59 protein-coding genes and 4 tRNA genes (2 of these 63 only partly in view) are annotated in these 55597 nt (G+C 69.5%); 9 read left to right on the forward strand and 54 right to left on the reverse strand.

Translation table 11 applies throughout. From position 1 onward, the window contains the following. From rplR to OO62_RS24535, 33 genes are all read right to left on the reverse strand, one after another. Positions 1-270, reverse strand: partial view of a 50S ribosomal protein L18 gene (gene rplR / locus OO62_RS24375; protein WP_033269701.1) — the 5' portion only. The gene continues 114 nt to the left of window position 1, outside the view; the window shows 270 of its 384 coding nt (coding positions 1-270); its start codon is at positions 268-270; its stop codon lies off the left edge, out of view. A 3-nt stretch (positions 271-273) separates the two neighbouring features. Continuing rightward, entirely contained in the window at positions 274-813 is a 540-nt protein-coding gene (gene rplF / locus OO62_RS24380) for a 50S ribosomal protein L6 (RefSeq protein WP_033269702.1), read from the reverse strand. 22 nt (positions 814-835) lie between these two features. Further along, positions 836-1234 (reverse strand): 30S ribosomal protein S8, encoded by a 399-nt coding sequence (gene rpsH / locus OO62_RS24385; protein WP_006604885.1) that lies wholly within the window; start codon positions 1232-1234, stop codon positions 836-838. Positions 1235-1473: 239 nt separating this feature from the next. Continuing rightward, positions 1474-1659, reverse strand: coding sequence for a type Z 30S ribosomal protein S14 (locus OO62_RS24390; protein WP_004571834.1), 186 nt, complete (start codon positions 1657-1659; stop codon positions 1474-1476). Between the two features lie 2 nt (positions 1660-1661). After that, entirely contained in the window at positions 1662-2222 is a 561-nt protein-coding gene (gene rplE / locus OO62_RS24395) for a 50S ribosomal protein L5 (RefSeq protein WP_033269703.1), read from the reverse strand. Next, positions 2222-2545, reverse strand: a complete 324-nt coding sequence (gene rplX / locus OO62_RS24400) for a 50S ribosomal protein L24 (protein WP_033269704.1) — start codon at positions 2543-2545, stop codon at positions 2222-2224. The genes rplE and rplX overlap by 1 nt, the downstream gene beginning before the upstream one ends. A 3-nt stretch (positions 2546-2548) precedes the next feature. Beyond that, positions 2549-2917: a 50S ribosomal protein L14 gene (rplN, locus tag OO62_RS24405; protein WP_003998823.1), complete on the reverse strand. Its 369-nt coding sequence runs from the start codon at positions 2915-2917 to the stop codon at positions 2549-2551. A gap of 104 nt (positions 2918-3021) precedes the next feature. Next, on the reverse strand, positions 3022-3303 hold the full coding sequence (gene rpsQ, locus OO62_RS24410; RefSeq protein WP_006604882.1) for a 30S ribosomal protein S17: 282 nt from the start codon (positions 3301-3303) through the stop codon (positions 3022-3024). Continuing rightward, positions 3303-3527 carry a 50S ribosomal protein L29 gene (gene rpmC / locus OO62_RS24415; protein WP_033269705.1) on the reverse strand — a complete coding sequence of 75 codons (225 nt, stop codon included), beginning with the start codon at positions 3525-3527 and terminating at the stop codon, positions 3303-3305. Before rpmC ends, rpsQ begins: the two co-directional genes overlap by 1 nt. Next, positions 3527-3946, reverse strand: a complete 420-nt coding sequence (gene rplP, locus OO62_RS24420; RefSeq protein WP_004571829.1) for a 50S ribosomal protein L16 — start codon at positions 3944-3946, stop codon at positions 3527-3529. The genes rpmC and rplP overlap by 1 nt, the downstream gene beginning before the upstream one ends. Positions 3947-3951: 5 nt before the next feature. After that, positions 3952-4779, reverse strand: coding sequence for a 30S ribosomal protein S3 (gene rpsC, locus OO62_RS24425; RefSeq protein WP_033269706.1), 828 nt, complete (start codon positions 4777-4779; stop codon positions 3952-3954). Further along, positions 4779-5126: a 50S ribosomal protein L22 gene (gene rplV, locus OO62_RS24430; RefSeq protein ID WP_004571827.1), complete on the reverse strand. Its 348-nt coding sequence runs from the start codon at positions 5124-5126 to the stop codon at positions 4779-4781. Before rplV ends, rpsC begins: the two co-directional genes overlap by 1 nt. 44 nt (positions 5127-5170) lie before the next feature. Further along, positions 5171-5452 (reverse strand): 30S ribosomal protein S19, encoded by a 282-nt coding sequence (gene rpsS / locus OO62_RS24435; RefSeq protein WP_018090899.1) that lies wholly within the window; start codon positions 5450-5452, stop codon positions 5171-5173. Between the two features lie 12 nt (positions 5453-5464). Then, on the reverse strand, positions 5465-6301 hold the full coding sequence (rplB, locus tag OO62_RS24440; RefSeq protein ID WP_006604876.1) for a 50S ribosomal protein L2: 837 nt from the start codon (positions 6299-6301) through the stop codon (positions 5465-5467). A gap of 39 nt (positions 6302-6340) precedes the next feature. Then, positions 6341-6664: a 50S ribosomal protein L23 gene (gene rplW, locus OO62_RS24445; RefSeq protein ID WP_033269707.1), complete on the reverse strand. Its 324-nt coding sequence runs from the start codon at positions 6662-6664 to the stop codon at positions 6341-6343. Then, entirely contained in the window at positions 6664-7317 is a 654-nt protein-coding gene (gene rplD, locus OO62_RS24450) for a 50S ribosomal protein L4 (protein WP_033269708.1), read from the reverse strand. Before rplD ends, rplW begins: the two co-directional genes overlap by 1 nt. Positions 7318-7325: 8 nt before the next feature. After that, positions 7326-7970, reverse strand: coding sequence for a 50S ribosomal protein L3 (gene rplC, locus OO62_RS24455; protein WP_006604873.1), 645 nt, complete (start codon positions 7968-7970; stop codon positions 7326-7328). Between the two features lie 14 nt (positions 7971-7984). Continuing rightward, positions 7985-8293: a 30S ribosomal protein S10 gene (gene rpsJ, locus OO62_RS24460; RefSeq protein WP_003948644.1), complete on the reverse strand. Its 309-nt coding sequence runs from the start codon at positions 8291-8293 to the stop codon at positions 7985-7987. Positions 8294-8731: 438 nt separating this feature from the next. Then, positions 8732-9925 carry an elongation factor Tu gene (gene tuf / locus OO62_RS24465; protein ID WP_033269709.1) on the reverse strand — a complete coding sequence of 398 codons (1194 nt, stop codon included), beginning with the start codon at positions 9923-9925 and terminating at the stop codon, positions 8732-8734. A gap of 155 nt (positions 9926-10080) precedes the next feature. Next, the gene (gene fusA, locus OO62_RS24470) at positions 10081-12201 is read right to left on the reverse strand and encodes an elongation factor G (protein WP_033269710.1); all 2121 of its coding nucleotides are present in this window, start codon (positions 12199-12201) and stop codon (positions 10081-10083) included. 39 nt (positions 12202-12240) lie between these two features. Continuing rightward, positions 12241-12711 (reverse strand): 30S ribosomal protein S7, encoded by a 471-nt coding sequence (rpsG, locus tag OO62_RS24475; protein ID WP_004571813.1) that lies wholly within the window; start codon positions 12709-12711, stop codon positions 12241-12243. 2 nt (positions 12712-12713) lie between these two features. Further along, entirely contained in the window at positions 12714-13085 is a 372-nt protein-coding gene (gene rpsL, locus OO62_RS24480) for a 30S ribosomal protein S12 (RefSeq protein ID WP_003948652.1), read from the reverse strand. Between the two features lie 383 nt (positions 13086-13468). Then, positions 13469-13951, reverse strand: a complete 483-nt coding sequence (locus tag OO62_RS24485; RefSeq protein ID WP_033269711.1) for a DUF1707 and DUF4190 domain-containing protein — start codon at positions 13949-13951, stop codon at positions 13469-13471. A gap of 210 nt (positions 13952-14161) precedes the next feature. Next, the gene (locus OO62_RS24490; RefSeq protein ID WP_033269712.1) at positions 14162-18061 is read right to left on the reverse strand and encodes a DNA-directed RNA polymerase subunit beta'; all 3900 of its coding nucleotides are present in this window, start codon (positions 18059-18061) and stop codon (positions 14162-14164) included. Between the two features lie 100 nt (positions 18062-18161). Then, positions 18162-21647 (reverse strand): DNA-directed RNA polymerase subunit beta, encoded by a 3486-nt coding sequence (gene rpoB, locus OO62_RS24495; RefSeq protein ID WP_033269713.1) that lies wholly within the window; start codon positions 21645-21647, stop codon positions 18162-18164. Between the two features lie 621 nt (positions 21648-22268). Continuing rightward, positions 22269-22652, reverse strand: coding sequence for a 50S ribosomal protein L7/L12 (gene rplL / locus OO62_RS24500; RefSeq protein WP_033269714.1), 384 nt, complete (start codon positions 22650-22652; stop codon positions 22269-22271). Between the two features lie 126 nt (positions 22653-22778). Next, entirely contained in the window at positions 22779-23306 is a 528-nt protein-coding gene (gene rplJ / locus OO62_RS24505) for a 50S ribosomal protein L10 (protein WP_033269715.1), read from the reverse strand. Between the two features lie 293 nt (positions 23307-23599). Next, entirely contained in the window at positions 23600-24436 is an 837-nt protein-coding gene (locus tag OO62_RS24510; RefSeq protein WP_467089204.1) for an SCO4651 family lipoprotein, read from the reverse strand. 143 nt (positions 24437-24579) lie between these two features. Beyond that, a complete protein-coding gene (gene rplA, locus OO62_RS24515) occupies positions 24580-25296 on the reverse strand; it encodes a 50S ribosomal protein L1 (protein ID WP_033269717.1) in 717 nt (238 codons plus the stop codon). Positions 25297-25378: 82 nt separating this feature from the next. After that, positions 25379-25813, reverse strand: coding sequence for a 50S ribosomal protein L11 (gene rplK, locus OO62_RS24520; protein ID WP_030803101.1), 435 nt, complete (start codon positions 25811-25813; stop codon positions 25379-25381). Between the two features lie 180 nt (positions 25814-25993). Then, complete coding sequence (gene nusG, locus OO62_RS24525) at positions 25994-26908, reverse strand: transcription termination/antitermination protein NusG (RefSeq protein ID WP_033269718.1); 915 nt, start codon at positions 26906-26908, stop codon at positions 25994-25996. 73 nt (positions 26909-26981) lie between these two features. Further along, the gene (gene secE, locus OO62_RS24530; RefSeq protein ID WP_033269719.1) at positions 26982-27278 is read right to left on the reverse strand and encodes a preprotein translocase subunit SecE; all 297 of its coding nucleotides are present in this window, start codon (positions 27276-27278) and stop codon (positions 26982-26984) included. A 101-nt stretch (positions 27279-27379) separates the two neighbouring features. Beyond that, positions 27380-27452, reverse strand: a tRNA-Trp gene (locus OO62_RS24535). Positions 27453-27635: 183 nt separating this feature from the next. Between OO62_RS24535 and OO62_RS24540 the strand changes: the two genes are divergently transcribed. Together OO62_RS24540 and OO62_RS24545 are read left to right on the forward strand one after the other, a co-directional pair. Further along, complete coding sequence (locus OO62_RS24540; protein WP_033269720.1) at positions 27636-28871, forward strand: pyridoxal phosphate-dependent aminotransferase; 1236 nt, start codon at positions 27636-27638, stop codon at positions 28869-28871. A gap of 131 nt (positions 28872-29002) precedes the next feature. Beyond that, the gene (locus tag OO62_RS24545; RefSeq protein WP_228332473.1) at positions 29003-30079 is read left to right on the forward strand and encodes an adenosine deaminase; all 1077 of its coding nucleotides are present in this window, start codon (positions 29003-29005) and stop codon (positions 30077-30079) included. Positions 30080-30115: 36 nt separating this feature from the next. Here the strand turns inward: OO62_RS24545 and OO62_RS24550 are convergent, their stop codons facing one another. The 6 genes from OO62_RS24550 to OO62_RS24575 all read right to left on the reverse strand — a co-directional run bounded on the left by OO62_RS24550 (position 30116) and on the right by OO62_RS24575 (position 32665). Next, positions 30116-31189 carry a UDP-N-acetylmuramate dehydrogenase gene (locus OO62_RS24550; protein ID WP_033269721.1) on the reverse strand — a complete coding sequence of 358 codons (1074 nt, stop codon included), beginning with the start codon at positions 31187-31189 and terminating at the stop codon, positions 30116-30118. A 57-nt stretch (positions 31190-31246) separates the two neighbouring features. Beyond that, on the reverse strand, positions 31247-31681 hold the full coding sequence (locus OO62_RS24555) for a MaoC family dehydratase (protein ID WP_033269722.1): 435 nt from the start codon (positions 31679-31681) through the stop codon (positions 31247-31249). A gap of 1 nt (position 31682) precedes the next feature. Beyond that, positions 31683-32135: a MaoC family dehydratase N-terminal domain-containing protein gene (locus OO62_RS24560; protein WP_033269723.1), complete on the reverse strand. Its 453-nt coding sequence runs from the start codon at positions 32133-32135 to the stop codon at positions 31683-31685. Between the two features lie 84 nt (positions 32136-32219). Beyond that, complete coding sequence (gene rpmG / locus OO62_RS24565) at positions 32220-32384, reverse strand: 50S ribosomal protein L33 (protein WP_006604855.1); 165 nt, start codon at positions 32382-32384, stop codon at positions 32220-32222. 89 nt (positions 32385-32473) lie between these two features. Then, positions 32474-32546, reverse strand: a tRNA-Met gene (locus OO62_RS24570). A gap of 46 nt (positions 32547-32592) precedes the next feature. Then, positions 32593-32665 (reverse strand) — tRNA-Thr (locus tag OO62_RS24575). 182 nt (positions 32666-32847) lie between these two features. Here OO62_RS24575 and OO62_RS24580 point away from each other — a divergent pair. Both OO62_RS24580 and OO62_RS24585 read left to right on the forward strand, forming a co-directional pair. Continuing rightward, complete coding sequence (locus OO62_RS24580; RefSeq protein ID WP_033269724.1) at positions 32848-34116, forward strand: amidohydrolase family protein; 1269 nt, start codon at positions 32848-32850, stop codon at positions 34114-34116. Between the two features lie 90 nt (positions 34117-34206). Further along, a complete protein-coding gene (locus OO62_RS24585) occupies positions 34207-34869 on the forward strand; it encodes an SDR family oxidoreductase (protein ID WP_033269725.1) in 663 nt (220 codons plus the stop codon). Between the two features lie 74 nt (positions 34870-34943). Here the strand turns inward: OO62_RS24585 and OO62_RS24590 are convergent. Then, positions 34944-35025, reverse strand: a tRNA-Tyr gene (locus OO62_RS24590). A 189-nt stretch (positions 35026-35214) separates the two neighbouring features. Between OO62_RS24590 and OO62_RS24595 the strand changes: the two genes are divergently transcribed. Both OO62_RS24595 and OO62_RS24600 read left to right on the forward strand, forming a co-directional pair. Further along, entirely contained in the window at positions 35215-35703 is a 489-nt protein-coding gene (locus tag OO62_RS24595) for a YajQ family cyclic di-GMP-binding protein (RefSeq protein ID WP_033269726.1), read from the forward strand. A gap of 137 nt (positions 35704-35840) precedes the next feature. Next, positions 35841-36578 carry an antibiotic biosynthesis monooxygenase gene (locus OO62_RS24600; protein ID WP_129322979.1) on the forward strand — a complete coding sequence of 246 codons (738 nt, stop codon included), beginning with the start codon at positions 35841-35843 and terminating at the stop codon, positions 36576-36578. Positions 36579-36612: 34 nt separating this feature from the next. Here OO62_RS24600 and OO62_RS24605 read toward each other — a convergent pair whose 3' ends face one another. The 14 genes from OO62_RS24605 to OO62_RS24670 all read right to left on the reverse strand — a co-directional run bounded on the left by OO62_RS24605 (position 36613) and on the right by OO62_RS24670 (position 51815). After that, a complete protein-coding gene (locus tag OO62_RS24605) occupies positions 36613-37005 on the reverse strand; it encodes a YccF domain-containing protein (protein ID WP_033269727.1) in 393 nt (130 codons plus the stop codon). A 133-nt stretch (positions 37006-37138) separates the two neighbouring features. Next, complete coding sequence (htpX, locus tag OO62_RS24610; RefSeq protein WP_033269728.1) at positions 37139-38005, reverse strand: zinc metalloprotease HtpX; 867 nt, start codon at positions 38003-38005, stop codon at positions 37139-37141. Positions 38006-38224: 219 nt separating this feature from the next. Continuing rightward, on the reverse strand, positions 38225-39754 hold the full coding sequence (locus OO62_RS24615) for an NADH-quinone oxidoreductase subunit N (protein WP_033269729.1): 1530 nt from the start codon (positions 39752-39754) through the stop codon (positions 38225-38227). Continuing rightward, on the reverse strand, positions 39754-41382 hold the full coding sequence (locus OO62_RS24620) for a complex I subunit 4 family protein (protein WP_033269765.1): 1629 nt from the start codon (positions 41380-41382) through the stop codon (positions 39754-39756). Before OO62_RS24620 ends, OO62_RS24615 begins: the two co-directional genes overlap by 1 nt. 113 nt (positions 41383-41495) lie before the next feature. Further along, positions 41496-43493: an NADH-quinone oxidoreductase subunit 5 family protein gene (locus OO62_RS24625; RefSeq protein WP_033269730.1), complete on the reverse strand. Its 1998-nt coding sequence runs from the start codon at positions 43491-43493 to the stop codon at positions 41496-41498. After that, on the reverse strand, positions 43490-43861 hold the full coding sequence (gene nuoK / locus OO62_RS24630; RefSeq protein ID WP_033269731.1) for an NADH-quinone oxidoreductase subunit NuoK: 372 nt from the start codon (positions 43859-43861) through the stop codon (positions 43490-43492). The genes OO62_RS24625 and nuoK overlap by 4 nt, the downstream gene beginning before the upstream one ends. Then, positions 43861-44472: an NADH-quinone oxidoreductase subunit J family protein gene (locus OO62_RS24635; protein WP_033269732.1), complete on the reverse strand. Its 612-nt coding sequence runs from the start codon at positions 44470-44472 to the stop codon at positions 43861-43863. Before OO62_RS24635 ends, nuoK begins: the two co-directional genes overlap by 1 nt. Continuing rightward, positions 44469-45089, reverse strand: coding sequence for a NuoI/complex I 23 kDa subunit family protein (locus OO62_RS24640; protein WP_033269733.1), 621 nt, complete (start codon positions 45087-45089; stop codon positions 44469-44471). The genes OO62_RS24635 and OO62_RS24640 overlap by 4 nt, the downstream gene beginning before the upstream one ends. Continuing rightward, complete coding sequence (gene nuoH / locus OO62_RS24645; RefSeq protein WP_033269734.1) at positions 45086-46054, reverse strand: NADH-quinone oxidoreductase subunit NuoH; 969 nt, start codon at positions 46052-46054, stop codon at positions 45086-45088. The genes OO62_RS24640 and nuoH overlap by 4 nt, the downstream gene beginning before the upstream one ends. Further along, a complete protein-coding gene (locus OO62_RS24650; protein ID WP_051733559.1) occupies positions 46051-47400 on the reverse strand; it encodes an NADH-quinone oxidoreductase subunit C in 1350 nt (449 codons plus the stop codon). The genes nuoH and OO62_RS24650 overlap by 4 nt, the downstream gene beginning before the upstream one ends. Continuing rightward, positions 47397-48113 carry an NADH-quinone oxidoreductase subunit B gene (locus tag OO62_RS24655; protein ID WP_078617336.1) on the reverse strand — a complete coding sequence of 239 codons (717 nt, stop codon included), beginning with the start codon at positions 48111-48113 and terminating at the stop codon, positions 47397-47399. Before OO62_RS24655 ends, OO62_RS24650 begins: the two co-directional genes overlap by 4 nt. After that, complete coding sequence (locus tag OO62_RS24660; RefSeq protein ID WP_033269735.1) at positions 48104-48505, reverse strand: NADH-quinone oxidoreductase subunit A; 402 nt, start codon at positions 48503-48505, stop codon at positions 48104-48106. The genes OO62_RS24655 and OO62_RS24660 overlap by 10 nt, the downstream gene beginning before the upstream one ends. Positions 48506-48838: 333 nt before the next feature. Continuing rightward, positions 48839-50431, reverse strand: coding sequence for a CpaE/TadZ family protein (locus OO62_RS41390; protein WP_266105132.1), 1593 nt, complete (start codon positions 50429-50431; stop codon positions 48839-48841). Between the two features lie 265 nt (positions 50432-50696). After that, on the reverse strand, positions 50697-51815 hold the full coding sequence (locus OO62_RS24670) for a ubiquitin family protein (RefSeq protein ID WP_033269736.1): 1119 nt from the start codon (positions 51813-51815) through the stop codon (positions 50697-50699). 234 nt (positions 51816-52049) lie between these two features. On the opposite strand from OO62_RS24670, the gene OO62_RS24675 reads away from it, so the two are divergent. From OO62_RS24675 to OO62_RS24685, 3 genes are all read left to right on the forward strand, one after another. Then, positions 52050-53288 carry a sensor histidine kinase gene (locus OO62_RS24675; protein ID WP_033269769.1) on the forward strand — a complete coding sequence of 413 codons (1239 nt, stop codon included), beginning with the start codon at positions 52050-52052 and terminating at the stop codon, positions 53286-53288. Between the two features lie 199 nt (positions 53289-53487). Continuing rightward, positions 53488-54801, forward strand: a complete 1314-nt coding sequence (locus OO62_RS24680; RefSeq protein ID WP_033269737.1) for a sensor histidine kinase — start codon at positions 53488-53490, stop codon at positions 54799-54801. A 212-nt stretch (positions 54802-55013) separates the two neighbouring features. Then, positions 55014-55597 carry the 5' portion of a response regulator transcription factor gene (locus tag OO62_RS24685; protein WP_033269738.1) on the forward strand. Its footprint extends 76 nt past the window's final position, so only the first 584 of its 660 coding nucleotides appear in the window; its start codon is at positions 55014-55016; the stop codon falls past the right edge of the window.

The raw sequence follows: 55597 nt of genomic DNA on the forward strand, positions 1-55597 counted from the left end.
CTCGGCGACCAGGGAGCCGACCTTCTTGGCCTGAGCGCTCTTGTCGCCCTCGCCACCACGGATCGAAGCGTCCAGGCTCGACGCAGAGGCCAGCGTGTGGCCCTTGATGTCGTCGATGACCTGAGCGGTGATGCCACGGTTGGACCGCGTCACCACCAGACGCGGACGCTCCTGGGTACCCGAAATCCGCTTACGGATGCGGATGTGGCGACGCTTAGCGGCGGCGCGCTTGTAGGCGTCACCCTTCGCGATCTTCACACCGTATGCCATGGCTTACTTACCAGCCTTTCCGACCTTGCGGCGGATGACCTCGCCGGCGTACTTGACGCCCTTGGCCTTGTACGGGTCAGGCTTACGCAGCTTGCGGATGTTCGCCGCCACCTCGCCGACCTTCTGCTTGTCGATGCCCTCGACGCTGAGCTTGGTCGGGGACTCGACCTTGAAGGAGATCCCCTCGGGGGCCTCGATCACGATCGGGTGGCTGTAGCCCAGGGCGAACTCCAGGTTGGAGCCCTTGGCCTGGACGCGGTAACCGACACCGCTGATCTCGAGCGCCTTGCTGTAGCCCTGGGTCACGCCGGTGATCATGTTCGCCACCAGCGTGCGGGACAGGCCGTGCAGGGCCTTGTTCTGACGCTCGTCGTTCGGGCGGGAGACGTTGATGACGCCGTCCTCACCCTTGGCGACCTCGATGGGCGCGGCAACGGTGTGCGAAAGGGAGCCCTTGGGACCCTTCACGTTGACCGTGCGGCCATCGATGGTGACGTCCACACCAGCGGGAACCTGGATGGGCAGCTTGCCAATACGCGACATTAGCTATTCCTCCGTTCCCTGGTTACCAGACGTAGGCGAGGACTTCCCCACCCACGCCCTTCTTGCTGGCCTGCTGACCGGTCAGGAGACCGTGGGACGTGGAGATGATCGCCACGCCCAGGCCGCCGAGGACCTTCGGCAGGTTGGTGGACTTTGCGTAGACCCGCAGGCCCGGCTTCGAGATCCGCTTGATGCCGGCGATCGAGCGCTCGCGGTTCGGGCCGAACTTCAGCTCGAGGACAAGGTTCTTGCCAACCTCGGCGTCCTCGACGCGCCAGCCGGTGATGTAACCCTCCTGCTGGAGGATCTCCGCGATGTGCGACTTGATCTTGCTGTGCGGCATCACGACGGTGTCGTGGTACGCCGAGTTCGCGTTCCGCAGACGGGTCAGCATGTCTGCGATGGGGTCAGTCATGGTCATGAATTGGCCTTCGGCCTCTCTCGCCGGGGTTTCCTATGTGCGCCATCCCTCTCCCCGATCAGAGTCGGGACGGGTGCGGCGCGGGGACCTACGGCGTAGTAAGCGACGTTATGCGGGCTTCGCCCGCGGTCGGTCTCGGGCGGCGGAACGCCCAAACCCTTCTACCCTACGGGAAAAAGGGCCAGGCGCCCGCCGAACCGATTGCTTACCGAGAGCCTCCGGTAATCCCAACTAGGGGACTACCAGGAGCTCTTGGTCACGCCCGGCAGCTCGCCACGGTGAGCCATCTCACGAAGGCACACGCGGCACAGGCCGAACTTGCGGTAGACGGAGTGCGGACGGCCGCAGCGCTGGCAACGCGTGTACGCGCGGACAGCGAACTTCGGCTTGCGAGCCGCCTTAGCGATCAGAGCCTTCTTCGCCACGGTCAGTTCTCCTTGAACGGGAAGCCGAGGTGACGAAGCAGGGCGCGGCCCTCATCGTCGTTGGACGCCGTGGTGACCACGGTGATGTCCATGCCCCGCGTCCGGTCGATCTTGTCCTGGTCGATCTCGTGGAACATGACCTGCTCCGTGAGACCGAAGGTGTAGTTGCCCCGACCGTCGAACTGCTTCGGGGACAGACCACGGAAGTCGCGGATGCGCGGCAGCGCGAGCGACAGCAGGCGGTCCAGGAACTCCCACATGCGGTCACCGCGGAGGGTGACGTGGGCACCGATCGGCTGGCCCTCACGCAGCTTGAACTGCGCGATGGACTTACGGGCCTTGGTGACGGCCGGCTTCTGTCCGGTGATCGTGGTGAGGTCGCGGATGGCGCCCTCGATCAGCTTGGAGTCGCGGGCGGCGTCGCCCACACCCATGTTGACCACGATCTTGGTCAGACCGGGGATCTGCATGACGTTCTCGAACGAGAACTCGTCCTTCAGCTTCCCGGCGATCTCTTCGCGGTAGCGCGTCTTCAGACGCGGCGCGTTGGTGGTGGCAGTCATCAGATGTCCTCACCGGTCCGCTTGGCAACGCGGATCTTGTTGCCCTCGTCGTCGAAGCGGTATCCGACGCGGGTGACAACCTTCTGGCCGTCCTTCTCCACCACGAGCTGAACGTTGCTCACGTGGATGGGGGCCTCGGTCGTCACGATGCCGCCGGTCTTCGAACCACGAGCGGTCTGTCCGGCCTTGGTGTGCTTCTTGACCCGGTTGACACCCTCGACCAGGACGCGGTCCTCGCGGGGGAAGGCCTGCACGACCTTGCCCTGCTTGCCCTTGTCCTTACCGGTGATGACCTGGACCAGGTCGCCCTTCTTGATCTTCATCGGTTACAGCACCTCCGGCGCGAGCGAGATGATCTTCATGAACTTCTTCTCGCGCAGTTCCCGGCCCACGGGGCCGAAGATGCGGGTGCCGCGGGGGTCGCCATCGTTCTTGAGGATGACGGCCGCGTTCTCGTCGAAGCGGATGTACGAGCCGTCCGGACGGCGGCGCTCCTTGACGGTGCGAACGATGACCGCCTTGACGACGTCACCCTTCTTCACGTTGCCACCGGGGATCGCATCCTTCACGGTGGCGACGATGACGTCACCGATGCCCGCGTAGCGGCGACCGGAACCACCGAGAACACGGATGCAAAGGATCTCCTTCGCACCAGTGTTGTCGGCGACACGCAGTCGCGACTCCTGCTGGATCACGTCTATCTCCTGAATGTCTGCCGGTTCCCGGCGAGAAGCGCGAGTGGATCGCGCTTCTCGCCGAGCCTGGCGGAACTGTTCCTAGGGGGTCCCCCTAGGAGGGATTACTTGGCCTTCTCGAGGATCTCGACGATGCGCCAGCGCTTGGTGGCGGACAGCGGCCGGGTCTCCATCAGGAGGACGCGGTCGCCGACACCGGCAGCGTTCTGCTCGTCGTGCGCCTTGAGCTTGTTGGTACGGCGGATGACCTTGCCGTACAGCGCGTGCTTGACGCGGTCCTCGACAGCGACGACGACGGTCTTGTCCATCTTGTCGCTGACGACGAGACCCTCACGGGTCTTGCGGAAACCGCGCTCGTTCGTCTCAGTCACATTCTTCTCGCTCATCAGGCGCTCTCCACCGTCTCGATGCCCAGCTCGCGCTCACGCATCAGGGTGTAGATCCGGGCGATGTCCTTACGGACGGACTTGAGCCGACCGTGGTTCTCGAGCTGTCCCGTCGCCGCCTGGAAGCGGAGGTTGAACAGCTCCTCCTTGGCCTCACGAAGCTTGGCAACGAGGTCCTCGTTGTTCAGCTCGCGCAGCTCGGTCGCCTTGATACCGGCCGCCATCACGACTCACCTGCCTCGCGCCGCACGATGCGGCACTTCATCGGAAGCTTGTGGGCGGCGCGGGTCAGCGCCTCCTTGGCAACCTTTTCGTTCGGGAAGGACAGCTCGAACATCACCCGACCGGGCTTGACGTTCGCGACCCACCACTCCGGAGAACCCTTACCGGAACCCATGCGGGTCTCGGCCGGCTTCTTCGTGAGCGGGCGGTCCGGGTAGATGTTGATCCAGACCTTGCCGCCACGCTTGATGTGACGGGTCATGGCAATACGAGCGGACTCGATCTGCCGGTTCGTCACGTAGGCCGGGGTGACGGCCTGGATTCCGTACTCACCGAAGGCCAGCTCGGTGCCACCCTTGGCCATACCGTTGCGCTTCGGGTGGTGCTGCTTGCGGTGCTTGACCCTGCGAGGGATCAGCATGTCGGTCAGGCCTCCGTTCCGGGGGTCTCCGCCGGAGCAGCGGCAGCGGCCTCGGCCTTGGGGGCCTCGGCAGCGGCGCTCTGCTGCTGCGGCTTGCGGCCACCGCGGCCGCCACGCTCGCCACCGCGGCGCGGGCGGTCGTTGCCGCCACCACGGGCCGGGCGGTTACCCGCACGGGCCGCGGCGTTCTCCGCGCGCACCTCGGCGATGTTCTTGACGTCGCCCTTGTAGATCCAGACCTTCACGCCGATGCGGCCGAAGGTGGTCTTGGCCTCGAAGAAGCCGTAGTCGACGTTCGCACGGAGCGTGTGCAGGGGCACACGGCCCTCGCGGTAGAACTCCGAGCGGGACATCTCGGCGCCGCCGAGACGACCGCCGCACTGGATCTTGATGCCCTTGGCGCCGGCCTTCATCGTCGACTGCATGCTCTTACGCATGGCGCGACGGAAGGAGACGCGGGAGGACAGCTGCTCGGCGACGGCCTGGGCCACCAGCTGAGCGTCGGTCTCGGGGTTCTTGACCTCGAGGATGTTCAGCTGGACCTGCTTGCCGGTCAGCTTCTCCAGCTCGCCGCGGATGCGGTCCGCCTCGGCGCCGCGGCGGCCGATGACGATGCCCGGACGAGCGGTGTGGATGTCAACGCGGACGCGCTCACGGGTGCGCTCGATCTCAACCTTCGAGATACCGGCGCGCTCCATGCCCTTCGTCATCATGCGACGAATGGCGACGTCTTCCTTGACGTAGTCCTTGTACAGCTTGTCGGCGTACCAACGCGACTTGAAGTCGGTGGTGATGCCGAGCCGGAACCCGTGCGGGTTTACCTTCTGGCCCATTACCGGGTTCCTTCCTTGCTGCTGACGACCACGGTGATGTGGCTGGTCCGCTTGCGGATCCGGTAGGCACGGCCCTGAGCACGCGGACGGAACCGCTTCAGGGTCGGGCCCTCGTCGACGTACGCCTCGCTGATGACCAGCGAGGAGGCGTCCGTGTGGTCGTAGTTGTGCGCGGCGTTGGCAATGGCGCTGTCCAGCACCTTGCCAACCGGCACGCTCGCGGCCTGCGGGGCGAAACGCAGGACCGCCTGAGCCTCCGTGGCATCCATGCCACGGATAAGGTCCACCACGCGGCGGGCCTTCATGGGCGTGACGCGGATGTACCGCGCCTGGGCCCTGGCTTCCATGGTTGTCCCTTCGGTGTCAGTCATAGTCTTCGCACTCCGGTCGATCAGCGACGACGCGACTTGCGGTCGTCCTTCTCGTGGCCGCGGAAGGTGCGGGTCGGCGCAAACTCGCCGAGCTTGTGGCCAACCATCGACTCGGTGACGAACACCGGGACGTGCTTGCGGCCGTCGTGCACCGCGATCGTGTGGCCGAGCATGGCCGGGACGATCATGGAGCGGCGGGACCAGGTCTTGATGACGTTCTTGGTGCCGGCATCGTTCTGAACATCCACCTTCTTGGAAAGGTGGTCGTCGACGAAGGGCCCCTTCTTGAGACTGCGCGGCATCTAAACCCGCTCCTAGCGCTTCTTGTTCGTCTTGCGGCGGCGGACGATGTACTTGTTGCTCGCCTTCTTCGGCGAACGAGTACGACCCTCCTTCTGACCCCAGGGCGAGACCGGGTGGCGACCACCGGAAGTCTTGCCCTCACCACCACCGTGCGGGTGGTCAACCGGGTTCATCACGACACCACGCACGGTCGGGCGGACGCCCTTCCAGCGCATACGGCCGGCCTTGCCCCAGTTGATGTTCGACTGCTCGGCGTTGCCGACCTCGCCGACGGTGGCGCGGCAGCGCACGTCGACCAGGCGGATCTCACCGGACGGCATACGAAGGTGGGCCATCGCGCCCTCCTTCGCCAGCAGCTGCACGGAGGCACCGGCCGAGCGGGCGAACTTCGCACCGCCGCCCGGACGCAGCTCGATCGCGTGGATCGTCGTACCCACGGGGATGTGACGCAGCGGCAGGTTGTTGCCCGGCTTGATGTCGGCGCCAGGGCCGTTCTCAATCCGAGCACCCTGGGCCAGGCCACGGGGCGCGATGATGTAGCGCTTCTCGCCGTCTGCGTAGTGCAGCAGCGCGATGCGCGCGGTGCGGTTCGGGTCGTACTCGATGTGCGCGACCTTGGCCGGCACGCCGTCCTTGTCGTGACGACGGAAGTCGATCACTCGGTAGGCGCGCTTGTGGCCACCGCCCTGGTGGCGAACGGTCACACGACCGGCGTTGTTACGGCCGCCCTTGCTGTGCAGCGGGCGGACCAGCGACTTCTCCGGCGTGGACCGCGTGATCTCGACAAAGTCGGCGACGCTGGAGCCACGACGGCCCGGGGTCGTCGGCTTGTACTTGCGGATACCCATTTCTCAGTCCTCGTCCGATTCCGGACGACTCGGACTCCGTTAGGAGACCGGGCCGCCGAAGATGTCGATACGGTCGCCCTCGGCGAGGGTCACGATGGCGCGCTTGGTGTTGGCGCGCTTGCCGTAACCGGTGCGGGTGCGCTTGCGCTTGCCCTGCCGGTTGATCGTGTTGACCCCGGTGACCTTGACCGAGAAGACCGCCTCGACGGCCTGCTTGATCTGGGTCTTGTTCGCGCCGGGCGCGACGATGAACGTGTACTTGTTCTCGTCCAGCAGCGCGTAGCTCTTCTCGGAAACCACCGGCTTGACGAGAACGTCACGCGGGTCCGAGAACGTCTTGCTGGTGACGACGGCCTCAGTCATCAGGCGTCGCTCCCTTCGGTCTCAGCGTTGGCCTTGGGGCCAGACACGAAGGACTCGAAGGCGGCCTTGGTGAAGACCACGTCGTCGGAGACGAGCACGTCGTACGTGTTCAGCTGGCCCGGCTCCAGGATGTGGACCTGGGGCAGGTTGCGGGCGGACAGCCACGCGGCCTCGTCGCTGCGCTCGGCGACCAGGAGCACGTTCTTGCGCTCGCTGACCTTGCCGAGGAGAGCCTTGGCGGCCTTGGTGGAGATGTCGCCCTCGACCACGCCGGAAACGACGTGGATACGGCTGTTGCGGGCCCGGTCGGTGAGGGCACCGCGCAGGGCGGCAACCTTCATCTTCTTCGGGGTCCGCTGGCTGTAGTCACGCGGCACGGGACCGTGGACGACGCCACCGCCGGCGAACTGCGGCGCACGGGTCGAACCCTGGCGCGCGCGGCCGGTGCCCTTCTGGCGGTACGGCTTCTTGCCACCGCCGCGGACCTCGCCGCGAGTCTTGGTCTTGTGCGTGCCCTGACGGGCCGCGGCCAGCTGCGCGACAACGACCTGGTGGATCAGCGGAATGCTGACCTTGGCGTCGAAGATCTCCGTGGGGAGCTCGACGGTACCGGCCTTGTCGCCTGCCGGCGAAAGGATGTCAATGGTGCTCATCGGTTACCTCAGGCCCCCTTGGCCGCGGTACGGACCAGGACGAGGCCGCCGTTCGGACCAGGAACTGCGCCCTTGATGAGCAGCAGACCCTTCTCCGCGTCAACGGCGTGGACGGTCAGGTTCTGGGTGGTGACCCGCTCATTGCCCATACGGCCGGCCATCCGCATGCCCTTGAACACGCGGCCCGGGGTGGCACAGCCACCGATGGAGCCAGGCTTACGGTGCACGCGGTGGGCACCGTGCGAAGCCTTGCCGCCGTGGAAGCCGTGACGCTTCATGACGCCGGCGAAGCCCTTGCCCTTGCTCTTGCCGGTCACGTCCACCTTGACGCCGGACTCGAAGGTCTCAGCGGTCAGCTCCTGGCCGAGGGTGTACTCACCGGCATCGGGAGTACGGACCTCGACGAGGTGACGACGGGGGGTGACGTCGGCCTTCGCGAAGTGGCCCTTGAGGGGCTTGTTCACCTTGCGCGGGTCGATCTCGCCGAAGGCGATCTGGACGGAGTCGTAACCGTCCTGGTCATTGGTGCGCACCTGGGTAACGACACAGGGGCCGGCCTTGACCACAGTGACCGGGACGACACGGTTGTTCTCGTCCCAGACCTGGGTCATGCCGAGCTTCTCGCCCAGGATGCCCTTGATCTGCTTAGCCATCTCTTCCGCGCCTCTCAGAGCTTGATCTCGATGTCAACGCCGGCCGGAAGGTCCAGGCGCATCAGCGAGTCAACGGTCTTGGGCGTCGGGTCGAGGATGTCGATCAGGCGCTTGTGCGTGCGCATCTCGAAGTGCTCGCGCGAGTCCTTGTACTTGTGCGGCGACTTGATGACGCAGTACACGTTCTTTTCAGTGGGCAGCGGCACCGGGCCCGCGACCGACGCACCAGTGCGGGTCACCGTCTCGACGATCTTCTTCGCCGAGGAGTCGATGACCTCGTGGTCGTAGGCCTTGAGCCGGATGCGGATCTTCTGTCCCGCCATGGCTACTTCGTAGTCCTGTCTCTCGTAACGCTCTGGGACCCGGTGCGCTGCGCTTCTGCGGAAGCGCCGTTCTTCTCCGACCCACGCGGTCGGGCGTGTCGCACCCCTTCCCGTAAATCTCCACAGGGGAGATCCTTCAAGAAGGAGAGGTAGGGGAAGAACACCCACCGGGCGCCTGGCCGAGGCACCCCGCTGACGCTTCCCGGAAGATTCCCGTATTTCCGGCCCTGAGAAGGGACGACGAATACCTGGGACTCGCTTCCGGTCCTCCCGGCGGGAGGCGCGCAACATCGGCACTCAACCGAGCAACCTGGACAGTGTGCCACACCCGGGACGCCGAAGGCCAATCGGACCCAACTGTCAAGGAGCCCCGCCCACCTGATGGTGGGCGGGGCTCCTCGTTGCTCTGTCGAGCTACCGGGTCTCCCCGATCAACACTTACTTGTTGATCTTGGTGACCTGGCCGGCGCCGACGGTCCGGCCACCCTCACGGATGGCGAACTTCAGGCCCTCTTCCATGGCGACCGGCTGGATCAGCGAGACGGACATCTCGGTGTTGTCGCCGGGCATGACCATCTCGGTGCCCTCGGGGAGGGTCACCACACCGGTCACGTCAGTCGTACGGAAGTAGAACTGCGGACGGTAGTTGTTGAAGAACGGCGTGTGACGGCCACCCTCGTCCTTGGACAGGATGTACGCCTGCGCCTCGAACTCGGTGTGCGGGGTGACCGAGCCCGGCTTGATGATGACCTGGCCGCGCTCGACGTCCTCGCGCTTGATACCGCGAAGCAGCAGACCGACGTTCTCACCGGCCTGGCCCTCGTCGAGGAGCTTCCGGAACATCTCGATACCGGTGACCGTGGTGGTGGTCTTCTCGGTCTTGATGCCGATGATGTCGACGGTCTCGTTGACCTTGAGGACACCACGCTCGATACGACCGGTGACAACGGTGCCACGGCCGGTGATCGTGAAGACGTCCTCGATCGGCATCAGGAACGGCTTGTCGACGTCGCGCTCGGGCTGCGGGATCGACTCGTCGACGGCGGCCATCAGGTTCAGGACCGACTGGCCCCACTCCTTGTCGCCCTCGAGCGCCTTGAGCGCCGAGACCTTGACGACCGGAACGTCGTCGCCGGGGAACTCGTACTCGGAGAGGAGCTCACGGACCTCGAGCTCGACGAGCTCCAGGATCTCCTCGTCGTCCACCATGTCGGCCTTGTTCAGGGCGACAACGATGTACGGAACGCCGACCTGGCGGGCCAGGAGCACGTGCTCCTTGGTCTGCGGCATCGGGCCGTCGGTCGCGGCGACCACGAGGATGGCGCCGTCCATCTGCGCCGCACCCGTGATCATGTTCTTGATGTAGTCCGCGTGACCGGGGCAGTCGACGTGGGCGTAGTGACGGTTCTCCGTCTGGTACTCGACGTGCGCGATGGAGATGGTGATACCGCGCTGGCGCTCCTCAGGAGCCTTGTCGATCTGGTCGAAGGCCGAGGCCTCGTTCAGGTCCGGGTACGCGTCGTGCAGCACCTTGGTAATGGCGGCCGTGAGGGTCGTCTTACCGTGGTCGATGTGACCGATGGTGCCGATGTTGACGTGCGGCTTAGTCCGCTCGAACTTCGCCTTCGCCACTGGTTCCTCCTGAAGTGGTTCTGTACGCCTTACTCATCGGCGCCAGGTGATCTTTGCTGGGATGCCGGCTGCCGGGGCAAACCTCACGGATTGCGGGGATTACCCCGGCAGACGGTGTCAAGCCTAAAGCGTGTTCCGACTCTCGGGAGACGGACCTATTCGCCCTTGGCCTTCGCGATGATCTCCTCGGCGACGTTCCGGGGAACCTCGGCGTAGGAGTCGAACTGCATCGAGTAGCTTGCGCGACCCGAGGTCTTGCTGCGGAGGTCTCCGACGTAGCCGAACATCTCCGACAGGGGGACCAGGCCCGTGACGAGCTTGGCGCCGCTGCGGTCCTCCATGGACTGGATCTGACCACGGCGGGAGTTGATGTCGCCGATCACGTCGCCCATGTAGTCCTCGGGCGTGGTGACCTCGACCTTCATCATCGGCTCGAGCAGGGCCGGGGAAGCCTTGCGCGCGGCCTCCTTGAAGGCCATCGAACCGGCGATCTTGAAGGCCATTTCCGACGAGTCAACCTCGTGGAAGGCACCGTCGAGCAGGGTGACCTTGACACCGGTCAGCGGGTAGCCGGCGAGAACACCGAACTCCATGGCCTCCTGGCAGCCCGCGTCCACGGACGGGATGTACTCCCGCGGGATGCGGCCACCGGTGACCTTGTTCTCGAACTCGTACCCGTCGCCCTCGAGCGGCGCGATCGCGATCTGCACCTTCGCGAACTGGCCGGAACCACCAGTCTGCTTCTTGTGCGTGTAGTCGAGACGCTCGACAGCCTTGCGCAGGGTCTCGCGGTAGGCCACCTGCGGCTTGCCGACGTTGGCCTCGACCCGGAACTCGCGCTTCATACGGTCGACCAGCACGTCGAGGTGCAGCTCGCCCATACCCGCGATGATGGTCTGGCCGGTCTCCTCGTCGGTGTGCACCTGGAACGAGGGGTCCTCTTCGGCGAGACGCTGGATGGCGACACCCAGCTTCTCCTGGTCGCCCTTGGACTTGGGCTCGATGGCGACCTGGATGACCGGGGCCGGGAACTCCATCGACTCCAGGATGACCTGGTTCGAGGAGTCACAGAGGGTCTCACCGGTGGTGGTCTGCTTCAGACCCATGACGGCGACGATGTCACCGGCACCCACCGAGTCGATCTCCTCACGCTTGTTCGCGTGCATCCGGTAGATCTTGCCGATGCGCTCCTTCTTGCCCTTCACCGAGTTCTGCACCTGCGAGCCGGCCTCAAGGCGGCCCGAGTACACCCGGATGAAGGTGAGCTTGCCCAGGTGGGGGTCGCTCGCAATCTTGAACGCCAGGGCCGCCAGCGGCTCGTCCTCGGACGGCTTGCGCTTGACGATCTCCTCCGGGTCGTTGACCGCGTGGCCCTCGATGGCCTCGACGTCCAGCGGGGAGGGGAGGTAGCGCACGACCGCGTCGAGCAGGGGCTGCACGCCCTTGTTCTTGAACGCGGTACCGCAGAAGACCGGGGTGACCGTGGTGTTCTCGGCCTTGCCGGAAGCGATCGTGATACGGCGGATCGCCGCGTAGAGCTGCTCCTCGGTGGGCTCCTGGCCCTCCAGGTAGAGCTCCATGATCTCTTCGTCGTTCTCGGCCACGGTCTCGAGGAGCTTGCCGCGCCACTCGTCGGCGGCCTCGATGTGCGTGTCCGGGATGTCGACGGTGTCGTACATCTCGCCCTTGGCGGCCTCGGCCGACCAGACCAGGGCCTTCATGGTGACGAGGTCGACGACACCCTTGAAGTCCATCTCGGTGCCGATGGGCAGCTGCATGACGATCGGGGTCGCGCCGAGGCGGTCCGTGATCATGTCGACGCAGCGGTGGAACTCGGCACCCGTACGGTCGAGCTTGTTGACGAAGCAGATGCGCGGAACGCCGTAGCGGTCCGCCTGACGCCAAACGGTCTCGGACTGGGGCTCGACACCGGCAACGCCGTCGAACACCGTCACGGCACCGTCGAGCACGCGCAGCGAACGCTCCACCTCGACGGTGAAGTCGACGTGGCCCGGCGTGTCGATGATGTTGATGGTGTTGTCGACGTTTTCCAGCGGCCAGTGGCAGGTCGTCGCGGCAGACGTGATCGTGATGCCGCGCTCCTGCTCCTGCTCCATCCAGTCCATCGTGGCAGCGCCGTCGTGGACTTCACCGATCTTGTAAGAAACACCGGTGTAGAACAGGATCCGCTCGGTGGTGGTCGTCTTGCCCGCGTCGATGTGGGCCATGATCCCGATGTTGCGGACCTTGGCCAGGTCAAGCGAAGTGGTAGCCATATCGGCTCAATCTTCTCTCGGTCTCGATGTGGGTTGCGACTACCAGCGGTAGTGCGCGAAGGCCTTGTTGGACTCGGCCATCTTGTGCGTGTCCTCACGCTTCTTGACCGAAGCACCGAGGCCGTTGGAGGCGTCGAGCAGTTCGTTCATGAGGCGCTCGGTCATGGTCTTCTCGCGGCGGGCGCGGGAGTAACCCACGAGCCAGCGGAGCGACAGCGTGGCGGCGCGGCCGGGCTTGACCTCGACCGGGACCTGGTAGGTCGCGCCACCGACACGGCGGGACTTGACCTCAAGGGTCGGCTTGATGTTCTCGAGCGCGCGCTTGAGCGTGATGACCGGGTCGTTGCCGGTCTTCTCGCGCAGACCCTCCATGGCGCCGTAAACGATGCGCTCAGCGGTGGAGCGCTTGCCGTTCAGCAGCACCTTGTTGATGAGGGAGGTCACCAGAGGAGAACCGTAGACCGGGTCGATGATGACCGGGCGCTTCGGGGCGGGGCCCTTACGAGGCATTCTTACTTCTCCTTCTTGGCGCCGTAGCGGCTGCGAGCCTGCTTACGGTTCTTGACGCCCTGCGTGTCGAGGGAGCCGCGGATGATCTTGTACCGAACACCCGGCAGGTCCTTCACACGACCACCACGCACGAGCACGATCGAGTGCTCCTGCAGGTTGTGGCCCTCACCCGGAATGTAAGCGGTGACCTCGATCCCGCTGGTCAGACGCACACGCGCGACCTTACGCAGGGCCGAGTTCGGCTTCTTCGGGGTGGTCGTGAAAACACGCGTGCAGACGCCACGGCGCTGGGGAGAACCCTCGAGCGCGGGCGTCTTGTTCTTCTCGACCTTGTCCTGCCGGCCCTTGCGGACCAGCTGCTGGATCGTAGGCACCGTTTCTCCGGTTTCTGTGTGCCAGTCTCGGTAAAGCTAACCTGGAACATCCCCGACCCACGCGGTCGGGTGTGTCGAATACTGCAGTCCGGACTCTCGCTGGAACGAGAAAGGCGGCAGATTGCGGTGTCAAAACCCGGTCTCCGCGCGGAGGGCACTCACTCAGGCCCGAAGGCTCGGGGAGATTGCGCGCACGGCAGGCCAGGGACACCCCAGGCACAAGGTCAGAGCGTACCTACCGCATTGGCTGCGGTCAAAACAAATGCACACGCGAAGGACACGCCGGACTCCTCACGGCGTTGCGGCCACCGTAGTGCGCTCGGTCGTCGTACGGAAGAAGGCGCCACATCCCTGCAACACAGGGCGGCAATCCCGCGGACCGGTCAGAGATTGACCGCCGCGGAGAGGATGAAGACCAGGAGGAACAGCGCCCAGCCGCCGATCGCCAGCCACCCCAGGATCAGCCCTGCGACGGCCTGGCCGTCGCCCCGCTCCCCGGTCCGGCGGATCTCGGCCCGCGCCTTGTGCCCCAGGATGACGGCCGGGATCGCCGTCAGCCCCCACGTCACCGGAGTCATGATCCCGCAGACCAGCGACCCGGTCGCCGACCCGTTCGTCGTCACCGGCATCGGCATCTGCATCGGCAGGAACGCCGGCGGCACCATGGGCCGCTGCGGCATGAACTGCGCCTGCGGCACCGGCCCCATCGGAAGGTCCGCGACCAGCATCTGCAACTCGGCGTGGGTCTGCGCCTTGTACGCCCGGGCGATCCGCTGTTCGTACTCCGGCTGCTGGAGCCGGCCCTCGGCGAATCCCGCCTTCAGCACATCGACCGCCCGCTCGCGGTCCGCGTGCGAGGCACGCATGGCAGGCACCTGATTCGACGGCTGGACGGGCTGCCCACCCTGCCACGGCTGGAATGCCACTTCGCGAACCTCCCCCCGCTCGACAGTTCTCCCCATCTTCTCATCACAGACGCAGGGATGGGAGAACAAGTTCCCCCGCCCGGCCCCCAATGCCGCAGGGCGGCCACCCCGTGAGGGATGGCCGCCCTGTTGCTGTCGTACGGACCAGGATTACTGGTTGTACGGGCCGTAGTCGTAGTCCTCCAGCGGGACCGCCTGGCCGGAGCCGGTGCCGAAGGGCGAGTAGTCGATGTCGTCGTAACCGACGGCCGAGTACATCGCGGCCTTGGCCTCCTCGGTGGGCTCGACCCGGATGTTGCGGTAGCGGGACAGGCCCGTACCGGCCGGGATGAGCTTACCGATGATGACGTTCTCCTTGAGGCCGATCAGGGAGTCCGACTTGGCGTTGATCGCCGCGTCGGTCAGGACCCTGGTCGTCTCCTGGAAGGACGCCGCCGACAGCCAGGACTCGGTGGCCAGCGAAGCCTTGGTGATACCCATCAGCTGCGGACGGCCGGAGGCCGGGTGGCCGCCTTCCGCCACAACGCGACGGTTCTCGCTCTCGAACTTCGTACGCTCCACGAGCTCGCCCGGCAGCAGCTCCGCGTCGCCGGACTCGATGATCGTCACGCGGCGCAGCATCTGCCGGATGATGATCTCGATGTGCTTGTCGTGGATCGCCACGCCCTGGCTGTTGTAGACCTTCTGGACCTCGCCGACCAGGTGGACCTGGACGGCACGCTGGCCGAGGATCCGCAGCACGTCGTGCGGGTTGATCGCACCCACGGTCATCGGCTGACCGACCTGGACGTGATCGCCCTCGCCCACCAGGAGACGGGCACGCTTGGAGACGCCGTACGCCATCTCGTCGCTGCCGTCGTCCGGGGTGACGACGACCTTCTTGGTCTTCTCGGTCTCCTCGATCCGGACGCGGCCGGCCGCCTCCGAGATCGGGGCGACACCCTTGGGCGTACGGGCCTCGAAGAGCTCGACGACACGCGGCAGACCCAGGGTGATGTCGTCACCGGCCACACCACCGGTGTGGAAGGTACGCATCGTCAGCTGGGTGCCGGGCTCACCGATGGACTGGGCGGCGATGATGCCGACCGCCTCACCGATGTCGACCAGCTTGCCGGTGGCCAGCGAGCGGCCGTAGCAGAAGGCACAGGTGCCGACCGCGGACTCACAGGTCAGGACCGAGCGGGTCTTGACCTCCTCGACGCCGGCGTTGACCAGCGCGTCGATGAGCACGTCACCGAGGTCGACGTTCGCCGGCGCGACGACCTTGCCGTCGACGACGACGTCCTCGGCCAGCATGCGGGCGTAGACGCTGGACTCGACGTCGTCCGCCTTGCGCAGGACACCGGCGGCGTCCTTCGAGGCGATCCGCAGCTTGAGGCCGCGCTCGGTGCCGCAGTCCTCCTCGCGAATGATGACGTCCTGGGAGACGTCGACCAGACGACGGGTGAGGTAACCGGAGTCGGCGGTACGAAGGGCGGTGTCCGCCAGACCCTTACGGGCACCGTGCGTGGAGATGAAGTACTCCAGCACGGACAGACCCTCGCGGAACGATGCCTTGATCGGACGCGGGATGGTCTCGTTCTTCGCGTTCGACACCAGACCACGCATACCGGCGATCTGCCGCATCTGCATCATGTTTCCTCGGGCACCCGAGTCAACCATCATGAAGATGGGGTTCGTCTTGGGGAAGTTCTCGTTCATCGCCTCGGCGACCTCATTGGTCGCCTTGGTCCAGATGTTGATCAGTTCCTGAGTGCGCTCGTCCTTGGTGATCAGACCGCGCTCGTACTGCTTCTGGACCTTCTCGTCCTGGGCCTCGTAGCCCGCGACGATGGCCTTCTTGGCCTCCGGCACGACGATGTCCGAGACGGCGACGGTGACGCCGGAACGGGTCGCCCAGTGGAAGCCGGCCGCCTTCAGGTTGTCGAGCGTCGCCGCCACGATGACCTTCGGGTAGCGCTCGGCCAGGTCGTTGACGATCGCGGAGAGCTGCTTCTTGCCCACCGAGTAGTCGACGAACGGGTAGTCCTCGGGCAGCAGCTCGTTGAAGAGCGCGCGGCCCAGGGTCGTCCGCAGCCGGAAGCTGTCACCCTGCTGCCACTCGGGCTCGCCCTCCTCCGGAACCGGCGGGGTCCAGCCACGCGGCGGGACGGTGCCGATCGGGAAGCGGATGTCGACCTTCGCCTGGAGCGAGAGCTCGCGGGCGTCGAACGCCATGATCGCCTCGGCGACCGAGCCGAACGCACGGCCCTCACCGATGACCTTGCGCTCCTCCTCATCCGTGGTGAGGAAGAAGAGACCGAGCACCATGTCCTGGGTCGGCATGGTGACCGGACGGCCGTCGGCCGGCTTGAGGATGTTGTTCGAGGACAGCATCAGGATGCGGGCCTCGGCCTGCGCCTCCGCGGACAGCGGGAGGTGGACGGCCATCTGGTCACCGTCGAAGTCCGCGTTGAACGCGGTACAGACGAGCGGGTGAATCTGAATGGCCTTGCCCTCGACCAGCTGCGGCTCGAATGCCTGGATGCCGAGGCGGTGCAGGGTGGGCGCACGGTTCAGCAGCACCGGGTGCTCGGCGATGACCTCTTCGAGCACGTCGTAGACGACCGTGCGGCCGCGCTCGACCATGCGCTTCGCCGACTTGATGTTCTGCGCGTGGTTCAGGTCGACCAGGCGCTTCATCACGAACGGCTTGAAGAGCTCCAGCGCCATGGCCTTGGGCAGACCGCACTGGTGCAGCTTGAGCTGCGGGCCGACGACGATGACGGAACGCGCCGAGTAGTCGACTCGCTTACCGAGCAGGTTCTGACGGAACCGGCCCTGCTTACCCTTCAGCATGTCGCTGAGGGACTTCAGCGGGCGGTTACCGGGACCGGTGACCGGGCGACCGCGGCGGCCGTTGTCGAACAGCGCGTCGACGGCCTCCTGCAGCATCCGCTTCTCGTTGTTCACGATGATCTCGGGAGCACCGAGGTCAAGGAGACGCTTGAGGCGGTTGTTGCGGTTGATCACACGGCGGTACAGGTCGTTCAGGTCGGAGGTCGCGAAGCGGCCACCGTCCAGCTGCACCATCGGACGCAGGTCCGGCGGGATCACCGGGATGCAGTCCAGCACCATGCCCTTGGGGCTGTTGCGGGTCTGCAGGAAGGCGGAGACGACCTTGAGGCGCTTGAGCGCACGGGTCTTCTTCTGGCCCTTGCCGGTACGGATGATCTCGCGGAGGCGCTCGGCCTCTTCCTCGAGGTCGAAGGTCTCCAGGCGCTTCTGCAGGGCAGCGGCACCCATGGAGCCGTCGAAGTACGTGCCGAAGCGGTCACGCAGCTCGCGGTAGAGCAGCTCGTCGCCCTCCAGGTCCTGGACCTTGAGGTTCTTGAAGCGGTTCCAGACCTCGTCGAGACGGTCGATCTCGCGCTGCGCGCGGTCGCGCAGCTGCTTCATCTCGCGCTCGGCACCCTCGCGCACCTTGCGGCGCACGTCCGCCTTGGCGCCCTCGGCCTCCAGCTCGGCCAGGTCGGTCTCGAGCTTCTTGGCGCGGGCCTCCAGGTCGGAGTCGCGGCGCTGCTCGATCTGCTGACGCTCGACGGAGACGTGGGCCTCCAGCGAGGGCAGGTCGCGCGTACGGCGCTCCTCGTCCACCCACGTGATCATGTAGGCGGCGAAGTAGATGACCTTCTCGAGGTCCTTGGGCGCGAGGTCCAGCAGGTAGCCCAGCCGGCTCGGCACGCCCTTGAAGTACCAGATGTGGGTAACGGGAGCGGCCAGCTCGATGTGACCCATCCGCTCACGACGCACCTTGGCGCGAGTGACCTCGACGCCGCAGCGCTCGCAGATGATGCCCTTGAAGCGGACGCGCTTGTACTTACCGCAGTAGCACTCCCAGTCCCGGGTCGGACCGAAGATCTTCTCGCAGAAGAGTCCGTCCTTTTCGGGCTTGAGGGTGCGGTAGTTGATGGTCTCGGGCTTCTTGACCTCGCCGTGGCTCCACTGACGGATGTCGTCAGCGGTGGCCAGACCGATCCGGAGCTCATCGAAGAAGTTGACGTCGAGCACTATGCGTCAATCCCTCTCAGGGTTGTAAGTCTTAGGGGTCTGAAACGGGGGTCCTGGGGCCGGCCGGGGAACCATCACTGGCTCCCCGGCCGAACTCCCGTCAGACCTCTTCGACGCTGCTCGGCTCGCGCCGGGACAGGTCGATGCCGAGCTCCTCCGCAGCGCGGAAGACGTCCTCGTCGGTGTCGCGCATCTCGATGGACATGCCGTCCGAGGACAGCACCTCCACGTTGAGGCACAGGGACTGCATTTCCTTGATGAGCACCTTGAAGGACTCGGGAATGCCGGGCTCGGGGATGTTCTCGCCCTTGACGATGGCCTCGTAGACCTTCACGCGGCCGGTCACGTCGTCGGACTTGATCGTCAGCAGCTCCTGGAGGGCGTATGCGGCGCCGTAAGCCTCCAGCGCCCACACCTCCATCTCACCGAACCGCTGGCCACCGAACTGAGCCTTACCACCCAGCGGCTGCTGGGTGATCATCGAGTACGGACCGGTCGAACGCGCGTGGAGCTTGTCGTCGACCAGGTGGTGCAGCTTGAGGATGTACATGTACCCGACCGAGATCGGGTCCGGGAACGGCTCACCGGAGCGGCCGTCGAAGAGCTGGGCCTTGCCCGAGCCCTTGACCATCCGCTCGCCGTCGCGGTTGGGGATCGTCGACTCGAAGAGACCGGAGATCTCGTCCTCGCGCGCACCGTCGAACACCGGGGTGGCGACGTTGGAGCCGGGGGCCACCTCGTCGGCGGAGATCGCGTGCAGACGCTTCTTCCACTCCTCGTCGACGCCCTCGACCTTCCAGCCCTGGCTGGCGAGCCAGCCGAGGTGGATCTCCAGGACCTGCCCCGGGTTCATTCGGGACGGGACACCCAGCGGGTTGAGGATGATGTCGACCGGGGTGCCGTCCTCCATGAACGGCATGTCCTCGACCGGCAGGATCTTCGAGATGACGCCCTTGTTGCCGTGACGGCCGGCGAGCTTGTCACCGTCGGTGATCTTGCGCTTCTGCGCGACGTAGACGCGGACCAGCTGGTTCACGCCCGGCGGCAGCTCGTCGCCCTCTTCGCGGTCGAAGACGCGGACGCCGATGACCTTGCCGATCTCACCGTGCGGCACCTTCAGCGAGGTGTCGCGCACCTCGCGCGCCTTCTCACCGAAGATCGCGCGGAGCAGGCGCTCCTCGGGGGTCAGCTCGGTCTCACCCTTGGGCGTGACCTTGCCGACGAGGATGTCGCCGGCCACGACCTCGGCACCGATCCGGATGATGCCGCGCTCGTCGAGGTCGGAGAGGACCTCTTCGGAGACGTTCGGGATGTCCCGGGTGATCTCCTCGGGGCCCAGCTTGGTGTCACGGGCGTCGACCTCGTGCTCCTCGATGTGGATCGAGGAGAGGACGTCGTCCTGCACGAGGCGCTGCGACAGGATGATCGCGTCCTCGTAGTTGTGGCCCTCCCACGGCATGAACGCGACGAGCAGGTTCTTGCCGAGCGCCATCTCGCCTTCGTCCGTGGACGGACCGTCGGCGAGGACCTGGCCCTCGACAACCCGCGCACCCTCGTCCACGACGACCTTCTGGTTGAAGGAGGTGCCCTGGTTGGAGCGGGTGAACTTGGCGACGCGGTACGTGGTGTACGTGCCGTCGTCGTTGGCGACGGTGATGTAGTCCGCGGAAACCTCCTGGACCACACCGTCCTTCTCCGCCTTGATGACGTCACCGGCGTCGACCGCGCAGCGGTACTCCATGCCGGTGCCGACCAGCGGCGACTCCGCCTTGATCAGCGGAACGGCCTGGCGCATCATGTTCGATCCCATGAGCGCGCGGTTGGCGTCGTCGTGCTCGAGGAACGGGATCATGGCGGTCGCGGCCGACACCATCTGGCGCGGCGAGACGTCCATGAAGTCCACCTCGTCGGCGGGGACGAGGTCGACCTCGCCGCCACGACGGCGGACCAGCACACGCTGCTCGGAGAACCGCATGTCCTCGGAGAGCTTCGCGTTGGCCTGCGCGATCAGGAAGCGGTCCTCCTCATCGGCGGTGAGGTAGTCCACCTCCTCGGTGACCTGACCGTCGACGACCTTGCGGTACGGGGTCTCGATGAAGCCGAAGACGTTGACCCGGCCGTACGAGGCCAGCGAGCCGATGAGACCGATGTTGGGACCTTCAGGGGTCTCAATCGGGCACATGCGGCCGTAGTGCGACGGGTGCACGTCACGGACGTCCAGGCCGGCCCGCTCACGGGACAGACCACCCGGGCCCAGCGCCGACAGACGACGCTTGTGGGTCAGACCCGACAGCGGGTTGGTCTGGTCCATGAACTGGGACAGCTGGCTGGTGCCGAAGAACTCCTTGATGGAGGCGACGACCGGCCGGATGTTGATCAGGGTCTGCGGCGTGATCGCCTCGACGTCCTGGGTCGTCATGCGCTCGCGCACGACGCGCTCCATACGAGCCAGACCCGTACGGACCTGGTTCTGGATGAGCTCGCCGACGTTGCGCAGACGACGGTTGCCGAAGTGGTCGATGTCGTCGGTCTCGACGACGATCGAACGGCCGGACTCGCCGATCGTCTCGGTCTCACCGGCGTGCAGCTTGACCAGGTACTTGATCGTCGCGATGACGTCATCGGTGGTCAGCACGCCGGCGTCGAGCGGCTCGTCGCCGCCGAGCTTCTTGTTGACCTTGTAGCGGCCGACCTTGGCGAGGTCGTAGCGCTTGGGGTTGAAGTACAGGTTCTCGAGCAGCGTCTGCGCGGCCTCGCGGGTCGGCGGCTCGCCCGGACGCAGCTTGCGGTAGATGTCGAGCAGCGCGTCGTCCTGGCCCTGGGTGTGGTCCTTCTCCAGGGTGGCGCGCATGGACTCGTACTCGCCGAACTCCTCGAGGATCTGCTCGGTGGTCCACCCGAGCGCCTTGAGCAGGACGGTCACGGACTGCTTGCGCTTGCGGTCGATGCGCACACCGACCATGTCGCGCTTGTCGATCTCCATCTCCAGCCAGGCACCCCGGGACGGGATGATCTTGGCGGAGAAGATGTCCTTGTCGGACGTCTTGTCGATGGAGCTGTCGAAGTAAACGCCCGGCGAGCGGACCAGCTGCGAAACGACGACACGCTCGGTGCCGTTGATGCAGAAGGTGCCCTTGTTGGTCATGAGCGGGAAGTCGCCCATGAAGACCGTCTGGGACTTGATCTCGCCGGTCTCGTTGTTCGTGAACTCAGCGGTGACGAAGAGCGGAGCGGCGTACGTGAAGTCGCGCTCCTTGCACTCGTCGATGGAGTTCTTCGGGGGCTCGAAGCGGTGGTCGCGGAACGTCAGCGACATCGACCCGGAGAAGTCTTCGATCGGGGAGATCTCTTCGAAGATCTCTTCAAGACCGGACTTGGTGGGGACTTCCTGCCCACTCTCCAGCGCAGCCTCGACGCGACCCTTCCATGCGGCATTGCCGAGCAGCCAGTCGAAGCTTTCGGTCTGCAGCGCAAGGAGGTTCGGAACCCCGAGGGGCTCCTTGATCTTCGCAAAAGAGATGCGCAGCGGGGCGGTGCTGTCGCCGTTGTTCGTATTGGCAGTCGAGGCGTTGCGCGAGGCGGCCAAGAGGGGGTCCTTCCGAGGGCTCGGACTCACTACGCGCGTACCGGTTCCGACTCGAGCAGACTGAGGGAAAGCCCAGGTCAGGGCGGATCATCCAGCTGTGCTCGGGCTCGGATATGCCCCTGGTGACGGGCAGGGAGCAGCTAACAGGCAGCGCAAAGGGTCAGTGTAGCCACAAGGCCCACTGATGTCCAGAGCGAGATTCCGGAGACCGGTCCAGCACCGTGATACCGACCTTCTCCCTCCGGGACGTCGCGTCCTCCGCGCGGGAGGATCCCCTCGTTTGTTCTTCTCATGCCCTGCGCCTGCCGAAAGCCCTGCGCCAGTGGCGCACACCGATGCTTCCCTCTTCGTCGGCGATCCATGCCTCGAACCGAGGATCGCTTCTGCGTCGCGTCCCGAGAATTGCGCGCCGCGTCCGGTTCGTCAAGGCCCCCCACCTCTGCGAGATCGTCACATGGGAGCACGTCCGGGCAACGAAGATCACCATACTCGCACTCCGGCCGGAGGCAACGCAGCCGTGTCGCGCACGCCGAAGGGCGACCACCCGCATGGGTGATCGCCCTTGGCTGTCGTCCCGTTACGCCTCAGGCGCTCAGGAGCTGAGTCAGCGACTCAGTGGGGTCACTTGACCTCGACGGAGGCACCGGCGCCCTTGAGGGCCTCGGCGGCCTTCTCGGCGGCGTCCTTGGCGACCTTCTCGAGGACCGGCTTCGGGGTGCCGTCCACGAGGTCCTTGGCCTCCTTCAGGCCCAGGGAGGTCAGCTCACGCACGACCTTGATGACCTGGATCTTCTTGTCGCCGGCACCGGTGAGGATGACGTCGAACTCGTCCTGCTCCTCAGCGGCCTCGGCGGCCGGGGCACCCGGGCCCGCAACGGCAACGGCGGCCGGGGCGGCAGCGGTGACGTCGAACTTCTCCTCGAACGCCTTCACGAACTCGGAGAGCTCGATGAGGGTCATCTCCTCGAACTGCGCGAGCAGGTCTTCCTGGCTGAGCTTCGCCATGATGGGCGATCCTTCCACTATTTCGGCTGGTGCCGGGATGTACATGTGAGGCGGGCGTACGTCGGGCCCGCTGTGGCCTCTCCGCCTAGGCGGACCTACGCGAGAGCTGCCAATGTGCGAGCCGAATTACTCGGCACCGCCCTGCTCGGCCTGCTTGGCACGAAGCGCCTCCGCGGTGCGGACGAACTTCGAGGGAAGCGCCTGGAAGAGCGCGGCAGCCTGGGACTGCTTGCCCTTCATGGCGCCCGCCAGCTTGGCGAGCAGAACCTCGCGGGACTCGAGGTCCGCAAGCTTCTTGATCTCGTCGGCGGACAGCGCCTTGCCGTCAAGGACACCGCCCTTGATGACGAGAGAGGGGTTCTCCTTGGCGAAGTCACGAAGACCCTTTGCCGCCTCGACCGGGTCACCGGTCACAAAGGCGACAGCCGTCGAGCCACTGAGGTGCTCGTCCAGCTGAATCCCGGCCTCATTGGCCGCGATCTTGGTCAGCGTGTTCTTCACCACACGGTACTGAGCGTTCTCGCCGAGCGAACGACGCAGCTGCTTGAGCTGCGCCACAGTCAGTCCGGTGTAAGAGGTCACAACAGCTGCGTTGGAGTTACGGAGCTTCTCCGTGATCTCCTCAACAGCTGCGATCTTGTCGGACGTCGCCATGAGCCTCGGCCTCCTTCCGGGTGATGAGGACCGCGCAGAAGGGGCTGGGCAAAACAAACGCCCCGGCGCAGGCGCACGGGGCGAGGCTCGACCGGGCTCACACCCGGGAGTTCTTCCACAGTCACACCTGCGCAGGCCGTCCGCAGCTAGCGGATCCTTCGGCCACCACACGCCCGGGAATCGGACGCGCAGAGACAACCAGCGGTCTTTGGCTTCCCGCATACGGTACGGGAGCGACCTGCGTCAGGCAAATCGGCCGGGAGGGCCCAGCGAGCCCCTCCCGGCCGCACCACTCAGGGGCTGGGGGGCGTCAGGACATCGCTCGCCGGCGGCGGCGTCACGTCCACCTTGGTGCCGTAGTGCGAGTAGTAGACCGTCGAGTCGGTCGCCTGCCGACCGTTCATCTGCTCACGCTTCTTGACGAGCAGGTTGTCCGAGCTGACCCACAGGTCGATGGTCTCCGTCGTCGCACCGGTCTGCTTCAGCTGCTGCTGCAGCGCCTTCAGGTCGGCTTCGCTGAGCCCCTTGGACTGCATCTTCAGCAGCTCGGCCACCTCGACCGTGCCGGTGTAGTGGGTCGCCTGGACGCCGCGGACGTCCTCCTTGCCCGCCTCCTTGACCTTGCCGGAGGCGATCAGCAGATCCACCGACTTGCCGGGGTCGTTGTTCTGCAGGGCGTCCTTCATCATGGCGCCGGCCGGGCCCTGCTTGGCCAGCCTCTCGTAGTCGTACTTGATCCAGTTCTTGCCGCCCATGGGCGTGCCTATGTTCATGTACATCGCCTGCGGCGTGTAGAGCGCCTTCATCGGCTTGCCGGAGCCCATGGGCTGACCGCCGGACATGGTGATGTCGAGGGTCATGTTGATGCCGTTCGACCAGTCCATCGCGCCCTTCATGGTGCGCGTGGTCGGCCCGACCTTCTGCGTGCCGTCGATCTCGGCGGACTTCTTGCTGCCCACCTGCTGCGAAGCCGCCTTCAGCGACGCCAGCGCCGCGTCCAGCGGCGACTTGTTCGATCCCGCCCCGCCGCCGCTCCCGCCGGCGTTGTCACTCTTCCCGCCGTTACAGGCGGTAAGACCGGCAACCATGACAACTCCCGCCACGACGGCGGCAATACGCGTGCTACGCACTGAGGCTCCCCCTTTAGATCTCCCTTATGGACCTCGGGGCGACTCTAGACCAAACGGGTGACACGCACGCGTCAGGCCCCGCTCTCCTTGGCGGAGGGCGGGGCCTGCGGTGCTACTGCGCTACGAGGCGTCGATCAGGGAGATCAGACGGCCTCGTCCTCGACGAGGAGGTTGCGGGTGCGGTTGGCGTCCAGCGGGATGCCGGGGCCCATCGTGGTGGTGATGGTCGCCTTCTTGATGTAGCGGCCCTTGGCAGCGGACGGCTTGAGGCGGTTGATCTCCTCGAGCGCCGCGGCGTAGTTCTCCACCAGCTTGGTCTCGTCGAAGGAGACCTTGCCGATGATGAAGTGGAGGTTCGCGTGCTTGTCCACGCGGAACTCGATCTTGCCGCCCTTGATGTCGGTGACAGCCTTGGCGACATCCGGGGTGACGGTGCCGGTCTTCGGGTTCGGCATCAGACCACGCGGACCGAGCACGCGGCCGAGGCGGCCGACCTTGCCCATGAGGTCCGGGGTGGCGACGACGGCGTCGAAGTCCAGGCGGCCCTTGGCGACCTCGTCGATCAGTTCGTCCGAGCCGACGATGTCGGCGCCGGCGGCTTCCGCGGCCGCAGCACGGTCACCGGTCGCGAAGACCAGGACCCGGGCGGTCTTACCGGTGCCGTGCGGGAGGTTCACGGTGCCACGGACCATCTGGTCGGCCTTGCGCGGGTCGACACCCAGACGCATGGCGACCTCGACGGTCGCGTCGAACTTGGCGGACGAGGTCTCCTTGGCGAGACGGACGGCCTCGAGCGGGGCGTACTGACGCTCCCGGTCGATCTTCGCGTCCGCGTTGCGAAGAGTCTTGCTGCGCTTCACTTCTGCTCCTGATGCAGTGGGGTGGAGTCGTGGTCCGGACCAGCGCCTGGTCCTGCCACGGAGTGCCGTGAGGGGCTGAGGATCAGCCCTCGACCGTGATGCCCATGGAGCGGGCGGTGCCGGCGATGATCTTCTCGGCGGCGTCCAGGTCGTTGGCGTTCAGGTCGGGCATCTTGGTGGTGGCGATGTCACGGACCTGGTCGCGGGTGATCTTGGCGACCTTGGTCTTGTGCGGCTCGCCGGAGCCCTTCTCCACGCCCGCGGCCTTCAGGATGAGCTTCGCGGCCGGCGGGGTCTTGGTGACGAAGGTGAAGGAACGGTCCTCGTAGACCGTGATCTCCACCGGCACGACCATGCCACGCTGCGACTCGGTCGCGGCGTTGTAGGCCTTGCAGAACTCCATGATGTTGACGCCGTGCTGGCCCAGCGCGGGGCCGACCGGCGGAGCCGGGTTTGCGGCGCCGGCGCTGATCTGGAGCTTGATAAGCCCCGTGACCTTCTTCTTCTTGGGAGGCATGCTCTCTCCGGGTCCTAGTGAGAGGTGTTTCGCCAGTCCATCCGGTCATCCGGATGGAGGCATACCGCACAACGATAACGGGTATGGTCGTGCGGCCAAAAACCGAGCAGGTCAGACCGGCTGTGAGCCCGTCTGACCTGGTCGGTGGTCGGTGGTCCGGAAGAACCCTGTTCTTCCGGCTCAGTTCTTCTGGATCTGGTCGAAGGACAGCTCGACCGGGGTCTCGCGGCCGAAGATCTCGACCAGGCCCTTGACCTTCTTCGAGTCGGCGTTGATCTCGTTGATCGTCGCCTGCAGCGTCGCGAACGGGCCGTCGGTGACGGTGACCGAGTCGCCCACCTCGAAGTCCAGCACCTGGACCTCGACCTTGCGGGACGGCGCCGGCTTGCCCTCGGCCGCGGCGGCCTCCTTGGCGGCCTTCTCCTCGGCCTCCGGGGCGAGCATCTTGACGATCTCGTCCAGCGTCAGCGGGTAGGGGTCGTAGGCGTTGCCGACGAAGCCGGTGACGCCCGGCGTGTTGCGCACGACGCCCCAGGACTCGTTCGTCAGGTCCATGCGCACGAGCACGTAGCCCGGGAGCTTGTTCTGGCGGATGGTCTTGCGCTCGCCGTTCTTGATCTGCGCGACCTCTTCCTGCGGCACCTCGGCCTGGAAGATGTAGTCCTCGACGTTCAGCGAGACGGCGCGCTGCTCGAGGTTGGTCTTCACGCGGTTCTCGTAGCCCGCGTAGGTGTGGATGACGTACCACTCGCCGGGCAGGCCACGCAGCTCGTCGCGGAGGGCGGTCACCGGGTCGACCGGCTCCTGCTCCTCCTCAACGGCCTCGTCCTCGGCGATCTCAGCCTCGTCCTCGGCGGCCTCGTCCTCGGCGACCTCTGCCGCGGCCTCGGCCTCGTCCTCGATGTGCACCGCAGCCTGCTCGGCGGGCTCACCGGCTTCGGCGTCCTCGGCGTCGAGCTCGTCGACGGTGTCGGCACCCTCGATGATCTCTTGCTCGGTGTCGTCGCCCACGACCTCGGCCGAGACAGCCGCGTCAACGTCGGCCGCTGCCGTCTCGGCGGATTCGGCGGCGTCGTTCAGGTTCGGGTCAGACACGGTGGCTGCTTCTTCCTGGCTTCAAGGGGTTGAACATGCGAAATAGGCGCCCGCGCAGGCGCCCTCCGCGGGATCAGCCGAAGACGTACCCGACGACTCGGTTGATTCCCAAGTCAATCACGGTTACGAGGCCGATGATGATGACAACGAAGACGATCACCACACTGGTGTACGTCGTCAGCTGGCCGCGCGTGGGCCAGACGACCTTGCGGAGTTCCGCGATGACCTGGCGGTAGAAGAGCGCGAGACGCGCGAAAGGCCCCTTCTTGCCGCGCTTGCCGCCGCGGCGGGGCTTCTTCTGGGACTCAGCGGCCTCGTCCTCGGAGCGACCGCGCTCAGGCATGTCGATGGAGCCCAGGGCGTCCGTCACTCGTCCTCACCTGAATCCGGGTCGTGGCCGTGCCGCGCCCGGTGGAGCCGCACGGCGGTGCATACGTACGCCTGCACGCACTGAGGTGAGAGTGCGTGTAGCAGGGCCGGAGGGACTTGAACCCCCAACCGCTGGTTTTGGAGACCAGTGCTCTACCAATTGAGCTACGACCCTTTGTGGTTCCCCCAACCTACCGCATGCGGTCGACTGCACCAGGTGCGTGCGCCGCGGCGACCCGTTGGAGGCCAACGGTCAGCGAGTGTACGTGTTTCCGGGCCGGGCGTCGAACACGATTGTCCCGGGGAGGCCCCGCAAACCCGTGTGTCGGGCAGGTGGGGGGTCTGCAACGATGCATGTATGAGCGCTGCAAACCCTTCCGCATCGTCCCCCACCGACCGCCGGGTCTCGGCCCGGGTCGGTTCGATCTCCGAGTCCGCGACGCTCGCCGTCGACGCCAAGGCGAAGGCCCTCAAGGCCGCCGGACGACCGGTGATCGGCTTCGGCGCCGGTGAGCCCGACTTCCCCACCCCCGGCTACATCGTCGACGCGGCGATCGAGGCGTGCCGCAACCCGAAGTTCCACCGTTACACGCCGGCCGGCGGTCTCCCCGAGCTCAAGTCCGCGATCGCCGCGAAGACGCTGCGCGACTCCGGTTACGAGATCGAGGCCGCGAACGTACTGGTGACGAACGGCGGCAAGCAGGCCATCTACGAGGCGTTCGCCGCCATCCTGGACCCGGGTGACGAGGTCATCGTCCCCGCGCCGTACTGGACGACCTACCCCGAGTCGATCCGGCTCGCGGGCGGCGTGCCGGTCGACGTGGTGGCCGACGAGACCACCGGCTACCGCGTGACCGTCGACCAGCTGGAGGCGGCCCGTACGGAGCGCACGAAGGTGCTGCTGTTCGTCTCGCCGTCGAACCCGACCGGCGCGGTCTACACCCGCGAGCAGGTGGAGGCGGTCGGCCGCTGGGCCGCCTCGCACGGCCTGTGGGTGCTGACCGACGAGATCTACGAGCACCTGGTCTACGGAGACGCCCAGTTCTCGTCGCTGCCGGTGGTGGTGCCCGAGCTGCGCGACAAGTGCATCATCGTCAACGGCGTGGCGAAGACGTACGCGATGACCGGCTGGCGGGTGGGCTGGGCGATCGGCCCGAAGGACGTCATCAAGGCCGCCACGAACCTCCAGTCGCACGCCACCTCGAACGTCTCCAACGTCGCGCAGGCCGCGGCCATCGCGGCGGTCTCCGGCGACCTCGCGGCCGTCGAGGAGATGAAGGTCGCCTTCGACCGGCGGCGCAAGACGATCGTGCGGATGCTCAACGAGATCGACGGCGTGCTGTGCCCGGAGCCGGAGGGCGCGTTCTACGCGTACCCCTCGGTGAAGGAGCTCCTGGGCAAGGAGATCCGCGGCAAGCGCCCGCAGACCAGCGTGGAGCTGGCCGAGCTGATCCTGGAGGAGGCGGAGGTCGCCGTCGTCCCGGGTGAAGCCTTCGGCACCCCCGGCTACCTGCGGCTTTCGTACGCGCTGGGTGACGAGGACCTGGTGGAGGGCGTGTCCCGGATCCAGAAGCTGCTGGCGGAGGCCAAGTAGCCACCTACGGACATCCGTATGTGCCGAGCGGGCGGTCGGACGCGTTCCGGCCGCCCGCTCGCGCGTTCTTCCGGACACCCCTTCGGGAAAGGCCCTACCGGCGTGCCGCCCGGATACGGCAAGATCCTCAGATGGAGCACTCTTCAGCGGGGCACCCCCCGAACCCCCCGAGCACTCATGCCCATGGCGGTGCCGCTGTCCGAGACCTGCGCCGGCTGCCGAAGGCCCATCTGCACCTGCACTTCACCGGTTCGATGCGGCCCGCGACCCTGCTGGACCTCGCCGACAAGTACGGCGTGCACCTGCCGGAGGCCCTGCGCGGCGGTGAGCCACCCCAACTGCGGGCCACGGACGAGCGCGGCTGGTTCCGTTTCCAGCGCCTCTACGACATCGCCCGCTCGTGCCTGCGCGCCCCCGAGGACATCCAGCGGCTGGTGTTCGAGGCCGCCCAGGAGGACGTCCGGGACGGTTCGCGCTGGCTGGAGATCCAGGTCGACCCGACCTCGTACGCCCCGCGGCTGGGCGGGCTGATCCCGGCGCTGGAGATCATCCTGGACGCGGTGGACCGCGCCTCCCGCGACACCGGCCTGGGCATCCGCGTGCTGATCGCGGCGAACCGCATGAAGCACCCGCTGGACGCCCGTACGCTCGCGCGGCTCGCGGTGCGCTTCGCGGACCGGGGCGTGATCGGCTTCGGACTCTCCAACGACGAACGCCGGGGATTCGCCAGGGACTTCGACCGTGCCTTCGCCATCGCCCGGGAGGGCGGCCTGCTGGCGGCGCCGCACGGCGGTGAGCTGTCCGGGCCGGCCAGCGTCCGGGACTGCCTGGACGATCTGCACGCCGGCCGGATCGGCCACGGCGTACGGGCCGCCGAGGACCCCGCGCTGCTGCGCCGGCTGGCCTCGCGCCAGGTGACGTGCGAGGTGTGCCCGGCGTCGAACGTGGCGCTGGGGGTGTACGAGAAGCCCGAGGACGTGCCGCTGCGGACGCTCTTCGACGCCGGGGTGCCGATGGCGCTGGGCGCGGACGACCCGCTGCTGTTCGGCGCGCGGCTGGCCGCGCAGTACGAGATCGCCCGTACCGCGCACAGCTTCACCGACGAGGAGCTGGCCGAGCTGGCCCGCCAGTCGGTCCGCGGCTCCCGCGCCCCTCAGGACGAGCAGCAGCGGCTGCTGACGGACATCGACGCCTGGCTGGCCGGATGAGCCGCGGCCCGGCCGCGCGGGCCGGGCCGGAGCCGCTCAGAGGCTGACGCCGACCGTCACCGGTTCGTTGACGAGCGTGATGCCGAAGGCCGCGTGGACGCCGTCCCGGACCTCGCGGGCCAGGGCGAGCAGGTCCTCGGTGGTGGCCTCGCCGCGGTTGGTGAGGGCGAGCGTGTGCTTGGTGGAGATGCGGGCCGGGCCGCTGCCGTAGCCCTTGGTGAAGCCGGCGCGGTCGATCAGCCAGGCCGCGGAGGTCTTCACCAGGCCGTCGCCTGCCGGGAAGGCGGGCGGGGCGGTGTCGGGGCCGAGGCGGTCCCGGACGCGCTCCAGGAAGGCGGTGTGCTCGGCCTCGGTGAGGATCGGGTTGGTGAAGAAGGAGCCGGCCGACCAGGTGTCGTGGTCCGCCGGGTCCAGCACCATGCCCTTGCCGGCCCGCAGCGCCAGGACGGTCTTGCGGGCGACGGCGGCCGGGACCCGGTCACCGGGCTCGACGCCGAGGGCGCGGGCGGTCTCGGCGTACTTCAGGGGCGCGGAGAGCCCCCCGGCGTCCTCCAGGGCGAAGCGCACCCGCAGCACCACGAACCGGTCGGGGTGCGCCTTGAAACGGCTGTGCCGGTAGGAGAAGCCGCACTCCTCGCCCGGGAGCGTGACGGTCTCGCCGGCCCGGCGGTCGTAGGCGACCACCTCGGTGATCGTGGCGGAGACCTCCTGGCCGTACGCGCCCACGTTCTGGATCGGGGTGGCGCCCGCCGAGCCGGGGATGCCGGCCAGGCACTCGATGCCGGCCAGCCCGGCCTCGACCGTGCGGGCGACCGCGTCGGACCAGTTCTCGCCGGCGGCCAGCTCCAGCGCCGTGCCGTCGAGGGTGAAGCCGCTGGTGGCGATCCGCAGGGCCGTACCGTCGAAGCCCTTGTCGCCGATGACGAGGTTGCTGCCGCCGCCGATGAGCAGCAGCGGGGTGCCGGCGTCGTCGGCCGAGCGGACGGCTGCGATCACCTCGTCGTCGGTGGTGGCCGTGACGAGGCGGGTCGCCGGGCCGCCGAGCCGGAAGGTGGTCAGCGGGGCGAGGGGGGCGTTGTCTTCTACGGTTGCCACGTGTCGTTCCTGCACCCGCCCAAGAGTACGGGGGCGGCCCGGCGGTCCCGCCCGGCCGCCCCCGGCACGGGCTCAGGCCAGGCGGACCACGGCGCGGGACATGCCCAGCACCTTCTGGCCGGCGCTCATCGCGGTCAGGTCGACCCGGACCGTACGGGCGTCGTCGTCGAGCTTGGCCGCGACCTTGGCGCTGACCTCGATCAGTGCGCCGTTGTCGTCGTTGGGGACGACGACGGGCTTGGTGAAGCGCACCCCGTACTCGGCGACCGCGCCCGGGTCGCCGGCCCAGTCGGTGACCACCCGGATCGCCTCGGCCATGGTGAACATGCCGTGGGCGATGACGTCGGGCAGGCCGACCTCCTTGGCGAACTTCTCGTTCCAGTGAATCGGGTTGAAGTCACCGGAGGCGCCCGCGTAGCGCACGAGCGTGGCGCGGCTCACCGGGAAGCTCTGCGCCGGGAGTTCGGTGCCGACCTCGACGTCGTCGTAAGAGATCTGGGCGGTCATTTCATGCCTCCTCGGCGCGACGGGCCACCAGCTTGGTGAAGGCGGTCACGACGTGTTCGCCGGCCTCGTCGTGCACCTCGCCGCGGATGTCGATGATGTCGTTGCCCGCCATGGTCTTGATCGCTTCGATGGTGGAGGTGACGGCCAGCCGGTCACCGCTGCGCACCGGGCGGGTGTAGGCGAACTTCTGGTCGCCGTGCACCACCCGGCTGTAGTCCAGGCCGAGTTGCGGGTCCTCGATGACCTGTCCCGCGGCCTTGAAAGTGATGGCGAACACAAAGGTCGGCGGGGCGATCACATCGGGGTGACCGAGCGCCTTGGCTGCTTCGGCGTCGGTGTAAGCCGGGTTGGTGTCCCCGATCGCCTCGGCGAATTCGCGGATCTTTTCCCGGCCGACCTCGTACGGGTCGGTGGCCGGGTACGTACGGCCGACAAAAGACTGGTCGAGCGCCATGGGCTCGCAACCTCCGTGTACTGATGGTGATAACGCCGTGAGGCCGCCCCCACGAATGGGGACGGCCTCACGGACTAGCCTGTGTTATCGCGTCTCGCGGTGCGCGGTGTGCGAGTTGCAGCGCGGGCAGTGCTTCTTCATCTCAAGACGGTCCGGGTCGTTACGCCGGTTCTTCTTGGTGATGTAGTTCCGCTCCTTGCACTCCACGCAGGCCAGCGTGATCTTCGGGCGGACGTCGGTGGCAGCCACGTGAGTGCTCCTTGACGGACAAGTTGGACGGATGAACGCATAAAAGAGTAGCCGATCGAAGGACCGACCCCACAATCGGCTACTGTCAGTAGCGGTGACCGGACTTGAACCGGTGACACAGCGATTATGAGCCGCTTGCTCTACCGACTGAGCTACACCGCTGCGATGCGAGTGGCGCCCGCCCGAAGGCGGGTACCTCACACATCAGAGCCCCAATACGGAATCGAACCGTAGACCTTCTCCTTACCATGGAGACGCTCTGCCGACTGAGCTATTGGGGCGAGCGATGAAGACATTACACGGCCCGCCGCCAAACGTGAAATCCGTATCCGCGGCACGCCCCAACCACCCCCCGCACCACACCGGTACGACTATTTCGCGCCTGCGCGAAGCTCTCCCGGCGGCGCCCTAATCTCGGAACCACGCTGCGTGATCTTGCACGCCCGTGCCTTCGAGGAGCGCGATGTCCGACAGCAGTTCGCCGCAGCCGCAGCCCCAGCCGGGAAAGCCGGGCAGCCCCGGCCGGTACACCAGGTCGGACAGCGGCGCGCTGGTCCTGTGCGGCGCCCGGCTCGCCGACGGCCGCACCGTGGACGTACGGCTGGGCGGGGGGCGCATCGAGGCCGTCGGGACGGCCGGCAGCCTCGCCCCGCAGGGCGCCCGCGTCGACCTCGCCGGCTATCTCCTGCTCCCCGCCCCCGCCGAGCCGCACGCGCACTGCGACACCGCCCTGACCGCGGACTCCGAGGGCCCGGCCTCCGGCTCCCCCGAGGACGTCCAGCGGCGGACGACCGAGGCCGCGCTGCTCCAGCTGGGGCACGGTGCCACCGCCTCCCGCAGCCACGTCAGGATCGGCGACGTCCAGGGGCTGCGCTCGCTGGAGGCGGTGCTCCAGGCGCGCCGGTCGCTGCGCGGGCTGGCGGACCTGGCGGCGGTGGCGGTGCCCCGGGTGCTGACCGGGGTGGCCGGCGCGGACGGGCTGGCGATGCTGCGGGACGCGGTGAAGATGGGCGCCTCGGTCATCGGCGGCTGTCCCGACCTGGACCCCGATCCGGCCGGGTACGTCGAGACGGTCCTGGAGCTGGCGGGCGAACACGGCTGCCCGGTCGATCTGCACACGGACGGTGACGACCCCGCCCGGCTGGCCCGCGTCGCGGCGATGTCCGGCGGGCTGCGCCCGGGCGTCGCGCTCGGGCCGTGCGCCGGGATGGCCCGGATGCCGCGCAGTGTGGCGTCGCGGGTCGCCGAGCAGCTGGCCGCCGCCGATGTCGCCGTCGTCTGCCTGCCGCAGGGCGACTGTGCGGGCCTGGAGCGGTACGGCTCCCGGGTGGCGCGGCCGGCCCCCGTACGGCTGCTGAAGGCCGCCGGGGTGCGGGTGGCGGCCGGCAGCGGGGCGCTGCGGGACGTGGCGAACCCGGTGGGGCGCGGCGACCCGTTGGAGGCCGCCTATCTGCTGGCGTCCCTGGGGGAGGCCACTCCGGAGGCGGCGTACGACACGGTGAGTTCGGCGGCTCGGACGACGCTGGGGCTGCCGGAGGTGCGCGTCGAGGCGGGCTTCCCCGCGGAACTGCTGGCCGTGCGCGGCGAGCGGATCGCCGGGGTGCTCTCGCTCGCGTACAGCCGGATCGTGATCCACCGCGGGCGGGTGGTCGCGCGTACCAGCGCGGTGCGCGAGTACTGCGACTCGGCGGCGGAGGTGGCGCTGGAGCTGCCGCGGCAGTCACAGCGCTGAGCCGGCGGATCCAGCTGCGCGGCAAGAAGGGTTCCGCCGCTCCGGCCGGTCCCGCGCCGCCTGACGCCCCTTCGGCGTACGGTCGGGATCATGCGCATTGTCATCGCAGGTGGACATGGTCAGATCGCGCTGCGGCTGGAGCGGTTGCTCGCCAAGCGCGGGGACGAGGTGGCGGGCATCATCCGCCGGCCGGAGCAGGCCGGCGACTTGCTGGCCGCGGGCGCCGAACCGGTGGTCTGCGACCTGGAGTCGGCGTCCGTGGAGGATGTCGCCCGGCACATGGAGGGCGCCGACGCGGCCGTCTTCGCGGCGGGCGCCGGTCCGGGCAGCGGCACCGCACGCAAGGAGACGGTGGACCGCGGCGCGGCGGTGCTGTTCGCGGACGCGGCGGAGGCGACGGGCGTGCGCCGCTTCCTCGTCGTCTCCTCGATGGGCGCGGACCGTGAGCCGCCCGAGGGCACCGACCCGGTCTTCGCGACGTACCTGCGGGCGAAGGGCGCCGCGGACGCGGACGTACGGGCCCGCGCGGGGCTGGACTGGACGATCCTGCGGCCGGGCCGGCTGACGAACGACCCCGGGACCGGCCTGATCACGCTGGCCGACGCGACCGGGCCCGGCGAGGTTTCACGCGATGACGTGGCGGCCACCCTGGTGGCACTGCTCGACGAGCCGGGCACCGTCGGCCGCACGCTGGAGCTGATCAGTGGGGACGTGCCGGTGGAGGACGCGGTGCGGGCGGTCGCGAACCACTGAGGCACGGTGCCGGCGCGGCACACGAAAAGGCCCCTGAATCGCATTTCTACGATTCAGGGGCCTTTCCACACCTGTGGCGGCGCCAGGATTCGAACCTGGGAAGGCGAAGCCGGCAGATTTACAGTCTGCTCCCTTTGGCCGCTCGGGCACACCGCCAGGGTTTGCTGCCGGGAGATCCGCTGTGGGCGGCGCTCCGTGGCAACGACGTAAACCATACCCGATGGCTGGGGGTGGTTCGCCACCCGATTCGTGAGCGCTGGATCTTGGTCGGGTGGCTAGGCTGGGCAGGCGGTCCGGGGACGGACCGCAGCCGTGACGGATCTAGGTACGAGGAGCCAACTCAACATGGCCGACTCCAGTTTCGACATCGTCTCGAAGGTAGAGCGGCAGGAGGTCGACAACGCCCTCAACCAGGCCGCCAAGGAGATCTCGACGCGCTACGACTTCAAGGGCGTGGACGCCTCGATCGCATGGTCGGGCGAGAAGATCGAGATGCGGGCCAACGCCGAGGAGCGGGTCAAGGCCGTGCTCGACATCTTCCAGTCCAAGCTGGTCAAGCGCGGGATCTCGCTGAAGGCGCTGGACGCCGGTGAGCCGCAGGCTTCGGGCAAGGAGTACAAGATCTTCGCCTCCGTGGAGGAGGGGATCTCGCAGGAGAACGCGAAGAAGGTCGCCAAGATCATTCGCGATGAGGGTCCCAAGGGCGTCAAGGCGCAGGTGCAGGGCGACGAGCTGCGCGTCACCTCGAAAAGCCGGGACGACCTGCAGGCGGTGCAGCAGCTGCTGAAGGGCAAGGACCTGGACTTCGCGATCCAGTTCGTGAACTACCGGTAGCAGTCCGGCTTTCGGGTGCCTTCGGATGGGGCGGTGCGCTGCGGCGTGCCGCCCCACCGGCGTTTCCCGGGCCGCCGTACGGGGATTCCGCGCGGACCGCTTGACCTCGATCTTGGTTGAGGTTGCAGGGTCGTCGCATGACTACTTCTCACGACGTGCGCAAGAACCCCGCCGGCGGGGCCGGGGGCGGTTTTCTGGTGGATGTGTTCCCTCAGGTGCGACGGCCGGATGCCGGGACGGTGCTGATCAGCGAGTGGGACGCGGGCGGCCCCGAAGGGCAGCGGGCGGTCCTGGAGGGGGTGGCCCGCGCCTGGGAGGAGACGCCGCTGCCGGCGGACTTCCTCTCCCGGGTGCTGTTCGCCGGGACGGACGGGCGCAGCGTGCTCAATTACGCCCAGTGGACGAGCGAGGCGGCGCACCGGGAGTTCGTCCGGAGTGAGGACACCGGCCTGAGCGAGCGGATCGCGGCGGCGCTGGACGCGGTGGGGGACGTCGGCAACGAGGGGCCCGCCCGTTACCGGCTGTACCGCAGCATGCTGCCCGAGGAGGAGCCGGAGGCCCCGGGCTGCGTCGTCCGCGTCGCCTTCCGGACGACGGGGCACGACGCGGCCCGGGAGCTCGTCGACGGGCTGTTCGGCCTGCTGGGCGAGCGGCAGCAGGGCTCCGGTGCGATCGCCTCGCACTTCCACATCAGCGAGGACGGCACCCGGATCGTCAACTACAGCGAGTGGACGACCCCGGAGGCCCACCAGCGGGTGGTCGACGCACGGCTCGGGGGCGGCGGTGAGGTGATGCGGTTCATCAACGGCCTGCCGGGGGTCGAGCCGCTCGGTTTCCGGCGCTACGTGGCCCCACGGGGGCTCGTACGGGCGTGAGGCGAGGGCGCGGGGCTCCGGGGTGCTCCCGGGGTCAGCGGGTGGCGAACGGCTGGTCCGTGGGGACGATGTCGCGGCCCAGGGGCACCAGGGAGATCGGGATCATCTTGAAGTTGGCGATGCCGAAGGGGATGCCGATGATCGTCACGCACAGGGCCAGACCGGTGACGATGTGCCCCAGGGCCAGCCACCAGCCCGCGAAGATGATCCAGATGACGTTGCCGACCGCCGACCCGACGCCGGCGTCGTGCCGCAGGACCGTGGTCCGTCCGAAGGGCCACAGGGCGTAGCCGGCGATCCGGAAGGACGCGATGCCGAACGGGATCGTGATGATCAGGATGCAGCAGATGATCCCGGCGAGGACGTAGCCGATGGCCAGCCAGAAGCCGCTGAGGACCAGCCAGAGGACGTTGAGGAGGGTTTTCATGATCGGCAGCCTTCCACGGGCACGGCGGGAACACATCTGAATCTGCCGTGCTAGACGCACCGGAGCCGGTTGAACGTTGCAATCATCATGCGACGGGCGGGTGGGGGCGGCCAGCCGCCCGTCGCGGCCGGCCTCACGGGTGGCGGTGGCCCGCCATCTGTTCGAGGCGGGTGATCCGCTCGCCCATCGGCGGGTGGGTGGAGAACAGCCGGGACAGGCCGCCGCCCGCGCCGAACGGGTTGGCGATCATCATGTGGCTCGCCGTCTCCAGGCGCGGCTCGGGCGGCAGGGGCAGCTGCCGGGTGCCGCTCTCCAGCTTGCGCAGGGCGGAGGCCAGGGCGAGCGGGTCGCCGGTGAGCTGGGCGCCCGAGGCGTCGGCCTCGTACTCGCGGGAGCGGCTGACGGCCAGCTGGATCAGCGAGGCCGCGACCGGCCCGAGGATCATGATCAGCAGCATGCCGAGGAGGCCGGGTCCCTCGTCGTCGTCGCTTCTGCCCAGGGGGATCAGCCAGGCGAAGTTGACCAGGAACATCACCACCGATGCCAGCGCGCCGGCCACGGAGGAGATGAGGATGTCGCGGTTGTAGACGTGGCTGAGCTCGTGGCCGATGACGCCGCGCAGCTCGCGCTCGTCGAGGAGCTGGAGGATGCCGTCGGTGCAGCAGACCGCGGCGTTGCGCGGGTTGCGGCCGGTGGCGAAGGCGTTGGGTGCCTGGGTCGGGGAGATGTACAGCCGCGGCATGGGCTGGCGGGCGGCCGTCGACAGTTCGCGGACCATCCGGTAGAGCTGCGGCGCCTCGAACTCGCTGACCGGGCGGGCCCGCATGGCCCGCAGTGCGAGCTTGTCGCTGTTCCAGTACGCGTAGGCGTTGGTGCCCAGCGCCACCAGGACGGCGATGATCAGGCCGGTACGGCCGAAGAGGCTGCCGATGACGATGATGAGGGCGGACAGCCCTCCGAGGAGTACGGCGGTCCTGAGCCCGTTGTGCCGGCGGTGCACGGTACGCCCTCCAAGCGGTGCGGCAGGGGAACCCTGTGCTTCGTTGCTCCACTCTCCAGTGGACCCTTACTCACTGGTCAACGCGAGATGAACGGGCCTGGTTCCCCTGTGCGCGAGCGGCGGGGCCGGGCGGGGCACGGACGGCCGCCCCGTGGGGCGTACCGCCGTACGGGCGCCCTGGGCGCCGTCAGGACCTGCCGGAGGAGCGCGGAGCCGCCGTCAGAGCAGCGCGCCGGACGCGAAGCGCAGGACGAGCTGCGGGGCGCCGGAGAGGGCGACGCCGAGGACGGCGGCGAGGCCGATGGCGGTGGCGAGGGGCGCCGGGATCCACCCGTGGGCCGGCTCCGGGCCCGCGGGTGCGGCCCCGGTCTCCTCGGCGCCGCGGAACAGCACCGCGGTCCACTGGAGGTAGTAGTAGAGCGCGATGACGACGTTGACGGCCATCACCACGGCGAGCCAGGCCAGCCCCGCGTCGACGGCCGCGGAGAACACCGTGACCTTGGCGAACAGGCCGATGATGCCGGGCGGCAGACCGGCCAGGCAGAGCAGGAAGAAGCCGAGGGCGAGCGCCACCAGGGGGCGCCGGGCGTACAGGCCCCGGTAGTCGGCGATGCGGTTGGCCGGGCGGGTACGGGCGACCAGGGCGGCGACGGCGAAGGCGCCGAGGTTCACGGCCGCGTACATCAGGGCGTAGGCGACGGTGGAGCCGATGGCGTGCGCCGGGTCGTGGACGTAGCCGGCCGCGGCGAGCGGGACCAGGAGGTAGCCGGCCTGGCCGACCGAGGACCAGGCGAGCAGGCGGACCGCGCTGTGCGCCCGGTACGGGTCCTGGCGCAGCGCCGCGACGTTGCCGACGGTCATGGTGAGCGCGGCCAGCACGGCCAGCGCCGGGCCCCAGACGTCGGCGTACGAGGGGAAGCCCTGGACGGTGACGAGGATCAGGCCGGAGAAGCCGACGGCCTTGCCGACCACGGAGAGGTAGCCGGCGATGGGCAGCGGGGCGCCCACGTAGGTGTCCGGCACCCAGAAGTGGAACGGGGCGGCCGCGGTCTTGAAGGCGAAGCCCACCAGGGTGAGCGCGGCGCCGGCGCCGGCCAGGGTGGCGAGGCGCGGGTCGGGCAGGGCGGTGAGGGCGTGCGCCACCCGGGAGAGGTGCAGGCTGCCGGTGGCGGCGTACAGGAAGCTCACGCCGAGCAGCATCACGGCGGTGGCGGCCACCGAGGACAGGAAGAACTTCAGCGCCGCCTCGGAGGAGAGGCGGTCGCCGCGCCGCAGGCCCACGAGGGCGAAGGCGGGCAGCGAGGCCACCTCCAGGGCGATGACGAGGGTGGCGAGGTCCCGGGAGGCGGGCAGCAGGGCGGCGCCGGCCGCGGAGGACAGCAGCAGGAACCAGTACTCGCCGGAGGGCAGGTCCTGGTCCTTGACGGTGTCGATGGACAGCAGCGCGGTCAGCAGTGCGCCGGCGAGCACCAGGAACTGGATGACCAGGGCGAACGGGTCGGCCACGTAGCTGCACACGTCGGGGTGCCCGGCGAGGCAGAAGGTGCGGCGGTCGCCGTTCAGGAGGGGCAGCAGGGACAGCGCGGCGAGCGCGAGACCCGCCGTCGCGAGCCAGCCGAGCAGCGGCTTGCGGGCCGCCGGGACGAAGAGGTCGGCGACGAGCACCACCAGGGCGACGGCCGCGGTCAGGGTGGGCGGTGCGAGGGCGACCCAGTCGACGGACTGGACGAGGGAGGTGACCTGGCTCATCACTTACCGCCTCCGAGGAGCTGCTGGACGGCCGGATCGCTGAGGCCGAGGAGGGCTGCCGGCCACAGGCCGGCGAGGACGGTGAGGGCGGCCAGCGGGGACCAGGCGGCGTACTCGTAGCGCGCGAGGTCGGGGATCGCGGGGGCCCGGTCGGCGGCGCGGCCGGGCGTGGCGGCGTCGTCGCCGGACGGGTCGCCGGCGCCGAGCGGGGCGGTCGCTGCGAGGTGCGGGGTGCCGCCCATGCAGACGCGGCGGACGACCAGCAGCAGGTAGGCGGCGGTCAGCAGGGTGCCGAGGCCGGCCAGCGCCATGAACGTCAGGAAGGCGGGGCGGCTCAGGCCGGCGGCCGGCCGGAAGGCGCCGAACATGGCGAGCATCTCGCCCCAGAAGCCGGCGAGTCCGGGGAGGCCCAGGGAGGCGACGGCCCCGAAGGCGAGCAGGCCGCCGAAGCGGGGGGCCCTGCCGTAGAGGGCGGCGCCGGTGCTGCCGGCGAGGGTGTCGAGGTCGGTGCTGCCGAAGCGGTCCTTGAGGGCGCCGACCATGAAGAACAGCAGGCCGGTGATCAGGCCGTGCGCGATGTTGGCGAACAGCGCGCCGTTGACGCCGGTGGGGGTCATGCTGGCGATGCCGAGCAGGACGAAGCCCATGTGGCCGACGGAGCTGTAGGCGATCAGGCGCTTGAGGTCGCCCTTGGCGCCCTTGCGGACGAGGGCGAGGCACGCGAGCGAGCCGTAGACGATGCCGACGGCGGCCAGTGCGGCCAGGTACGGGGCGAAGGTGTGCATGCCCTCGGGGGTGATCGGCAGCGCGATCCGCACGAAGCCGTACGTGCCCATCTTCAGCAGGACGCCGGCCAGCAGCACCGAGCCGACGGTGGGGGCGGCGGTGTGTGCGTCCGGCAGCCAGCTGTGCAGCGGCCACAGGGGCGACTTGACGGCCAGTCCGATGCCGACCGCGAGTACCGCGAGCAGCTGGACGGTGTGGCTGAGCTGGGCTTTCGGGCCGTTGTCAGTGGCGAGTGCCACCATGTCGAACGTGCCGGATTTCACGCCGATGAGGAGGAGGCCGAGCAGCATCACGACGGAGCCGAGCAGCGTGTAGAGGATGAACTTCCAGGCAGCCGCCTGCCTTCCGGCGCCGCCCCAGCGGGCGATCAGGAAGTACATCGGGATGAGGACCATCTCAAAGGCGAGGAAGAACAGCATCAGGTCCAGGACGGCGAAGGTGGCGAGGGTGCCGGCCTCCAGGACGAGCAGCAGGGCCACAAATGCCTTGGGTGACGGGCCCGTTGGCATGTGGAAGTACGAATAGAGCGCGCAGAGGAAGGTCAGCAGCGCGGTCATGACGACGAGGGGGAGCGAGATGCCGTCGACGCCGAGGTGGATGCGGATGTCGAGCGCCGGGATCCAGCTGATGTCGGTGGTGGCCTGCATACGGGCCGGGTGATCGTGATCGAAGCCGGCGGCCAGCGCGATCGCGGCGGCGAGCACGGCGCCGGTGACGGTCACGCCGTGGCGCAGCACGGCCTGGTCGGGGTTCTTGCCCCTCAGGCCGGGCGGGGCCGGGAACAGTGCGGCCAGCGCGCCGATCAGGGGCAGGGCGACGAGGGCCGCGAGGAGGATCTGCAGGGCGGTGTGGTTCACGGGTCAGGCCCTCCTCGGGGTTCCGGCTCCGGCGGGGCGGGCCACGCGGACTGTCGGCTGGCGGTGCGGGGGTCGGCCCCCGGCGGATGGCGGCACGGTCAGGCTCCCGTGCCCGTGGCGATGAGGACGGCGGCGACGGCCAGCACGAGCGAGCCGGCGAGCAGCGCGCCGAGGTAGGTCTGCACGTTGCCGGTCTGGGCGCGGCGGACGGCGGCGCCCAGCCAGCGGGGGGCGGCGCCCGCGCCGCGGACGTAGGTGTCGACGACCTCGCGGTCCAGGAAGCGGACGAGCGTGGCGGCGGCGCGTACGGGGCGGACGAACAGCGCGGTGTAGACGGCGTCGAGGTGGAAGCCGACGGCGGCGTGCGGCTGCAGCGGGCCGAGGAGGAGGCGGCCGGGGTCGGCCGGGTCCGGCGCGGCGGCCACGCTCCCGTAGACCGGGGCGTGGGTGGCGATGGCCGTCTCCTCGGCGAGCCCGGGCGGGGCGTCCGGGTCGGCGATGACCGCGCCGATCGGGGTGCGGGCGGCCAGGGCCGTGGTGTGGCGCCAGGCCGCGTAGGTGACCAGGCCGCCGGCGACGGCGATACCGGTGCCCAGGACGGAGGTGGTCAGGGCCGGGGCGAGCGAACGCCCGTCGAACCAGTCGGGCAGGAAGGGGGCGGTGAGGCCGAGCGCGAGGGTGGGGACGAACAGCACCCACAGGACGGCGTTCATGACGAGCGGCTGCCGGCCGTGGTCGGGGGCTTCGACGCCGCTGCCCTTGAAGACCAGCAGCCACAGGCGGGTGGCGTAGGCCGCGGTGAGCAGGGCGGTGAGCAGGCCGGAGACCAGCACGGTCCAGCCGGCGGCGCCGGGGATGCCGTGCGCACCGCCGGTGGCGGCGTGCTCGGCCGCGCCCAGGACGGCTTCCTTGGAGAAGAAGCCGGCGAACGGCGGGATCGCGGCGAGCGCGAGCAGCGCGACGGTGACGGTCCAGTAGGCGTCCGGGATGCGCCGGGCCAGGCCCGTCATCCGGGACATCGCGGCGAGCGAGTTGGTGCCCGCGGCGTGGATGATCACGCCCGCGCCCAGGAAGAGGAGGGCCTTGAACGCACCGTGCGTCAGGAGGTGGAAGACGGCGGCTCCGCGGTCGCCGACGGCCAGCGCGCCCAGCATGTAGCCGAGCTGGCCGACCGTCGAATAGGCCAGCACGCGCTTGATGTCGTCCTGGGCCAGCGCGGCGAGACCGGAGCCGACCATGGTGATCGCCGCCATGACGGCCATCACGATCAGGGCGGCCGCGGAGGCCGCGAAGACCGGGAGGAGACGGGCCACGACGTAGATGCCGGCCGCCACCATCGTCGCGGCGTGGATCAGCGCCGAGACCGGCGTCGGGCCGGCCATCGCGTCCGGGAGCCAGGTGTGCAGCGGGAACTGCGCCGACTTGCCGGCGACGCCGGCCAGCAGCAGCAGCGCGATCAGCGTCGGGTGGTCCAGGCCGCGGTTGGCGACCGAGCCGAGGATGCCGGTGATGCGGAAGGTTCCGGCGTCGGCGGCCAGCGCGAAGATGCCGAAGAGGAAGGGGACATCGCCGAGCTTGGTGACGAGGAACGCCTTGAGGGAGGCGGCGCGGGCGGTCTCGGTCTCCCAGTAGTGGCCGACGAGGAAGTAGGAGCAGATGCCCATGACTTCCCAGCCGACCAGCAGCACCATCAGGTCGCCGGTGTAGACGACCAGCAGCATCGCGGAGGTGAAGAGGGAGACCAGCGCGGCGTAGGAGGCGTAGCGCGGGTCCTCGCGCAGATAGGCGGTGGAGTAGAGCTGCACACAGGTCGCCACGACACCCACGAGGACGGCCATCAGCGCGGCGAAGCCGTCGACGTGCAGGGCCAGGTCGATGGGGATCGAGCCGGTCGGGGTGAGCCGGGTGGCGACGTCGGTGGCGGTGCCGCCGCCCTGTCCGACCGCGACGACGACGGTCAGCGCGGCCGCGGCCAGCGTCGGCAGCACGGCCAGCGGCCGTACGAAACCGGGCGCGCGGCGCCCCAGGAAGAGGCCGGCGACGGCCCCGAGGAAGGGCAGGAGGGGAACGAGAACGGCGGTGGTCGTGAGCGTCACGCGGTGGCCTCCGCCTCGGTGTCCGGCTGCCGGTTCGTCGCTTCCGCGTCCGCCCCGTCCGGCCGCTCGGCGAGGTCGCGGAGCCGGTCGATGTCGGAGCTGCCGCGGTTGCGGTAGACGAGCAGCACGATGGCCAGGCCGATGCCGATCTCGGCGGCGGCGACGGTGATGGTGAAGAGGGTGAGCGCCTGGCCGGCGTGCAGCGTGTCGCGCAGCCAGACGTCGAAGGCGACGAGGTTGAGGTTGACGGCGTTGAGCATCAGCTCGACGGACATCAGCACCAGGATGGCGTTGCGGCGGGCGAGCACGCCGTACAGGCCGGTGCAGAAGAGGAGGACGGCGAGGACGGCCGGATAGGCGAGGTGCATCAGCGCTGCTCCTCTCGCGGGGCGGGGGCGGTGGCGGTGGTGTTCCGGAGGGCCGCCGCGGGAGCCTTGCCCTCTCCGCCCCGGCGGGACAGCACGATGGCGCCGACGAGCGCGGCCAGCAGCAGCACGGACAGCGCCTCGAAGGGCAGTACCCAGTACTGGAAGAGGCTGCGCCCGGTGGTCTCGGTGGAGCCCTGGACGGCGTCGAGGTTGATCCAGGTGGCGCGGAAGGCGTCGACGACGACCCAGACCAGGGTGCCGGCCGAGGCGAGCGCGACGATCAGCGCGGCCCAGCGGTTGCCGGAATCGGCGTCCGGGGAACGGCCGATGGGCGCCTTGGTGAGCATCAGTCCGAAGAGCAGGAGGACGACGACCGAACCGACGTAGATGAGCACCTGCACCCAGGCGATGAACTCGGCCGTGAGCAGCAGGTATTCGATCGCGATCCCGCCGAGGGCGACGACCAGCCAGAGGGCGGCGTGCACCAGCTGACGGGTGGTGACGGTGACGACGGCCGCGCCGAGGGTGGCGAGGCCGACGAGGAGGAAGGCGATCTCGACGCCGCCGGGAGAGAGGAATCCCTGGCCGGCGGCGGTGGCGGCGAGCGTCACGTGCCCTCCCCTGGGGTCTCCGGTCGTTCCCGGTCCCGGTCCTGGGCCGGAGCCTCGGCGTCCTGCGCCGGAGCCTCGGCCTCGGCTTCCGCCGCCTGCTGGGCGGCGAGTTTGTCCGCGGCCTTACGGGCGGCGGCGATCTCCTTGGGCTCCTCGGCCTTCGGGTCGAGCGCCGGCGGCTCGGGCACCGTCCACATCCACTCGCGGAGCTTGTCGCGCTCGTGGGTCAGCTCGCGGATGTCCGTCTCGGCGTACTCGAATTCCGGTGACCAGAAGAGCGCGTCGAAGGGGCAGACCTCGATGCAGATCCCGCAGTACATGCACAGCGCGAAGTCGATCGCGAAGCGGTCCAGCACATTGCGGCTGCGCTCGCGGCCACCGGGCGCGGCCGGCGGCACCGTCTCCTTGTGGGAGTCGATGTAGATGCACCAGTCCGGGCACTCGCGCGCGCACAGCATGCAGACCGTGCAGTTCTCCTCGAACAGCCCGATGACGCCGCGGCTGCGGGGCGGCAGGTCGGGCTGGACGTCCGGGTACTGCGCGGTGACGGATCGCTTCGTCATCGTCCGCAGGGTGACGGCGAGGCCCTTGGCGAGGCCGGAACCGGGGAAGCTCATGACGAGATCACCACCTTGATGACGCCGGTGAGGGCGATCTGGGCGAGAGCGAGCGGGATGAGGACCGTCCAGGCGAGCTTCTGCAGCTGGTCCTCGCGCAGCCGCGGGTAGGTCACCCGCAGCCAGATGACGCCGAAGGCGAGGATCACGGTCTTCAGCAGCGTCCACAGCCAGCCCAGGCCGGCGGCACCGAACGGGCCGTGCCAGCCGCCGAGGAACAGCACGGACGTCAGTGCGCAGAGGACGACGATGCCCGCGTACTCGGCGAGCAGGAAGAGGGCGAAGCGCAGCCCGGTGTACTCGGTGTACGCGCCGAAGATGATCTCGGAGTCGGCGACCGGCATGTCGAACGGCGGCCGCTGAAGCTCGGCGAGCCCCGCGGTGAAGAAGACGACGCCGCCGACGATCTGCCACGGCAGCCACCACCAGTGGAACGCCTCGACGATGCCGGTCAGCGAGAGCGTGCCGGCCGCCATCGCGACGGACGCCGCCGCGAGCAGCATCGGCAGCTCGTACGCGAGCAGCTGCGCGGCCGTCCGCAGGCCGCCGAGCAGGGAGAACTTGTTCGCCGAGGCCCAGCCGGCCATCAGCGAGCCGAGCACGCCGACGCCCATGACGGCGAGGACGAAGAAGATGCCCGCGTCCAGGTCCTGTCCGACGGCGTTGTGCGGCCCTATCGGGATGGCGACCAGGACCAGGAGGTACGGCAGCAGGGCGACGGCGGGCGCGAGCTGGAAGATCCGCCGGTCCGCGCCGGCCGGAACGATGTCCTCCTTCTGCGCGAACTTCACCCCGTCGGCGACCAGCTGGGCCCAGCCGTGGAACCCACCCGCGTACATGGGGCCGAGCCGGCCCTGCATATGGGCCATGACCTTGTGCTCGGTCTGCCCGATGACCAGGGGGAACACCAGGAACACGGCGAAGACGGCGAGGAGGCGCAGCGCGATGTCGAGAGCGTCGCTCATGGGGTGTCGCCTCCTGCCGGGGGTTGCGCGTCGTCGTTCGGGGAGCGGGGGCCGGGGTGCTGCTCGGGGGCGGGCTCGGGCTTCGGCTCCGCCTCCGGCTCGGGCTTCGGCTCGGGCTGCTGTTTCGTTTCCGGCGCGGGCTGCGGCTCTGCTTGCTGCTTCGGCTCGGTCTCCGGCTGGGTCTTCGGCTTCGGCTCGGTCTCCGGCTTGGGCTCGGTCTCCGGCTTCGGCTTCGGCTCGTCGAAGGTCGGGCGGGCGTGGTGCCAGGGCGCGTCGGAGGAGCGCGGGGCCGCCGCCTCGGGGGCGGCCGACGGGGTTCCGTCCGGCCGGTCCGTGTCCTTCGATGCCTCCGTGCCTGCCGCCGCCTGCCGCTGGCCGGCCGAGCCCTCGCTCGCGGAGCGCGTACGGCGCGCGGGGCGTTCCGTACGCTCCGGGCGTTCGGGCCGCTCCGGAGCAGCCGCGTCCGCCGGGCCCTGGTCCGTCGCCGCCTCCGCCGCAGCCGCCGCCTGCTGGCTCGCCGAGCCCGCGCTCACGCTGCGGGTACGCCGGGCCGGACGCTCGCCCGCCGCCGCACCGGCCGCGCCGGCCGCACGAGCACCACCGGCCGCACGGGCACCGCGCGCCGGCCGCGCGGGCGCGGGCGGCAGCTGGCCCTTCAGCGGACCCCACTCGTTCGGGTCCGGGACGCCCGGGGGCAGCATCTGGCGGCGCTTGGGCCCGCCGTGTTCGGACTCCCCCGGCTCCTTGGCGCCCGGCCACGCCTTGGCGACCCGCGCGGCCAGCACGAAGTCCTTGCGCAGCGGGTGCCCCTCGAAGCCCTCGGGGAGCAGCAGCGGTACGAGGTGGGGGTGGCCGGTGAAGTCGACGCCGAACATCTCGTGGGTCTCGCGCTCGTGCCAGCCCGCGCCCGCGTACACGCCGATGGCGGTGGGCAGCGCGGCCGCGTCGTGCGGAACCGTCGTCCGTACGATCAGCCCCCGGACGGCGCCCGGGCGGGCCGGGTCGGCGACGTGCACGCAGATCCGGAATCCGGTGCCGGGCTCGTCGACGGCGCTCAGCCAGTCGAAGTAGGTGCAGCCCAGGTCGTCGCGGGCGGCCGTCAGCGCGGTGAGCCAGCCGTCCGCCGGGACGTCGACGGTCAGCAGCTCGTACGCCAGCTCCGCGGTGGCTCCGGCGCCGAAGATCTCGCTCGCGGGCCGCGGCAGCCATCCGACGACGGGCTCGGGGGCGGGGGCGGGGGCGGGCGTTTCGGCCTGGTCGGTCTGCTCAGGCGTCTCGGACGTCTCGGACTGCTCGGGCGTCCCAGAAGTCTCGGGCGTCTCGGGCGTCTCGGGCCGGTCGCTCATCGGGGCTCCTCCCCCGCGGGCTTCGCCTGCTCCGCCTTGTCCGTCGGCTCAGCGGTGTCCGTCGGCGCGGCCGTATGCGTCGGCTCCGCCGTCTGGGGCGCGGGCGGGGTCACGAGTCCGCTGCGCAGCGCGGCGGCCGAGGCGCGGGGCGCGCCGCTCCGGCCGTAGCGCTCCCCCAGCGATTCGCGCGCGATCTTCTCCTGGAGCTTCAGGATGCCCTGGAGAAGCGCCTCCGGCCGCGGCGGGCAGCCCGGTACGTACACGTCGACCGGGATGATCTGGTCGACGCCCTTGGTGACCGAGTACGAGTCCCAGTACGGGCCGCCGCAGTTGGAGCAGGCCCCGAAGGAGATGACGTACTTCGGCTCGGGCATCTGCTCGTAGAGCCGCTTGACCGCGGGCGCCATCTTGTCGGTGACGGTGCCGGAGACGACCATCAGGTCGGCCTGCCGCGGACCGGGCGCGAACGGGATCACGCCGAGCCGGATGAAGTCGTGACGCGCCATGGACGCGGCGATGAATTCGATGGCGCAGCAGGCCAGCCCGAAGTTGAAGACCCACAGGCTGTAGCGGCGGCCCCAGTTGAGGACCACCTTCATCGGTTCGGGCGCGAGCCGGGCGAGGGTGCCCAGCCTGCGCGGCTCCGGCAGGAACTCGGGGGCTGCGCCCTCGGGGGCGACTGCGGAGCTGTTGGAGGCGCGGGTCACGTCCATTCCAGGACGCCCTTCTTCCATGCGTAGAGCAGGCCGACGGCGAGGAACCCGAGGAAGATGAACATCTCCGCGAGCGTCACGCCGCCGAATCCGGGGGCGGCGAAGATCGTCGCCCAGGGGAACAGGAAGATCGAGTCGACGGCGAAGATGACATAGAGGAAGGCGTAGACGTAGTAGCGGACCTGGGTGTGCGCCCAGCCCTCGCCGACCGGATCCACACCGCACTCGTACGTCAGCAGCTTCTCGGGTGTCGGTACGACAGGCCGCAGCAGCCGCCCGGCTCCGAAGGCCACGGCGACGAAGAGCACGCCGATCACGGCGATGATCCCGACGACCGAATAGCCCTGGAAGTAGTCCGCGGCGACGGTGGTGCGTACGGTCGCGTCCGGCACGTCCGCCCCTCGCTCCCTGAGTGCGCTTGTTCAACGACTTCGACGATCTGTACGGACGGGAGTCTAGGCCCTGGCCGGGCTGCCCCGAGAAGCCGCGTCGTCGCCGACGGTGAGCTTGTCCCTACTTCGCCCTACCTGGGCGGCAGGCAGCGTAGACGCCCCGTCCGGTTGTCTCAGAAGGTGTCTCACGGAGCGGGACGAGGGGGTCGCCGGGCGGGGCGAAGGGCGCTGTGGATCTACCGGATGACGGCACCCGTCGCAGCGTGGCGGATCAGCGATCAATGATCAGTGGTCGCTGGTCAGTGGATCAGTCGCTGATCGGTGGATCAGTGGTCAGTGGATCGGGCCGCCGTCGAAGGGGCTGCGGTTGTCGGGCACGGGGTCCCGGTGGGGTGGGGCGGCGCCCGGGTCGCCGGGAGCGGGCGGGGCCGGCGCCGGGGCGGAAGGGCCGGGCGGCGTAGGGGTGGCGGTATACGGGGTGGCCGGGATGACCGGGGCGCCCGGGTTCTGCGGGTACGCCGGGTAGGGCGGTGCGGCCGCCGGGGCCGGGGGGCGGGCGGGTGCCGGAACCTGGGCGGGGGCCGGGGATGGTGCCGGTCCGGGTGCCTGGGCTTGTGCCGGTGGGTACGGGGCCGGCTGCTGCGGTCGCCGGCCCGGGTCGCGGGAGACCGCGCGGTCCATCGCCTCGGCCGCGATCCGCGCCGCCGCCTCCCGGGTCCGCTCGCCGAGCAGCTCCGTACGGATGGCGCCGCCGGCCGCCAGATGACGGTCGTACGGCAGCGGCAGCACCGCCGCACCACCGGCGCCGAGGTGCTCCGCGGCCCTGCGCACCTCGACGCCGCTGTCGGGCGAGGGGTGGGTGAGCACGACCACCGTGGTCGGCAGCAGACCGGGGTGCAGCCCGCCGATCCAGTTCAGTACGGAGCGGGTGGCCGCCACGCCCTCCGGGGTCGCCGGCGTGACCAGCACCCGCGCCTGGGTGGTCACCAGCGCGGTGCGCGCCACCTCGGCGGGCAGCGTCTCGCAGTCCACGACCGTGGTCGCGAAGTGGCGGCGCAACGACGTCATCACGACGCGGTAGGTGTCGATGTCGAGCCGGGTGCCGATGGAGCCCTGGCTGCCGGGCAGCAGCCAGCCGCCGCCCGCGAACGGCAGGAGGTATCCCGTCAGGTCCGTGATCAGCATCGACGGATCCACTATCTGCGCCAGATCGCTGCCGGACCAGCGCACCTCGCGCGCGCCGAGGCGGTGCGGCAGCGTGCCGAGCGCCGGGTCCGCCTCGACGGCGAGCACCGGGTCGGAGCGGTAGTGCGCATAGGTGAGCGCCAGGAGGGCGGCGACGGTGGACTTGCCGGCGCCGCCGCGGATGCTGGACACGGCGATCTGCCGGCCGGACGTCACCGGCTGCTGGATGGCGTACGCGGCTTGTGTGACGGCGGCCGTCTCGGCGGCCGGGGACGAGGCGAAGACCCGGCGCAGCGCACGGCCGGCGCGCCGGGCCAGTGGGTCGCCGCGGCGGGGCCGGAGCTGCCCGTCGGCCAGCTCGGGCGGCAGCAGGGGTACGGAGACGGGCGTCCGCGCCGGCAGGCCGGTCCGCCCGTAGCGACCGGGCGCCGGGGCCTGCCCCTGGGCGGTGGCCTGTCCCTGGACGGTGGGCTGCCCCTGGACGGTTGCCTGTCCCTGGACGGTGGGCTGCCCCTGGACCGGACCCTGCTCCTGGTACGAGCCCTGGTCCTGGGCCGAGGGCGGTTGCGAAACCGAGGGCGGCTGCGAAAACGAGGGCTGCTGCGAAGCCGGGGCCGGCGCCGGGGTCGGCGGGGGCCCGGCCGGAGCCTGGGAAGGCAGGGGCGGAGGCGACGACGGCATCGGCCCCGCGGCCGGCATCGGTCCGGGCGCGGCCACCGGGGCCACCGGGGCCGCAGCCACCGGCCCACCCGTCTGTCCCGGCGCAGCAGGCATCGGCCCGGTCGTCGCGTTCACCGCGTCCGCACCCCCTGCCACTCCGGTACCGGTCGTCTCGCCCACTACCGCACCCACCCCGGCTCCCGTTCCTGCCTGCGCTCCCGTGCCTGCCTGCGCTGCCGCTCCAGGTCCCCCCGGCACTCCTGTTTCCGCTGCGGCTCCCGCGCCCGTGGTGATTCCGTCGCCCTTGGCTCCCGACGCTGACACGATCCCTCCTCCACCCTCCGGGTCAGGACCCGCCGAACAGCAGCCCGTAGACCCCGAAGGCCCCGAGGGCCACCGGGATCAGTGCCACCACGCTCACCGACTCGACCACGTCCAGCCACCGCCACAGCCGGGCCCGCAGCTGTTCCGGCAGCCGCACCGCGAGCACCGCGACCGGCAACGCGGCCAGCAGGGCCAGCGCGACCAGCGCGAGGGCCGGCGCCCCGCCGTCGGCGGCCCACAGCAGCACCAGGCGTACGCACACCGCCAGCCCGGCCGCCAGCAGCGCGACCACCTCCACCGCCAGCGGATACGCGCGCGCCCGCGAGCACAGCACGACGCACAGCAGCAGCGCGCCGAGCACCGTCCACAGGCCGGGAGTGCGCACCGCGAGCACCCCCGCGGCGCCGGCCGAGGCGGCCATCGCCACCGTGGCCAGGGCCAGTTCCCGGTGGGCGGCGCCCAGTGCGGCCGCCACCTGGTGCCGGCTGACCGGCGTGCCGCCCGCACGCTGGTCGTCCAGGCGCGTCAGACCGGCCCACATCAGGGCCAGCCGCGGCAGATATCCGAGGACCAGTACGGAGCCGAAGCCGAGCGCAACTCCCGTACGGGCGGGGGTGGTCAGGGCCAGGCCCAGCTCCCACGCGCCCACCGCGAGCGCGGTGCACGCCGCACCCGTCAGGCCGCCGCGCCCCAGCCCCGTACCGCAGCCGAGGAGCGCGAGCAGCGCCGCGACGGTCAGTCCGACGGCGGCGATCCGGGCGCTGCCGCCCGGCGCCGCCTGCCATGCGGCGGCCACGCCCAGCGCGCCGCCGAGCAGTATCAAGGCGGCCGCGGGGACGGGCCGGCCGCTCCGTCCGGCGAGCGCGCCGGACGCCGCCCCGGCGCCCGCGAGCACGACGGCCGCGATCCCGAGCCAGAGCGCGGCACCGCCCGCGAACCAGACGTGCGCACAGACCCCGGTGACCGCCGCGAGCACCAGACTCGCCGTCACCGCCGTCCAGGTCCTGCTGCGCTCGCCCCATCCCCAGCCGGAGACGTCGAGGGGGCCCGCCAACGCCTCGATGAGGTCCCGCGCCGCGGCGCCGGACTGCCGCGCGGCGAACTGCGGCTTCAGCAACTGGCCGTCGTCACTCCGCGCCATCGCCCCTCGCCCCTCCCGTTGTGCATCGCCACACAATACGGTCCCGCCGGCGCGCCGTGTCCACCGCTGTGGATAACGAGACGGCCACCGGCCCGGGCCGTCGTCCCGCCCTCTGGTGGGGCCTTGACCTGCGGTGGGGGCATACGGGACGAGTGGTGGAGGTAGGGCAAACCCCACCTCCACCACCCCAGCTGCCCCATGGCACACGGCGCCGCCGCCGGGCAGGCTGGGCGCATGACGGAGAGTTCCCGACCCAGCGCTGCCGACGACGCCCTTGACGGCGCCTCACCACCCCCGCCCAGAGCGCCGTTCGACGGCGTGACCTGGCGGGAGATCGGGTACCTGCTGGCCAACTTCCCTTTGGGCGTCCCGGCGTTCGTGGTGCTGGTGGTGTGGCTGGTGCTGGGCATCGGACTGTCGGTCACCGTGGTCGGGCTTCCGCTGCTGGCCGCGGGCCTGAGCGCGTGCCGTTGGTACGGGAAGCTGGAGCGGACCCGGGCCCGGGCACTGCTGGGGGTGCGGGTCGAGGAGCCGAGCCGGTTGCGGCCGCGGGACCGGGGGTTCTTCCCGTGGTTGTGGATGCGTTTGAAGGACCCGGTCGCCTGGCGGCATGCGCTGTTCGCGTTCGTCCGGCTGCCGTGGGCCGTCCTCACTTTCACGGTGGTCCTCGCCTCGCTCTTCGTGGGGTGGCCGGTGCTGCCGTGGGTGGCGCGCTGGCTGTCGAACGCGGACCGGGCGATGGTGCGCGGGCTGCTGTCGCCGTCCGACGAGCTGGAGCGGCGGATCGCCGAGCTGGAGTCGGACCGGGTGACAGTCACCGATACCGCGGCGGCCGATCTGCGGCGCATCGAGCGGGACCTGCACGACGGTGCGCAGGCCCGGCTGGTGGCGCTGGCCATGGGGCTCGGCCTGGCGAAGGAGAAGCTGCTGGAGGGCCGGGCCGACGAGAGCGTGGCGGCGATGGTGGACGAGGCGCACGGCGAGGTGAAACTGGCGCTCCAGGAGCTGCGGGATCTGGCCCGGGGCATCCATCCGGCGATCCTCACCGACCGCGGGCTGGGGCCGGCCCTGGCGTCCCTGGCCGGGCGCTGCACGGTGCCCGCGACGACGGCGGTGGACCTGGACGAGCGGCCCGCCCCGGCCATCGAGGGCATCGCCTACTTCACCGTCTCCGAGCTGCTGCAGAACGTCTCCAAGCACAGTGCGGCGCGCCGGGCGTCCGTCGAGGTGTGGCGGGCGCGGGACCGGCTGCTGATCCAGGTCGTGGACGACGGGAAGGGCGGGGCGCGGCTCGACGGGGGCACCGGGATGGCCGGGCTCGCCGAGCGGCTGGGGTCGGTGGACGGGGTGTTCGTCCTGGATTCGCCGGCCGGCGGGCCCACGCGGGTGACGGCGGAGCTGCCGTGGCGGGCGCGTACGGAGGCCGGGCCGGTCGGGGCGGCCAAGCGCGGCCCGGTCCCGAGGGGCCGCTGACCGGCCGCCTCGGCCCCACCGCGGGCCCCGGGGGTGGGGAAAACCCCAGGGAAAGACTGCGAAGGCCCTCATGGTGCCGGGGGCGCCGCGCGCGGAGGCTGGTGGTGGCGAAAAAGCCCGCCGGTCCGCGCAGGGCCTGCGGACCAGGCAGCGGCGCCGGCAGGCGGGGGCCGCACACGGCAGAACGGACGACGCGACGATGGATACCGCATACGCACCCCGGCCCCGCGCCCCACGAGTGCCCGTGGGGCTGCGCGCCCCCTTCTCCGGGCGCACCTGGCGGGAGTTCCTGTACCTCTTCCTCAGCCTCCCGATGTCCGTCCTGATGTTCACGTACGCGGTGGCGGTCATCGCGCTCGGCGCCGGCCTGCTGGTGACGTTCCTGGGCGTGCCGGTGCTGGCGGGCGGTCTGGCCGGCGGCCGGGCGCTGGGCGGTGTGGAGCGTGCGCGGGCCCGCGGCCTGCTGGGGACGGACGTGGCCGACCCGGAGCCGGTCCGCCCGTCGAAGCCGGGGCTGCTGGCGTGGGTCGGGGCGGTGCTCAAGAGCGGGGTGTCCTGGCGGCACCTCCTCTACTCCCTGCTGCACTTCCCGTGGGCGGTCTTCTCCTTCGTCGTGTCGCTGACGTTCTGGACCGTCGGCTGGACCCTGCTGGCCTACCCGCTGTGGCGGTGGACCCTCCCCGCGTATCTGGGGCAGCCCGGTATCCAGTTGTGGGGCGACGGCTCCGGCAACGGCGTCTATCTCGACACCCCGGCGGAGATCGGGTTCGCCGCCGGGGCCGGGCTGCTGCTCGTGCTGGCCGGGCCGTGGCTGATCCACGGGCTGACCCAGGTGGACCGGGTCATGGTGCGCGGCCTGCTGGGCCCGTCGTCCCTCGCCACCCGGGTCACGCAGCTGGAGACCGACCGCGGGGTGGTCGTGGACACCGCGGCGGCCGATCTGCGGCGCATCGAGCGCGATCTGCACGACGGCGCGCAGGCCCGGCTGGTCTCCCTCGCCATGGATCTGGGCCTGGCCAAGGAGAAGCTGGCGGAGGACCCGCAGGCCGCCGCGAAGATGGTCGACGAGGCGCACGGCGAGGTGAAGATCGCGCTCCAGGAGCTGCGGGACCTGGCCCGCGGGATCCATCCGGCGATCCTCACCGACCGGGGGCTCGGCCCGGCGCTGTCGGCGCTGGCCGCGCGCTGCACGGTGCCGGTGCAGGTCACCGTGGATCTGGACCGCCGGCCGGCCGCGGCGATCGAGGGCATCGCGTACTTCACCGCCTCCGAGCTGCTGCAGAACGTCTCCAAGCACGCCCGGGCGACCGGCGCGACGCTGGACGTCTGGTGCACCGCGGACCGGCTCATGGTGCTGGTGTCGGACGACGGCCGGGGCGGCGCCCGCGCCGACGAGGGCACCGGCCTGGCCGGCCTCGCCGAGCGGCTCGCCGCCGTCGACGGCCTGCTGATGATCGAATCCCCCGTGGGCGGCCCGACCTCGATCACCGCCGAGCTGCCGTGGCGCGGCTGATCCGGTAGGGACCGCGGCGCGGGGCCGGGACGGGGGTCCGGCCCCGCGCCGACCTGTCCGCCGACCGTCCGGCTCCGCCTCGGGCCGCCCTCCCCGCCTCGGCAGCACCCGTACCCCGCATCACCCGCCCGCCCGCGTCCGGATGCTGGAATGCTGGCGGCTGACAGGGTGGGTGTGCTGAGGCATGGGGGATCTGAGTCGTGGAGAACAGGGTGCGGGTGGTCATCGCCGAGGATTCGGTGCTGCTCCGCGAGGGGCTGACCCGGCTGCTCACCGACCGTGGGCACGAGGTCGTGGCGGGCGTGGGGGACGCCGAGGCGCTGATCAAGGTGATCGGTGAGCTGGCCGACGAGGGCGCGCTGCCGGACGTGGTGGTGGCGGACGTACGGATGCCGCCGACCCATACGGACGAGGGCGTGCGGGCCGCGGTCCGGCTGCGCCGCGACCACCCGGACCTCGGTGTCCTGGTGCTCTCGCAGTACGTCGAGGAGCAGTACGCCACGGAGCTGCTGGCGGGCTCCACCCGGGGCGTCGGCTACCTGCTCAAGGACCGGGTGGCCGAGGTGCGGGAGTTCGTCGACGCTGTGGTCCGGGTCGCCGGGGGCGGCACCGCGCTGGACCCCGAGGTGGTGGCACAGCTGCTGGGGCGCAGCCGCAAGCAGGACGTGCTCGGCCGGCTGACCCCGCGGGAGCGCGAGGTGCTGGGGCTGATGGCCGAGGGCCGGACGAACTCCGCCGTGGCCCGGCAGCTGGTGGTCAGCGACGGCGCCGTCGAGAAGCACGTCAGCAACATCTT

The organism is Streptomyces lydicus, from assembly GCF_000717345.1.
Classification (GTDB): Bacteria; Actinomycetota; Actinomycetes; order Streptomycetales; family Streptomycetaceae; genus Streptomyces; species Streptomyces lydicus.

What these genes read in the sequence shown, in the direction of transcription:
- rpsG (WP_004571813.1), bottom strand. Translation starts at nt 12,711, where the DNA reads ATGCCTCGTAAGGGCCCCGCCCCGAAGCGCCCGGTCATCATCGACCCG.
- OO62_RS24485 (WP_033269711.1), bottom strand. Translation starts at nt 13,951, where the DNA reads ATGCGTGCCTCGCACGCGGACCGCGAGCGGGCGGTCGATGTGCTGAAG.
- OO62_RS24605 (WP_033269727.1), bottom strand. Translation starts at nt 37,005, where the DNA reads ATGAAAACCCTCCTCAACGTCCTCTGGCTGGTCCTCAGCGGCTTCTGG.
- rplE (WP_033269703.1), bottom strand. Translation starts at nt 2,222, where the DNA reads ATGACTGCCACCACCAACGCGCCGCGTCTGAAGACGCGCTACCGCGAA.
- OO62_RS24655 (WP_078617336.1), bottom strand. Translation starts at nt 48,113, where the DNA reads ATGGACGTGACCCGCGCCTCCAACAGCTCCGCAGTCGCCCCCGAGGGC.
- OO62_RS24675 (WP_033269769.1), top strand. Translation starts at nt 52,050, where the DNA reads ATGACGGAGAGTTCCCGACCCAGCGCTGCCGACGACGCCCTTGACGGC.
- rplX (WP_033269704.1), bottom strand. Translation starts at nt 2,545, where the DNA reads ATGAAGATCAAGAAGGGCGACCTGGTCCAGGTCATCACCGGTAAGGAC.
- nuoH (WP_033269734.1), bottom strand. Translation starts at nt 46,054, where the DNA reads ATGAGCGACGCTCTCGACATCGCGCTGCGCCTCCTCGCCGTCTTCGCC.
- rplW (WP_033269707.1), bottom strand. Translation starts at nt 6,664, where the DNA reads ATGACTGAGGCCGTCGTCACCAGCAAGACGTTCTCGGACCCGCGTGAC.
- rplV (WP_004571827.1), bottom strand. Translation starts at nt 5,126, where the DNA reads ATGGAAGCCAGGGCCCAGGCGCGGTACATCCGCGTCACGCCCATGAAG.
- rpsJ (WP_003948644.1), bottom strand. Translation starts at nt 8,293, where the DNA reads ATGGCGGGACAGAAGATCCGCATCCGGCTCAAGGCCTACGACCACGAG.
- fusA (WP_033269710.1), bottom strand. Translation starts at nt 12,201, where the DNA reads ATGGCTACCACTTCGCTTGACCTGGCCAAGGTCCGCAACATCGGGATC.
- rplC (WP_006604873.1), bottom strand. Translation starts at nt 7,970, where the DNA reads ATGGCTAAGCAGATCAAGGGCATCCTGGGCGAGAAGCTCGGCATGACC.
- OO62_RS24595 (WP_033269726.1), top strand. Translation starts at nt 35,215, where the DNA reads ATGGCCGACTCCAGTTTCGACATCGTCTCGAAGGTAGAGCGGCAGGAG.
- OO62_RS24600 (WP_129322979.1), top strand. Translation starts at nt 35,841, where the DNA reads ATGACTACTTCTCACGACGTGCGCAAGAACCCCGCCGGCGGGGCCGGG.
- rplF (WP_033269702.1), bottom strand. Translation starts at nt 813, where the DNA reads ATGTCGCGTATTGGCAAGCTGCCCATCCAGGTTCCCGCTGGTGTGGAC.
- OO62_RS24615 (WP_033269729.1), bottom strand. Translation starts at nt 39,754, where the DNA reads ATGAGCCAGGTCACCTCCCTCGTCCAGTCCGTCGACTGGGTCGCCCTC.
- OO62_RS24650 (WP_051733559.1), bottom strand. Translation starts at nt 47,400, where the DNA reads ATGAGCGACCGGCCCGAGACGCCCGAGACGCCCGAGACTTCTGGGACG.
- OO62_RS24580 (WP_033269724.1), top strand. Translation starts at nt 32,848, where the DNA reads ATGTCCGACAGCAGTTCGCCGCAGCCGCAGCCCCAGCCGGGAAAGCCG.
- OO62_RS24640 (WP_033269733.1), bottom strand. Translation starts at nt 45,089, where the DNA reads ATGAGCTTCCCCGGTTCCGGCCTCGCCAAGGGCCTCGCCGTCACCCTG.
- rplB (WP_006604876.1), bottom strand. Translation starts at nt 6,301, where the DNA reads ATGGGTATCCGCAAGTACAAGCCGACGACCCCGGGCCGTCGTGGCTCC.
- rpsC (WP_033269706.1), bottom strand. Translation starts at nt 4,779, where the DNA reads ATGGGCCAGAAGGTAAACCCGCACGGGTTCCGGCTCGGCATCACCACC.
- OO62_RS24545 (WP_228332473.1), top strand. Translation starts at nt 29,003, where the DNA reads ATGGAGCACTCTTCAGCGGGGCACCCCCCGAACCCCCCGAGCACTCAT.
- OO62_RS24680 (WP_033269737.1), top strand. Translation starts at nt 53,488, where the DNA reads ATGGATACCGCATACGCACCCCGGCCCCGCGCCCCACGAGTGCCCGTG.
- rpsS (WP_018090899.1), bottom strand. Translation starts at nt 5,452, where the DNA reads ATGCCGCGCAGTCTCAAGAAGGGGCCCTTCGTCGACGACCACCTTTCC.
- OO62_RS24540 (WP_033269720.1), top strand. Translation starts at nt 27,636, where the DNA reads ATGAGCGCTGCAAACCCTTCCGCATCGTCCCCCACCGACCGCCGGGTC.
- OO62_RS24555 (WP_033269722.1), bottom strand. Translation starts at nt 31,681, where the DNA reads ATGACCGCCCAGATCTCTTACGACGACGTCGAGGTCGGCACCGAACTC.
- rplK (WP_030803101.1), bottom strand. Translation starts at nt 25,813, where the DNA reads ATGCCTCCCAAGAAGAAGAAGGTCACGGGGCTTATCAAGCTCCAGATC.
- rplL (WP_033269714.1), bottom strand. Translation starts at nt 22,652, where the DNA reads ATGGCGAAGCTCAGCCAGGAAGACCTGCTCGCGCAGTTCGAGGAGATG.
- rplJ (WP_033269715.1), bottom strand. Translation starts at nt 23,306, where the DNA reads ATGGCGACGTCCGACAAGATCGCAGCTGTTGAGGAGATCACGGAGAAG.
- rpmC (WP_033269705.1), bottom strand. Translation starts at nt 3,527, where the DNA reads ATGGCGGCCGGTATCAAGGCGACCGAGCTGCGCGAGCTGAACAACGAG.
- OO62_RS24670 (WP_033269736.1), bottom strand. Translation starts at nt 51,815, where the DNA reads ATGGCGCGGAGTGACGACGGCCAGTTGCTGAAGCCGCAGTTCGCCGCG.
- rpsH (WP_006604885.1), bottom strand. Translation starts at nt 1,234, where the DNA reads ATGACCATGACTGACCCCATCGCAGACATGCTGACCCGTCTGCGGAAC.
- OO62_RS24560 (WP_033269723.1), bottom strand. Translation starts at nt 32,135, where the DNA reads ATGGCGCTCGACCAGTCTTTTGTCGGCCGTACGTACCCGGCCACCGAC.
- rplP (WP_004571829.1), bottom strand. Translation starts at nt 3,946, where the DNA reads ATGCTGATCCCTCGCAGGGTCAAGCACCGCAAGCAGCACCACCCGAAG.
- rplD (WP_033269708.1), bottom strand. Translation starts at nt 7,317, where the DNA reads ATGAGCACCATTGACATCCTTTCGCCGGCAGGCGACAAGGCCGGTACC.
- OO62_RS24585 (WP_033269725.1), top strand. Translation starts at nt 34,207, where the DNA reads ATGCGCATTGTCATCGCAGGTGGACATGGTCAGATCGCGCTGCGGCTG.
- rpsQ (WP_006604882.1), bottom strand. Translation starts at nt 3,303, where the DNA reads ATGAGCGAGAAGAATGTGACTGAGACGAACGAGCGCGGTTTCCGCAAG.
- nuoK (WP_033269731.1), bottom strand. Translation starts at nt 43,861, where the DNA reads ATGCACCTCGCCTATCCGGCCGTCCTCGCCGTCCTCCTCTTCTGCACC.